Here is a 57,671-nt window from a genome sequence, read left to right on the forward strand (position 1 = left end):
AATTTGACATTCACTTCAAAATCCGCAGAATCATAAACGAGATGTTCACCGTAATACCAAGGGTCATGCAATACCCAATCCCCGTTGACATAAGGCACGACAAATGGATACCAGTTCGTCAGGTTCAATTGGCGTCGTGTGTATCCATAAATCCGCGGACGGGAAACGCTGGGATCCTCCTGCTCGGCAAAGGGCAGGTTCAATGTGTATTGAATGTTGATGATCATCACTTCTTCGGGTTTGAAAAAAGAAGGGAGTGAAATATCGAGCCGTTGTCCGCTGATGTTGTAGGTGGTGATCGGCGTGCTATTAATGGAAAGTCCGCTCAGGTTGAAACTGCCCTCCCATAAATTGGGCACAATGGCGATGACCAGTGCATTAAGCTGATTACCGGTATGGTTGGGATAATAGATGGTCTCATCCACAGTGACAATGTGCGCATCATAGTCGATGCTGGTATTTAGAATGTATCTTGCGCGTTCCGGGGCCGGGAGAGCCGTGGCCGTGGGGAGCGGGGTGTTCGATGCGGTTGGCTCGGGCGTGATCGTTGCCACAGGAGTAAATGTTGCAGCCAAGGTTGCTGTGGGCGCTGGAGAAGGCGGGGTACAGGATGTGAAAATAAAAACGAACAGAAAAAGAATGGATATGGATGATGGAATGTTTTTTCGCATGGGCAGTATTCTACCGCTTTTGAGCAGCACGTTGGAATAAAAACTCCCGCCGGGGATGCGGCGGGAGCGAGTCTACCAATAAAGTGATGAATTAGCCTTCGATCGCCTTTTTATATGAAGCAAGGGTCGTTTCGATACCGGTAATGAGCTGCTTCTTCATCATATCTTCCATGCCGGGCATGCTGGGCATTCCGGGCGGGAGGAGCACGGCATCCATCTGCGCGATCATTTTTGTGCCAGAACCATCCGCTTCGAGGATGGTGGTATTGACCATGTCTGATGCGGGGGGCGGCGCGTAGGTCTTTGTGGAGAGTAGTTTGTTCTTCTCGAAAGCGATGATCTCATTCGTCGTGGTATTGGACTTACCGAAGCTGGTGGTGGTGACCTTGTATTTAGTTCCAAGTTTGAGCGGGCCATCCACTTCAATGCCAGTGACATATTCGCTCATTTTCTTCATATTCTCGAGATTGGTGAGGTAATCAAAAACCTCTTCAACTGTTTTGTTGATCTTGATGGAAGCCTCAATAATGGTCATTGGAAATTCTCCTATAGATTGGTCTGGTGGATAACAATAAAATTATTTTATACGGACTTTATTCGTTTCCACAAGAACCCAAGTAGGAATATGGCGGTAGCCGTTAGTACTATGGCTGAACCCGACACAATATTGAAGTAATAGCTCAGATACAAGCCGATGACCGATGACAAAGCGCCGATCGCTGCGGAGACGAACATCATCGGCAACAACCGACGGGTGAGCAGATACGCCGTTGCTGCGGGCGTGACCAGCATCGCGGCAGCCAGGCTGACGCCCACTGTTTGGAGCGAGACCACCACGGTCAGCGCAAGCAGGACGAGCATGAGGTTGCGAAGCAATTCCGCGGGCAGGCGTAAAGTGGCAGCAAGAACGGGGTCAAACGAAATGACGAGAAAGGGCTTGAACAGCAATGCCACTGTAAGCAAAATAGCAAAACTCAATCCACCGATCAGCCATAAATCTGAAACACTGACTCCGAGTACATTGCCAAACAAAATATGAGACAGGTCCACTGCATAGGTCTGCATGGTGCTGATCAGCGCAACACCCAGCGAGAGCGCCGCCGCAAACAGAATGCCAATGGCGGTATCTTCTTTGACTGCGCCATCTTTGGTAAACAGTCCAATGATTAGGGCTACGGTAATAGCAGCAATTCCCGCGCCGATGAGCAGATCGCCTTTGAGGATGTAGGCAATTGCCACACCCGGCAGGATCGCATGTGCCATCGCGTCACCCAGAAAAGCCATGCCGCGCAAAACAACATACGTCCCCATCACCGCGCACAACACACCGACAATAACTGAGGCAAGCAGTCCGCGCTGCATGAATTCGTAGGCAAGAGGTTCAAAGAGAAAGTTCATTGAGCCTCGGCATGATGGTGATGTTCTTCATCGGGAGGACAGCACTCATCCACCAACATCATTCCATTTTCCATCACCAACAGTGAATTACCAAACGCCTGTGTGAGATTTTCCTTCACAAACACTTCCTGCGGTGTTCCAAATGCAATCAGGCGATGATTCAGCAAAAGCACAAGATCGAAACGTGAAGCGGCTAAATTTAGATCGTGCGTGGAAATGATCGCTGTCACCTGTTTGCGGTGTAAATGATCAAGCAGGTTGAGCGTCACCTCTTGTGTGGTCACATCCACCCCGGTGAACGGTTCATCCATCAACAGGATATGCGGCTCCTGCGCAATGGCACGCGCCAGAAATGCGCGCTGCTGCTGCCCGCCCGAAAGCTGACCAATGGAATGCTCCGCAAGGTCCGCGATTCCCATTTGCTCCAGGCTTTTACGCACCAGGCTGCGATCATGTGCAGACGCACGTTTAAACCAGCCCATCTGCCCGAAGCGACCCATCATCACCACATCGTTGACCGTGACCGGGAAGCGCCAGTCCACTTCTTCGCGCTGGGGGACGTACGCCACGCAATCCTTATGAACGCCAAGCGATTCACCGTGAATGATGATTCGTCCGCTTTTCACAGGCAACAATCCGACCAACGCTTTGAACAAGGTGGATTTACCTGCGCCGTTTGGCCCCACCACGGCAACACGCGCACCATGCGGCACTTGAAAACTAAGATCATGCATGATGATCTTGTCACCATAGCCGATGCTGATATTTTGAACTTCGAGACGATGAGGTGTGTGAGTCATTTGATTTTTGATTTACGATTTTGGAATGTCGAGTGAAAGACGCGTCTATTTCTCTTCCATCTTACTTCAAACCATCCACAATTTGAATGACATTATTCTTCATCATTTCTATATAGGTCGAGGCAGGGCCGCCATCAGTCAGGGATTCAAGGTACAAACCATCCACCACCTTCACACCAGTTTCAGCAGCGATCTGGTTCGCAAGGTCGGCATTTTCCACTTCGCCGAGGAAAATGGCAGGCGCGCCTGAGCTCTTCACCGCATCCACAGCCGCCGCGATCTCCTGAGCCGATGCACTCGCCTCGGAGCTAAAACTCGGCAGAATGGTATCCACAACTTTAAACCCATAACGAGCCGCAAAGTAACCCATGGCCTCATGATTCGTGATCAACAAACGCCGCTCAACAGGGATGGTTTCGACCTGCTCTTTAATGAACGCATCCAGATCTTGGAGCTGCACAATATAAGCAGCCGCATTGGCCGCGTAGATCTCCGCGCCATCGGGGTCGGCTTCGCTTAATCCATCGCGGATATTTTCGACATAAGTGATGACAAGGTTCGGGTCAAGCCACATGTGCGGATCACCCGCTTCATAACCGTGACTGTCGCCTGATTCTGCTTCATCGGCATGTTCCTCCATTTGAAGCGGAGTCAACCCCGCCGTCGCCTCGATGACCAAACGTTCGCCACCCGCATTTTCCAGTAACGGCTCGATGAAATGCTCGTATTCGAGGCCGTTCAGGATCAATACTTTGCTTTCTGAAATCTTCGCCACATCGGATGGAGCAGGTTGATAGGCATGCGGGTCCGCGCCGATGGGGAGTAGGGACTGTATCTGCAAACGGTCACCAGCCACGTTCTGGGCAATGTCTGCGAGGAAGGAAGTGGAGGCGAGCACGCTCAAAGCGCCGTCACTGCCGGTTGAGGCCGACCCGCATGCGGTTAAGAAAAGAGCCGCGAGGGTCATCATCCCAATAATGGTATTGAAAACCTTTTTCATTTAGAACTCCTGTTTTTTATCCCTCGCCAATGACGAGGGATGGATTAACTTCTTACTTGCAGTTCGCGCACAGGCCAAACAGTTGCAGCCAGTGCTCCTGAATTTGGTAACCTGTTTTCCTTGCGATGGATTTCGTCAACGCATCGAGATCGTCACCTTCGAAGAATTCCACCTGACCGCAGGTTTTGCACAACAATAAATGCTGATGCCCCAACCCCGCCGAGATGAACGCCTGACAACCAATGGGCTGATGCACGCGTTGAATGAGGTGCAGTTCTTCGAGTTTTTCAAGCGTGCGATACACAGTGACCAGGCCGAGGGCACGGTACTTTTTGCGCGCCTGATCGTACACCTCGATGGGTGTGAGCGCGTGGGTGTTTCCATACACCACATCCACCACCGCGCGCCGTGCGGCAGTAACGCGATATCCATTGTCGTGCAGTTGTTCCAGCCAGGTTTCAGAGGACATATTCACCGTTTTTCTTACTGAAAATCATTTTCAATAAGTATATCCAGAAAAAACGCGGGAGTCAATCCCGCGTTAAAGCCTGTTTACGGCCAGAGCCATTTGGGGTTGTAGCCCGCGATGCCCAGGTCGGTCACTTTACTGGAAGCCACATCCACCATCTGCAATTTCGATGCCAGAGGAAAGGCATCCAGGTCGTACAGGTCATACAAAATGGATTTTCCATCGCCAGACCAACTCAATGTGCCGTGCAGTGAATTTAGCGAATCGGTGATCGCGTGCGATTCACTGCCATCGGCGCGCATCAGCCAGATCTGGTCGCCGCGCGGAATGGAAAGGTCACGCCGCACCACGGCGATCCATTCACCATCGGGCGACCAGGCAGCGAGAATATTCTCGAAGCCGAGGTCGGGACTGATATTGGTAGAAGTCTTTGTCTGCAGGTCGTAAATGAAAAGCTGCGTGATGAACTGGTTGGATTGAATGATGACATCACGATACAAAACGGATTTCCCATCCGGTGCCCACGCGGCAGACGCGCCCAGCGCGCTGGTGATGGCGCGGCTTTCCCCATTTTCAAGGTTGTACAACTGAATATTTTCAGAGGTGGCATAGCTCAGCCACTTTCCATCCGGTGACCAGCGTGGATTCGCGCCCGGCAATTGTTCCTCTTGAAAAAGAGATTGAGCCTTGCCGGTATTCACATCGACCCACCACAGGGTCGCCAGGCCGGTAGCGTTCGTAGCTTCGAGGCTGATGTGTTCGTAGAGCACGCGCGAGCCATCCGGCGACCAGACCGGCTGCGAGCACATCGCCTCGCTGCAATCGGCCAGTTTTTTATTTTCGCCGCTGTTCACATCGGCGAGCCAAATTTCATTTTTCAAGTCGCCTGTCTGCGCAATGTACACGACACGCGAGCCATCGGGGGAGGGGGCAAAATCCACTGCGCTGTTTGAGCCGCTCGTCAATGCCACTGGCTGAGACCCGCGGATATCTGAAATGAATAACTGCTTGATGCGGTCCTGTCCTTCGAGTTGATAGACAATGCGCGCATCTTCAACTCCGCCCGCGCCTGCTTCGCCCAAACCGAGAGAATCTTTCGCCCGGACATAGGCTCCCCACGTGAGCGCGAAGCCAAGCGCCAGCACCACCACCGCAGAGACAATCGGCATGACCGGTGCGATCTTATCGAGAAAACTGACTTTATCGAATAGCCTGCGGCTCGAAACCATCAACAGACCGATGGCGATCAACACCACAGCCAGGCCGAGGCTGAATGAAACGATCAATGCCAGCCCGAGGAAGATGCGATTGATGGCAACCGCCACCAGCAGGATCGCGATCGCATCGGGACAGGGAACAAGTCCGCCGCTGACGCCGAGGGCGATGAGCGAGCGCCAAGTGATGGCTTCGGGCACATCGTGGGAATGCAGTTTTCCATCGCCGTGGTGATGCATGTTCGCAGAAGGTTTTTGGATGACCGATATACCAGTCACTTTCTTCGGCGCGGCAGATGGGGTTAACGAAATCTTTCTCGTGGATTTTTCCTGTACAACGGCGGGCTGTCTTAATTTCCACCAGTATACAAATCTCTGCCACAGCAGATACATACCAAGCCCAACAATGAGCAGACCGGAAAGGATTTCCAGCCACGGAATGATATCCGTCGGCACGATGTATTTCGAAGCGGCGAGCGTGATGATGCCAAGCAAAAAGACGGAGCCGGTATGCGTCAGCGTGACCACTGACCCGAGGACCACGGCATGCCAGACGGTCCCGCGTGAACCGACGAGATAGGCGGCAACGACCGTCTTGCCGTGACCGGGAGTCAACGCATGGAGAGCGCCCAACACCAGCGAAATACCCAATGCAAAAATATAAAAGGAAAGCGAGAATTCCTTCGCGCGGACGAGATCCAGGAGTTGCTCAAGGTTGGCGTTCTGCTGTGGAGTTGGCGCGGCAGGCTCGGGCGTGGCGGGAAGCGTTCCGCCCTGCCAAGAGGAAAGTGACGGCATGCTGCTATCCCATACATCGAGCAGTTTAACCTGAGCGCCATCCTGCGCGGAAGGTGGAAAAACTTTCAACGCGATTTGGGCATTCTTTTGCTGGGGCGTTTCGAATTTCATCCCATCTTCGGCGGTGACATAATACCAATTGAGGGATTTTTGTTCTTCAAATCCATTCTTGAATGCCAGCTGATATATCTCGCCTGAATCGATGGTGTTTGCAGATAGATTGACAACAATGAATTCCTGCCCTGCCTGAAACAAATCCACGCTGGATGGGAATTGCACGCCATCAAGCGTTAATGGCAATTTGACTCCATTCAGCAGGGATGTGATCTGCGAAAGCCGAGCATTGCCCCACGTGATGGCTTCCTCCTCATTTACTGCGCCATCCTGATCGGCATCCGCATTGAACCAGATGGATTGAATGAGCAAGGGACCGGGGCGAATCTCCCATTTGATGGCTACAGACTCCTGCGCGATGTTGATATGGATATGATGTGTGTACACATCGGCAGGATGCGCGAGAACGGGAAGTGCCTGTGTAAAAAACAGCACCAATAAAATAACGGCAAGAAGGATTTTTGGTTTTTTCATTTTCACTTTACGGCAGCCAATGCGGCATGATTCCTTCGGCAATGGTCAGCGGTTCGCGGAAACCATGCTGCCACAGACCGATCTCGGGTTTGAACTCACCGCGCAATTTGAATTGCTGAAAGATCAGCGCAGTGCCCCACGAATTCCAGCGCGGCGAATTATAGGTGTAGCCGGGCTGATCGGCAATAATGATGCCATCGAGCAGGCCGGGGTCGAAAAGCCAGAATATCTGCGCGGGTTGATCTTCATCGTTTCGCAGACTGACTATGACCGAATCCTCCACGGGTGACCATGCGACGGAATTATAGGCATAATCGCGATCATCGTTGCTGCCAAGCAGGGTGGAGGTATCGTTCAATGACAAATCGGCAAGGCGCAGGCGGGTAACCAACCCGCTCTCCGATTGTTCGATATCGGTAAAAAGAAATTTCGTGCCGTCCGGCGACCATGTGACCGTGCCGCCGGTGTTGGATGGAAAAAGGATCTGCGCGTTGTTCGAAAAATCGAACAGATGAAACTGGTCGGCAAGACCATCGAAGGAAATCAACTTTGAAGAATCGGGAGACCACGATGGGTTGTACCCCAAAACCTGCTGGTCTTCGTAGACCGGGCCTGTTTGCGCATTTTGCAAATCCACCACCCACACACGCGGAGAACCGTAAGGCAGGCCCGGGCCAACTCCCGCCGCTTCGCGCGAGTAGGCAATGCGCGTGCCATTTGGCGCGATGGATGGCGTGGTGCAGCGGTCGAGTCCGCAATTGAGCAGGATGGAGGCGTCGCCGCCTGTGCGACTCATCCGCCACAGGTCAATACCGCCCTGCGAATTCGCCGAGGAAAAAACAATAAATTCGCCATCGGCAGAAACATCAAACGAAATAATCTTGATTTCTTCCGGTGATATGCGGTTGGGCGAATCCCCGTTCATGTCAACCGTCCACAACGTGCTTTGGTCATCTTTGGCAACCAGATACACGATCAGCGGGTCGCGCACGCGCCACTCCCAGCTTTGTTCATTCTTCAGCGCGCGTCCATTTTGGGTGAGGATGCCCGGGCCGAGAGTCAGCTTGTAACTGGCGCCCCATTCAAACGGTCGGACAGGAACGAATTGTAATGTGCGTACATCAAGCCATTCGATGGTCCCATCCACTTTGGGCTGGATCGAAAAAAGGGATTCGGTCAAAACAGGATCGACCGCTTCAGAGAATGTCAGCTTGATTTTTTGGAAAGGCCCGATCAGACTCCGCTCGGGCAGGGCTGCTGTTACTCGAACACCCGCCTGCCCCGAAAAAAGAATCACCAAACCAATCACCACGGCCAGGAGAGCAATGACCGTGATCGCAATCGAATCGAGCGATGAACGAAATTTCATGGGAATAAATAGGGTTGTTCAGGCACGGGAATCGATTGCACCGACTCGGCTTCGATTAGCGGAACAGATTGGTCGTTGAGGGTGATGACCCTGACCCGCCCCTTAACCAACACCCAGGCATCTTCTTCCAACGTAGAAGCCTGCGGCCATTCGCCCACCATAGCAATGGCAAACCCATCCGCCGCGCAGCATGAAACAACAAAACGACTGACGAAGAACTGATTCTTGCCAAGCGTTTCATCGAAATAAACAAATCCGATCACCGAAGCCTTCTGCCCGACGAATTGGGTGAGATCGCTTTCGAAGTTGAATAATTTGATCCAATCGAGGACGTTGCGTTCCTCTGAATCGGTTTCGAACAATTGCGCTGAAGAATCCGCACTGACGAGCGGCGCGTTGGTATTGAAGCCTTTCGTGGCAAGCGCAGAGGAATCGAGCGGGCGCGCGGGAATGAGCACACCGATCAACAAGGGCAGTAGCATGAACCACAGGTTTGCCGAAACAGGTGCATGTTCGTGGTCATCTTCCTGCTCACTCTGGCGCGAGCGTTTGATCTCGGTGAACAGGGTCTGCACCAGAACGGCAAGCAGGATGATGCCGAAGATCGTCAACGGGACGAAGCGCAGGTTGATGTAATAGGTCAATTGTCCGCTGGCGGCTTTCGATGCGAAGAAAACGCACAACCCCAGCAGGAGCAAGGCTTGAAAAGAGCGGTAAAGTCGTTTGGGCATGGGGAATTCCTATGGCTGTAAATAGTTAAAGAGAATGCCTGCCAGCAGACTCATCAAAAATGGAATGGCGACAATGTAAGCCACCGATCGTCGGCGGAAGACCTGCAAATACATGATGATGCTTTTAATATCCACCATCGGGCCGAAGACCAGAAACGAAAGCACCGAGCCGAAGCTGAATGTGCCGAGAAAACCAAGCGCCACGAAGGCATCCACAGTGGAGCAAATGGAAAGCAGAATGGCAAGCGCCAGCATGACGAGCACGGAAGTTACGGGGCCGCTGCCAATGGCAAGCAGGCTGGATTGCGGAACGAAGGTTTGCAAAGCCGCCGCAAGCATGGCGCCGATGATGAGGTAGCGTCCCATTTCGAAGAATTCATCGGCAGTGACCAGCAGAGCACGTCGCATCTTTTCACTGAAAGAGGCGTTTGCCTCAAGGGAATGGTCATGGTCATGCGAAGAGGTCAGCACGGGGCGCAGCACATTGGCCGCATTCTGTTCCACCGAGAAGACCAACCCCACCACCACGGCAATGATCAAACTGACACCCATGCGCCAGAGCAGCATCTGTCCCCAGCCAAAAGCGGAGGCGGTGCTGAGTACCACGATGGGATTCAGAACAGGCGCGGCCAGCAGGAAGGCAATTCCAGCGGAAAGCGGCAGCCCCTTGTTGAAGAGTCGGCGCGTGAGCGGTACGACTCCGCATTCACACACGGGGAAGATCATGCCCATGAAAGCGCCACCCACTGCCGCTGCAACAGGGCGATGCGAGATCCACCTGCTCATTTGGTCGCGGTCGAGAAAGACTTCCACCAATCCCGAAGCGAGAGTCCCAAGTAACAAATAGGGAACGGCCTCAACAAAGATGCCAAGGAAAACCGTGGCAAAGACATTCAACCTGTCCCAGAGCAAAGCAAAGAACCCCGCAGGCAGCATGCTGGATACAACCAGAGACAGAACCACAAGTGAGATCGTAATGATGGATGTTCGAGACAAAAGGCGTGGGGAGGAAGTTGTATTTTGCACAAATCGGATTATACCTATTGGATATTAGATTGCCATGAATCGCCAACTGATGTTCACGGACTCACCAATCTCGACAACCCCGCTCGCAAATTCACACTTTTGAAAGTCCAACCCATGAAGTGCCTTTCATTTATAGCATAAGGTATCATTGATATTTAATCATGTTCAAAAGATTGTTTGGACAAATTCTCCTACACTTGGGAGATTTGGAGGATGAATTCCGTCTCTTCCATCTACGCGATGACATTGCCATGTTCATCATTACAGCCGTTTGCATGCTGCTTGCCAACGTCATCATGCTGCGCGTGGATTTCATCCTGTATCAGACCAGCATGGATCTTTTTTACCTGATGATCCCCTTTCGTTCCATTCAAATACTGCTTTCTGGGTTTTTTTTGTTCATGGTGCGTCGCACAAAACAGGTGCAGAAATTCGACCTTCTCGTCTTTTCATGGCTGCTTCTCAATGTGATCTATTTCTCCCTGTTCAGCTTTACGCGGCCAGCAGATTACCTGGCGACCACCTTCGATCTATTATTCATCTTTGGGTTATACCTGCTCTCCCCATTGCAATTAAAACAGACCCTCGCCCTGAGCATCAGTCTGTCTCTTGGGTCTTTGTATGTGGCTTATCATTACAAGTACGGCGTGCCTGCCTATATTGTGGGCTCAACCACAGGGGCGCACATCTTCGTTCACATGCTGGGACTGGCATCTGCATTGCAGATCCAATCCTTTAAGCGAAGGGCGTTTCAGGCATACGCGAGCGAAAGGCGTGCCCACGAGATCACACAAGACCTGTTGCGTAGCGACCTGCTAACCCACAGCTTCTCGCGTGGATATTTCTTTGAACTGGCTCAAAAGGAATTCAAGCGTTCGAAAGATCTAAATCTGCCGCTCTCCGTGCTCATCATGGACCTTGATCATTTCAAGAAAATCAACGACACACGCGGACACCATGCCGGTGACAAGGTATTGGGGTGGTTCGGTCAGTTTGTTATTCAACACAAACGCACGCAGGATATTTTTGGGAGGCTGGGCGGCGAGGAGTTTGGCATGCTCCTCCCTGAAGTTACGCTCAAGGATGCGTTGACCGTGGCAAAGCGTTTTCAAACTGCATGGGTGGAAATACCGATGGAAGTGGATTCAAAGGTCATCAAGTCCACAATGAGCGTTGGCATCGCTGAAATCTCCGAGATGGACAACAGTTTCGATGAGCTGCTCAACCGCGCTGATGCCATGATGTATAAAGCCAAACAACGCGGACGAAACCGCGTTGCCCACAAGTAACAGTTTTTGTGACCGCTTTCAAGTCTGTTCCCCTTTTCGTTCATTCCCGCGTTTGAAGTTACCCGTCACACGAGCCATGCGCAATTGGGCATTTTCATCTGTCAGGCCTTGAAGGAATCTTTCAGCCATCCCATCCTTGAGGATCGTAACCTGCCTGCCGTGCCAGTAAATAAAAACCTTTCCATCTGCGGCCTCTTTGAAAGTGAAGGGTTGTTCCTGTAATTTTCCACGCTTGTCTATTTTCTTCATAGATTATTTTCGGCTACCCCAATCCTTTATGCCACATGACAACACAATTGCGCCCATCTACCTTGGCTTTGTAGAGAGCTTTATCGGCACGGTGAAACAACCCTTCAAAAGTGTCTTGTTCCTGAATACCGAATTCGGTCACCCCCATGCTGATCGTTGTCTTGATCTCGAAGGATTCGGAGTGAATGACACTCGACGCAAGCACCTCTCGCAATCGCTCGGAAAGTTCTGCGGCGATCTCTTGCGGGGTTTCGGGCAACAACAGGGCAAATTCTTCGCCCCCCAATCTGGCAAATACATCCATTTTCCTTGTACCACGTGCGCAGATCCTTGTCAGTGTAATGAGCGCCTGATCTCCACTGGCGTGGCCATAGTTATCATTGATCTTCTTGAAGGAATCCATATCCATGAGCACAAGAGACAGCTTTCTGTTATAGCGAATCGAGCGCTGGATCTCCTTTTTCGCCAGTTCCATAAAATGACCTCGGTTGATGGCCCCGGTTAACGAATCAACATTTGCCAGCAATCGCAGTTCATTCTGTGCCTTCTTCAAATTGGTAATGTCATGGAGAATGATCAACCGCCCGATATCCCTGTCTTTTCCATCGAGAATATTCGTGACCTGCATATCAACATATTTTCTCGACCTTCCTCCCAGGTTGATCTCAATCTGCGGCTGGGAAAAATTGGAAGAGTCTTTTTTGTAATGAGGCCATTTTCGGATGACATCCTCGACAGACCTGCCAAGCATGTTCGTATTGATATTCAACAGATTCTGCGCAGCGGGATTCATATCTACAATGCGGGTCTGGGTATCGATGACCAGCACGCCATCCCGCATCTTTTCGATGAGGATATCCCTTGCAACGGGGATCAAATCGAGCAATTGATATTTTCCAACCGCAAAGGCAAAAGCGACAGCGGCAATGGTAAAGGAGAACGGCGTGTTATCTGCACCCGGAAGCGGATTTAATCCCAGAATAAAAATGATGCTATTCAACCAGGTAAAGCCGATACCCAAAAGGATAACGCCAAGCTGCCTGCGATAAACACCGGAAGAGCGAAGATATCCGCGCACGATCAATATCGTGGCAATCAATATCAACGAGTAGGAATAAACCACATTGAGCCAGAAAACAGGCCCGGCGTCCAGAATGACCGCGCTGTTTTCCGCCCGTCTCCCGGCGAAAAATAGTCCATGATATGCGTCGGTGAAAAGACAGGTCAGTACAAGGATCGGTTCAAGATAAAGCAAGCTCACAAAGGGACGTTTAAGCCAGCCTTGATGATTTGTGATCTGCATAGAAAAAACGAACAGCGCCGTCGGAACACTCACCGCACCAAGATAGGTGATGTCAAGCCAGAAATATTTGGTAAGTCCCGGTGTACCCGCCCAAAAAATGGCGTATGTAGTATCCCACCAGGCGAGGGCAAGAAGCAGCAAGATCAATGAAGTTGCACCCACTGCATTTCTCCGTGACTGCAGAATGGCAACAGCAACGAACAGGCAGGCAGTACCCGCAACTAAAAGCAGTGAGCTATAAGTAATATTCGGGGGAGATAATTGCATACTTAGCCTTGCTTCTATTGTACATCCTTGCCTGTTCGAAAACATGAACTTTTCATTTTTAGCAGTTTAATGCACAAGGCAGTTGCTTCAACACAACTGCCTTGCATTTATCGCCAACTGCCAATGAGTAAGGTAATTTATTTTTCAACCTGCTTTTTTAGTGCCGCAACGAATCCCTCAAAGTTCGCGGTCAGGTCGGGAATGTTTTTGCCGAAGAGCGGCAACAGCAACCCGCTGAATATCTCTTCGGTGTGGAAGTTCGTCCCCCCGTCTTTTGACGGGGTCAGCGTATGGGTACGCTCGGATTTAAATAATCCCAACGGCAGGCCGCCCGTCAACACCATTTTTTTACCGGGCTCGAAGGCCGTCACTTTCACCGGGAAGGATTGGGCGCTCAGCTTGGTAAAAAATGTCACGGTTTCGCCCAAGGCCAGCCTGCCGTCAATGTGGTCCATGCTCAGGTCCCAGGCTGGGTAACCGCTTGCATCTGAAAGAATCTTCCAAATTTTTTCAGGCGAGGCATTGATCGAAATGGATGCGCGATATGATTTCATTTGTAAAGCCTCCTATTTTTCGTTCTTCAAGGTCTGTTTGACATAGTCCTTCAACGCAGTTTTGTTGAAATCGAGCGACGTAATCCTCATCGTACGTGCCTTGCTGCCATCGCCTTCCAGCAAACCATACTTATCATTGAGCGCGGTCCCTTCAAAAAAGATCAACGAAACCTTGCCTTTGCCAACCACGGTTTGAATATGATTCTTCGTTGTTGCATACACAAGGCAGTTCTTCCACTTGATGCTCTCATTGAAAGCGGGTCCCGCCGCCAACACACAGGCACGGATCTCCAAAAAGAGCGGAGCGATCTCATCGTTTAAATCGCCGATGTATTCATTCACAATATCGTTTTTTGATTTGGCGTATTTCATAGCAATCTCCTTTGCGTAAATTTTTACACCCCTATTTTATTCACCGCAGGCAAAACCTCATTGTAAGAAGCGGACATCAAGTTATCCTGCAAGATCGAACTGTTCTGAAAATACTCCACAGGCGCAAGCCCGGTCATCTTCTTGAACGAGTGATTCAAATGCGGCTGGTCATAAAACACATCCGGAGTCACATGCTCGATGATGCGCGGATTTCGTGACGAAAAATCGCAAGCCTGCTCCAAGAACACATGCACATTTCGAATATTTTGCAGCTCTTTTCTGCTCAATCCAAACACCGCCTGATACAAACGCCGTTTATGCCGTGTTGAAAAATTAACCAGCCAATCCGATTCTTCGAAATTCGGCAACAGCATGGGGTACGGCGACTTCGGACTCCGCTGCGCACGCACATATTCCGTCACCTGAGATGCGAACGACTCAAGATCTTTCGCATCTCGCTTAACCCAATCCTGCTTCAAAAAACAATTGGCCTGTATCTCCCCGGAAAAAGACTCGGCAAACCCAAGCGCAAAACGCGCCCCAAACAAAACCAGCGGAGTCGAAAAGGACAACTTCACCGGGCGCGTATGCAAAGTCCGCAGCGATTGACGGGGCAAGACAAACTTTCCCTCCGCCTCATCCGCCACACAGTAGACCCTCCCTTTTTGGATGAACAAATAGTCGAAGAACGGCTCCGGGATAAAGTGCTCCGCAATCGTCATTGGACTGCGGGTCACCACAGACATTTTCCAGAAAAATAAAATTCCGAGAGAAGGGTCTCCGATTTTCTTTTGAAATGAAATCTTCATCGCTGTTCTAATACGTCCCTGAGTTCGGCAAACGGATGCAGGTCTTTTTCGTCCAACTGGTAATTCGTCACCTTGCGCATTCCACCGCTCCCCGTAGCCTTGACCGCCGCACCCGACACCTCCTCCACGGTGGACCAACCCGTCAGGGAAACCACAAGCGGCGACGGGGATTTGATCAACTCATCCATGTCCACTGGCGCGAGTACACACCAAAGCACCAAATCGGCTTTCTTCTTCAGAATTGGATATTGATCCACAGCGATACAGCGTCCCAAATCCATCCAGTAGCTCGCGCTCCAGGTCTTGACTTCGAGCCTGCGCACCTGCGAATAATTTTTGATCTTCACAACGATATCGCACAAATTCTCGCGCTCCGGAAATCGGAAATGCGAATCGAGTTTAAATCCGTTTTCGAGCAGATATTTCTCCGTTGCAAGCTCGCCCAGTTTCCCCGTCAAGTGCGAAGCGAGGCGGTTGTTGTAATAGCCATCGCGCTGCGACCATTTTTCGATGGAAGCATGAGCCGCATCGGCAGCCCATTTCACATCAGCAGCATCCAAAACCATATCCACGCAGGAAATTATACACGCGCCAATCTCCCATCAGACTTTCATTAACCTCCCCCTTCGTCCAGTTGCCGATTTGGTCGCTTGGTCTTATAGTCGCATGGTCTGATAGTCAAAAGACTACGTGACCAACCGACTACGAAACCAGGAGATTACACAATGCACGGATACGGCTGGTTTATGGCCATGCGCCAGGGCGACCAAAAGCCCAAAGTGACCAAGGAACTTTTATTACGCGTCCTCAATTACGCCAAACCTTACTGGTGGCACATCGCGGGCATGCTCGTGACGATCCTGCTCGGCACGGGTGCATCGCTGCTGACCCCGCTCATCTTCCGTAATATGATCGATGTGGTATTGCCCGCCAAAGACACCCAGCGACTCATCTTCCTCGGCATCGCGCTGCTGCTGATCCCAGCCATCAGCGGGGGAATCAATGTGATCCAACGGCGTTTGAATTCCACAGTCGGTGAGGGTGTGATCTACGACCTGCGCTCGACTCTTTTCGCGCGGCTGCAGCGCATGTCATTGCGGTTTTTCACCAACACCAAAACAGGCGAACTCATGTCGCGCCTCAACAATGATGTGGTCGGCGCGCAAAACGCCATCAGCAATACCATCGTCAACATTGTGACCAATCTCATCGAAGCCATCGCACTGCTGGCAGTCATGCTCACGCTCGAATGGCGGCTGACCATTGTCAGCATTCTCATTTTGCCGCTGTTCATCCTCGTGGCACAGCGACTCGGAACCGTTCTGCGTGATATTGCCCGCCAGGCCATGGATACCAACGCGCAGATGAACGCGCACATGAACGAGACTCTCAATATCGGCGGCGCGTTACTGGTCAAATTATTTGGCCGCTCGCGTGAAGAAGAAAAACGATTCCGTGAACGCGCCGCGAATGTGCGCGATATCGGCATTCGGCGCGCGGTGGTCGGCTCTTCGTTCTTCGTCATCTTCGGGCTGGTCACGGCAGTGGGCACGGCGCTCGTCTACGGGCTGGGCGGCTACTTCGTCATCACCGATGTCTTCACCGTCGGCACCATCGTTGCGTTCGGTTCATATCTCGGTCAACTCTACGGTGCGCTGCAAGGGCTCGCTGGCGCGCCTGTTGAATTTTCAACCAGCATGGTTTCCTTTGAACGCGTGTTTGAGATCATCGATCTTCCGCTGGATATTCTCGAAAAGGACAAAGCGTTCGATTTCCAAAATGTTCAAGGCAAACTCGAATTCGATAACGTCACCTTCAATTACAAAGTGGATGACACCAAACTGCTCAGCGAAGTCAAACGCTACGGAAGCATGGATAACGTAACAGCAGTGCTCAGCGGAAAGTCTTCGGCTGACAGTAAAAATTCACAGGGGAAGAATGGTCAATCGTCCACGATCAATCGTCGGGATGAAAGAAGCGCCGCATCTGACTCACCCGAAGCTGACTCAACATCCCAGGCACGCGAAGTCGCTTTGGAAGGAATCTCCTTTACCGCCCGTCCCGGACAGTTGGTTGCATTGGTCGGCCCATCCGGCGCAGGCAAGACTACGTTGACCTACCTCATCCCGCGCCTGTACGATCCAACCGATGGCATCATCCGCATCGACGGATACGACGTGAAGGATGTGACGCTCGAGTCGCTGGCCAATTCCATCGGCATGGTTACGCAGGAGACCTATCTCTTCCACGACACCATCCGCACGAACCTGACCTACGCCAAACCTGAAGCAACCCAGGCTGAGATCGAATCCGCCGCCAAAGCCGCCAACATCCACAACTTCATCATGGACCTGCCCGAAGGCTACGACACCATCGTCGGCGAGCGCGGATACAGACTCAGCGGCGGCGAAAAACAACGCATTGCCCTTGCGCGAGTCATTTTGAAAAATCCGCGCATCCTTGTTTTAGACGAAGCGACAAGTTCACTCGACAGCGAGTCTGAATCTTTGATTCAAGATGCACTAAAACGAGTCATGGCAGGCAGAACCAGCATCGTCATCGCGCATAGACTAAGCACGATCCTGGCTGCTGATTTGATTTTAGTCATGGACAGAGGAAAGATTGTGGAGAGAGGAACTCATGATGAGTTGCTCGCCACAGGCGGACTGTACAGTCAATTGTATGAAACGCAGTTTCGAGGGGAGAGGGTGTAGGTCGTTTTCTTCCCCCAAATCCGGCATTGAAATATTTTCCATATCAATCCAAAATTTTATTGTCAGATTTGGGGGACACAGTACCCAAAGCACAGCGAGTGGTAGGTGTCCGAAGGACGACGGAGGGGCTATAGTCAACGGTATGAAACACAACTCAGAAGGAATAGGCAATGCAGGGCTATAGCAAAGTCAGATTTTTTCCTTTTTCGATCCAAAGAAGTTAATTATCTTTTTTCTGTTCATAATAGCTACGGCTGTTAAAGCAGCCAACACAAAGGATACAAACAGAGATATGGCAAGCAAATCATCGGATTTGATACTTAGGGGCAAAAGAGATAAGAGTTTGCCAATCAAGATGAAATACACAAAATATATAACTATGTATAGCAAATAGGTTGACATGCATCCGTGCCTTTTCATTAGAATAACCTCCTTTGATGACTGAAAATGAACATGATTATTATAGCATTGACAACTGTTACCAAAACCCTAGCATGGACACGCACTCGATATAATAAAATAAGGGCGACCCGTTTGAGGTCGCCCTTTCCATTTCAAACAAATTCAAATCAACTCACTGGAGGCAGCGGGGTTGCATCTACACCCTGCGAGGTCAGCGCGGGGAGGGCTTTCAGCTCTCGGTAGACCAGTGTCCACACGGTGGAGGCGTAGACGGTCTGCCAACTGCCAAGCAATAGCCAGGGGGAGAAGGCAATCGTGAAGAACAATGGCAGCGCAAAGAGCACACCGATGACCCACGGCAACCATCCGCTCAGGAAGATGCTGGTCAGTCCGCCCGCGAGCAATACAGGGATGACCGCCACGAGAGCGCCAGCCACAGCCGTGACCAAAACCACGGGGATGGTCAGGATGAAGGCGATGATGGAAACGATCGCCCAGACAATTCCCAGCCCGATCATCACCAGCCACATGATGCCGACATTCTTCCAATTCTCGCGCGCCATTTGGAATCCGCGGCTCAGTGATTCGCGTACGCCGAGGTTCTCCAAAGCACAGGCGCGCCAGAAGAAGTGTCGCAGCAATCCCAGGAAGATGCTGACAATTGCCACTACAAAGATGACCAGGAACAGGATAACGGCAGAGATGACAATGCTCACCATCCCAGCTTCCTGACTCCCTTGCGTGAAACTCATGAAGACCATGATTCCCAAACCGAGCAGCAGTAACATAGTGAGAATCATCGGCAGGTTCACCAACAAGTTGATCAGGAACAGCCGCCAGGAGGTGCGCGACCAGCCGATGCGGAAGCCCTCTCGGACAGTCATTTTCGAGCCTGTGTTTTCATATTCATCCACCATGCGGATGACGGCAGTCTCAGCCACGTATCGGGCGACAGCCACGACAAGCCCCAGTATCATGCTAAACACCACGAAGATGACCGCGATCCAGATCAGGGTGGTCAAATCCTCTTTCGGAATTCCGATCTCGGACATTCCTTCGTTGAAGAGTCGTTCCATTCCCTGGGTAAACTCTTCGAAAGTTTGAGGCATATCTTCGGGGAACGTCTCATGTTGTTGATTACTCTGAGAGTTCGCTTCATAGCGGGAACCGCTGTTCGAGCCGTTACCGCCTGACGAGCCTGCGCCCGCCATTGCCAGGATCAAACCGAAGACCCACAATGCTCGATAACTCCACAGGATGTGCCAGGCACGTTTTAAAATTTTGATAGGATCCATTTTTACCTCTTTCCTTTTTATAAGAGTGTCATTCTGAGCGTAGCGAAGAATCTCTACGCCAATCTCAGGGACCTTCACCTGCACTGGCGTGCGGCGCAAGTGTCGCTGTCGCTCAAGGTGACACAACGGGTTATTCAACTGTGGGCTGGTTCAGCCTTCGAGGAGTTGGCCGTGCTCCCGACGCGTCTGCCGCGCCCACCAGATCGCAATCCAACTCAGATACAGCAGGGCAATCGCCACTTGCAAGACGATCTGAGGCAGTTTGTTTCTCGTAAAGGACTCTGTGAGTTCAGCCCATTGCAGGCTGTTCCCGCTCAGAAGTCCGAATTCTTCAAGCGTTCCCGACCAAAGGGTTCCAGTTGACGAATCAGCCGCCAGCCAGGCGGGAGTTTCGCCCAAAGTCAACAAGCCAAACCTGTCCGCGGTCGAGATCACTTCGCTGACCACTTCGGAGGTGCCGATGAGAACCCAGAGCAGGAGCAGGCTGACCGGTATCATCCACCAGCCCATCTCCTGCGCTTTGCGTTTCGTCGCCCGTGGCTGTTCGTGCGGAAGGCGCAGGCTGACCTGGGAAGCGAACCTCTCTGACGATATAAATTCGGGCGCGGGCACTTCGTGCAGCAGGCTGGAGACATTCTGCAAAGACTCCAACTCCGCCTGACACTGCTCGCATTCGGCAAGGTGTTTTTCCACTTGATCAAGCCGTCCGTTTTTCAGTTCATCATCCAGATAAGCGTTCAACCATTCTGTTACGTGGTTAGACATGTTCAGCCTCCATCAACACGATCCTCTGTCCTTCCAGTTTTTCCTTCAATACACGACGCGCATAATTCAAACGTGACATGACGGTGCCGATTGGAATATCGAGCGCATCCGCAATTTCGCGATAGGAAAACCCTTCGTACTCTTTCAGCACCAGCACCGCGCGGCTTGCATCCGGCAGGGACTGGATCGCGGCCTGCACCAGCGCAGTCCGCTCCTCCTGCAAATAGATTCCTTCGGGACCGGGCTGCGGGTCGGCAAGTTGAAAATCGTCCACATCTCCAGGCAGGATGCGCTTCTCTTTGCGCAGCATATCCGTTGCGGTGTTGAGTGCGATGCGGTAGAGCCAGTTGCGCAGGGACGAATCCACGCGAAAGGAACCCAAATGCGACCATGCGCGGATGAATGTCTCCTGTGCGGCATCTTCTGCGACCTGCGCGTTGCCACACATGCGGAAGATGACATTTATTACGCCTTGGGCATGGATGCAGACCAATTCGCTGAACGCGCTCCGGTCACCACCCTGCGCCCTGATGACAAGCTCTGCTTCACTTATTTCAAAACCGATAACCACCGGGACATTCCTTTTCTGTTGCTGCCTTTTCATCATATATACGCGCTTCGGCTTGTTTTTATTCGGAATCGTGGAAAACTCAACTTTGTTCATCAATTTGTAAAAACTCGGCAAGGTGCTCTGTGTTTTCAGACGTTCAGCCTTGACAACTTACTGACTAGTAAGTAAAATCTGACCACTATGGTCAAAATTGAGAATTCCAAGAAGACGATTTTGAATCTGGCGGAAGCCCTTTTGCAAGACATGGGCTTCAACGGCTTTAGCTATGCTCACATCGCGTCGGAGCTTGGCGTGAAAAATGCAGCCATTCATTATCACTTCCCTACGAAAGAGGATCTGGGTCGGGCGGTGATCCAGCGTTATCGTGACCGCTTCAAATTGTGGGTCAACAATGCCCGCGTCAAAGATCTTGCTCCACAGGAAAAACTGGATTGGTTCTTCAGCATCTACACCGCCATGCGCGCTGACCAGGGCAAGGTCTGCCTGGTTGGTTCGATGGAAGTTGAATTCAATTCGATCCCTGAAGGTTTGCAGGCGGAAGTTCAATCCATGCACAAGGAATTGCTGGCCTGGCTCGAAAGCATGCTCGCCGAAGGCAGGGACGCAGGTGCGTTTCGCTTCAACGGCGAGCCCGCCAACAAGGCCGCGCTGATCCTGTCCACTTTGCAGGGGGGCTTGCAAATGGCCCGCGCATTGGGAACAAAAAAGTTCCGTGATGTCATCGAGCAGCTTAAGCTGGATCTGCTCGTCTAAAATTTTTTAACATCAAAACTTACTAGTTGGTAAGTAAATCACAAGGAGAATCAATGACAACTTTAGAACCAACCGCAACAAAGTATCAAGGCATCGTGAAGAAGGCTTATCAGGCATTTTTCAGCCCGTCGCAATACGAAGTAAAGTCCGCGGACCGCGAGGTCATCGCACGCGGAAACAATTACCGCCTCCCCTTCGAGGGCGGCGAATTGGCGGTGACGACCTGGGGCGATAGCGGTCCCGCCGTCTTGTTGATGCACGGCTGGGGTGGCGCCCGCGCGCAAATGACAGGCTTTGTCGAACCGCTGCTGGCTGCTGGATATCGAGTCGTGGCATATGACCAGCCCGCACACGGCGAATCCGATGGGAAGATGACGAACATCCTCGAGATCACCCCCACCATGGATCTGGTCGAAAAGCGCGAGGGAAGATTCGACGCGATCATTGCCCACTCATTCGGGACTCTAATCACCTCCTACGCGCTGGTCAATCGGAATTTTCCGCCTCCCACCAGACTGGTGTATCTGGGCGCTTTCAATCGGCTTTTGGATTCCCTTCCGCGTTTTCAAGTGCTCGCAAACCTGCCCGATGAGATCATCGAAGGCATGCGCAATATGATCTACGATAACTTTGGAAAAGGCGAATTGGACTCCATCGTCAACGAGACCATGACACAGCAGATCCACATCCCCGCGTTGATGTTCCACGATGCGGCGGATAACGTCACGCCCGTGAATGACAGCCACGCCATCGCCAGCGCATGGAAGTCTGCCCAGTTCATTGAAACCACGGGTCTGGGACATAGAGGCGCGCTGCAATCAGGCGAGGTCCACGCGCAAGTTGTGAATTTTTTGCAGAATAAATAATCCGATTACCCATTCTGTGAAAACTGAAGCCGCAAAGTTGCGGGGATAAAATCCCTGCCGCTTTGCGGCTTTGCATCAGAAATACAAGTACAATCCCTGAAATCAAATGACCAAAAGGGATGAACTTATGAAAACCGCATTGATCTTCTTTTTTGCCGTCGTCAGTGAAGTGACGGCTACCACCGCCCTGAAATTTTCGGAGGGATTCACAAAACTCATTCCCAGCCTGATCGTTGTAGTGGGATACGGCATATCCTTCTATTTGCTTTCGCTCAGCTTGAAGGTCATTCCCATCGGCACTGCGTACGCGCTTTGGTCAGGCATCGGCATCGTGTTGACAGTCATCGTCGGCATCGTACTCTGGCGCGAAACCATGGACTGGGCACGCGGCATCGGCATCTTCCTGATCATGCTGGGGATTCTGGTCATCAATATGTTTTCAAAGTCCGTGGCACATTAAGCATTCTTTATTTGCGTCATGGCCTTGCAGGATATTTCCAAAATCGGACAAGGTGGGTTATAAATAAACATCTTCGGGAACAAGGATGATCGAATGAACTCTCGCGACCTGCTTAGAATCACCAGCCGTACTTTTGCCATCGGCATCGAACGCCTGCCTCGCGTGCTGTGCGATGCAACCACGATCGCCTATCTTCTTTTAAGGGTCTCCGATTATCTCGAGGACAATGAAGAGATGGAGACAGATGAAAAGGTGGCGCTTTTGAATCTTTGGGTGAATATTTTACGTGAACAGGAATCGGTTGAAGCATTGACCAGCCAGTTAACCGGGGCCAACACCGAAAATCCCGATGCGATCGTGGCGCAGCACTCGAAGGAAATATTACTGCACCTGAGTTCACTTCCCTATGAAGTACAGGAGATCATCGTCCACCACGTCATCAACAGCACCCAGGGCATGGCACGCTGGACCAAACAAGGCTCGAATGTCGACGATGAAAAAGACCTCGACGATTACATGTTCGAAGTCGCGGGACGCGTGGGATATCTGGTCACACAATTGTTCGCCTGGTATTCCATCACCATCCGTAACAAGGAAAAGGAGATCATGCCGCTCGCACGCGAATTCGGACTGGGTCTGCAAACAGTCAACGTGATCCGCGGCCTACGTGAAGATTTCAACCGCGGGTGGGTGTATATTCCCAAAAAATTCCTGCAGGAAATGGGGCTTACCCGTGAGCAACTCTTCGACCCCCAACACAGTGAGCAGGCATTAAAAGTTTTGGATATGATGACGGATAAAGCCGAACGTCATTTGCGGCAAGCGCTGCAATACGTGAAGTCACTGCCATGGTGGCTGCACGGCATTCGGCTGGGATGTATCTTTCCGTTGATGTTCGCCATCCGCACGCTGGCGGTCTGCCGACATAACGCGCAGGTCTTTGAGAGCGAAGCCAAAATGACCCGCAACGAAGTTAAAAAGATCGTGATGGATTCAACCCTGTGGGGCTGGTCCAATCTCTGGTTGGATCGGTATTATCAGGAATTGAATGTGGCAGGGGAATGACCAAAACCATCTACGAATCAATCTTGCGTAAAATGGTCATGAATCCCCTTGACATAATTCAGTCGCTGAATTATGATTGCGGTCGATAAAGTCTATTGGATTACTAGGAGTTATAGATAAAGTGAGACTTTCCAAGCGCGGCGAGTACGGCCTTCGGGCTATGATCGCTCTGGCAGAACCCGCTGAAAAAGGCGGCGCCCCACAGATGATGCAGATCAAAGAGATCTCTCTTCGTGAGCAGATCTCCCCCAAGTTCCTTGAGCAGATCCTGCTTACGCTCAAGAACGCGGGACTGCTTCATAGTAAGATGGGCGTCGGCGGCGGGTATTACCTGGCCAGGTCAGCCAGTGAGATCACCCTCGGGCAAATCTTCCGCGTATTGGACGGTCCTGTCGCTCCCATCAAGTGTGTCAGCCAGATGGCGTATGAGCCATGCGGCTGCCCCGATGAAGAGACTTGCGGTCTGCGCCTCGCCATGGGCGATGTGCGCAATGCCATTGCCGATATTCTGGATAACACCAGCCTCGCTGATGTGACCAAACGTCAGAACGCGGTCCGCAAAAAGCTCGGCATCAAGTAAAGTGAATGAATCTGCGTGCGGGGGAACGCATTTTTATTTACCTCAAAAGTATACTAGTACTATAGACTTTATAATATATAAACAAACTGGAGACAAATAATGCGAAAACAAACTTTAACATGGCTCTCAATGCTTTTGGTTTTGGCTGTCACTCTTTCAGCGTGTGGAACTGCCGCGCCTGTGGCAACAGCCGTCCCCCAGTCTGATGCGGGTACTTCATCCAACGCAGCTCAGGCGCCCGCCGAAGAACAACTAAGCGGAACCATTTCCGTCTCGGGCGCATTTGCCCTTTATCCCATGATGACCGTCTGGGCCGAGGAATTCACCAAACTTCACCCTGATGTGCAGTTCGATGTGCAAGGCGGCGGCGCTGGCAAAGGCATGACCGACACCATCGCAGGCGCTGTAGATATTGGCATGATCTCCCGCTCCATCAAGGAAGAGGAAACCGCGCAGGGAATCTTCTGGGTGGCCGTCACCAAAGACGCGGTCTTTCCGATCATCAACATGGAAAACCCCGTTGCTGCGCAAATTCTCGAAAAGGGAATCACACAGGAAATCTTCAATAAAATTTACATTACCGAAGAGATCAAGACCTGGGGTGAAGTGGTCGGTGACCCAACCATCACGGATGAGATCCATGTCTTCACCCGTTCCGATGCCTCTGGCGCTGCCGATCAATGGGCAAAATATACCGGCGGAGAAACCCAGGATGATCTCAAAGGTGTCGGCGTCAATGGCGAACCTTCAATTTTGGGAGAGGTGATCAAGGATCCGCTGGCAATTGGTTACGGCAATTTGAACAGCATCTTCGATCTGAGCAGCGGCAGTCTTGTGCCCGGCGTCGTTATCCCACCCATTGATATCGATGAAAATGGCAAGGCCGATGCGGTTGAAATATATACGGTCAAGGAAGATGCTTTCGGCGCAGTAGCCAATGGAACTTACCCATCGCCTCCCGCCCGTTTCGAAAACCTCGCCACCCTCGGCAAACCGGAAGGATTGACCCTGGCCTTCATTGAATGGATCCTGACCGACGGCCAGCAATATCTTGAAGCCGCTGGTTTCGTGCCACTCACTCCAGAGCAACAAGCTGAGTCACTTGAAAAACTAAAATGAGTCAAGCAAATCCAACATTTTCCAATCAATCAGACAAGCAAACAGAAGGCCGGAACTCCCGGCCTTCTGCCACGCTTCGTGCCCGCCAGGATCATGCCGCGCGTCGGGCATTTTTCATTTTCACTTTATTGCCGGTTCTGCTGATCTTGTTTGTTACAGTGGCGTTGATATTCCGCTCCTGGCCCATCATAAGCAAATACGGTTTATTTGACCTGATTTTTGGCCAGGTCTGGAAACCCAACAACGGTCAATTCGGTTTTTGGCCTTTCATCCTCGGCACATTCTGGGTCACGACAGTGGGCGTCGTCCTCGCCGTGCCTGCCTGCCTGCTGACATCGATCTATCTGGCAGAGTATGCGCACAATCGCACACGTTCTTTTGCCAAACCCATCCTGGATCTATTGGCCGCCATTCCGCCAGTTGTTTATGGAGTCTGGGGATTGGTTGCCATCGTCCCGTTTGTGGATGACGTACTCGCGCCTCTTTCCGACCGTTGGCTGGATTCAGTTTCGATATTCAGTGTCAACCAACCGACAGGGTTTAACATCCTCTCCGCAGGCATCGTGCTGGCAGTGATGATCGCACCGCTGGTCATTTCAGTCATGTACGAGATATTCTCCACAGTTCCCAATGATCTGCGCCACGCATCTCTCGCTGTCGGTGCAACCCAATGGCAGACGATCCGCAATATCGTCCTGCCGCAGGTGGGACCGGGTATTCTCGCCGCCGTCGTCCTCGGAGCATCACGCGCGCTCGGCGAAACCATCGCCGTATTAATGGTGGTCGGCAATATCCCGCAAATCCCAACTTCGATCTTTGATTCAGCATATCCATTACCGGCGCTGATCGCCAATAACTACGGCGAGATGATGTCCATCCCGTTATACGATGCGGCATTACTAAGCGCTGCGCTTGTTTTATTGGTGGTCATCCTGATCTTTAACATCCTTTCCCTGATCGTACTTCGGCGAATGTTGAGGAAAAAATGAGCTTCTTAACGAAAAAACACTGGCAAAGACGCCATCTCATGGAAGCCCTCATGAAATTCATCATGCGGGTTTCATTGGTCATTGTGGCAGGTTCACTTGGCTTGATCTTGTGGATCGTCATCGTGCGCGGCCTGCCGTCTCTTTCCTGGGATATGGTCACAAAGATCCCGGAAGGCGGATATTACATGGGCAAGGGCGGCGGCATTCTCAATGCAATCATCGGCTCGGCTTATCTCGCAACTGGCGGAACATTACTGGCGGTCATTTTCAGCGTGCCGATTGCGCTTTATCTCAAAACCTATTTGGGCGACTCCAAATGGGGTCAATACGTCCGCCTTTCACTGGATGTGCTTTGGGGCATCCCATCCATCGTATACGGCGCTTTCGGTTTCGCATTGATGATCACCATTGGCATGCGCGCTTCGCTTCTCGCTGGCATCATCATCCTGGCATTCATCGAACTCCCCATCATGACCCGCGCCATGGATGAAGTCATCCGCCGCATGCCGGCTGACCTTGAACATGCCGCCCTCGCACTCGGTTCCACAAAATTCGAAGTGGCTTTGCGCGTGGTGACCCGCCAGATGCTGCCCGGTATTACCACTGCCATTCTGCTGGGCTTTGGTCGCGGCATTGGTGATGCAGCTTCCGTTTTATTTACAGCAGGTTATACCGACCGAATCCCCACTTCATTGATGCGTCCAACCGCATCTTTACCGTTGGCAGTATTTTTCCAACTCGGTTCCCCATACCCCGAAGTGCAGCAGCGCGGATACGCCGCAGCATTAATTCTCACCATCATCGTACTTGCGGTCAGCCTCGGCTCGCGCTGGCTTTCGGCACGTTTGAACAAATACACCATCAAATAACGGAGCGAAATCATGGATGCTCATATTCAAGTAAAAAACCTCAACGTCTATTACGGCAGACAACAAGCCTTGAAAGATATCAATATTGAAATCCCCAAGAATCAGATCACAACGATCATGGGGCCATCAGGATGCGGCAAGACCACTTTATTGAAGACCTTCAATCGATTCTTTGAACTCACCGAAAACACCAGCCTCACAGGCGAAGTGCTGGTGGATGGCAAAAACATTTACGACAAAGATGTGGATGTGACCGAGGTCCGCAAGGTGGTTGGGCTGCTCGCACAGCGCCCCACACCGCTGCCCATGTCCATTTACGACAACATTGCCTACGGCATGCACATTCACAAAATGAAGAATGACCGCAAGGAATATAAGACCGCGGTACGGCATTATCTCGAGATCGCGGGTCTGTGGGAGGAAGTGCAAAAAAGATTACACGACCCCGCCACCAGCCTCTCCATCGGACAGCAGCAACGCCTCTGCCTGGCCCGCGGCCTGGCCGTTGAACCCGAGATCATCCTCGGCGACGAACCCACCTCTGCGCTGGACCCGATCTCCTCGCAAAATATCGAAAGCCGTTTGATCGAATTGAAACAGCAATACACGACCGTGATTGTCACCCACACCCTGCGTCAAGCCAAACGCCTCGCAGATTATGTTATTTACATGTATCTCGGTGAAGTCATCGAAGCTGGCCCCGCAAAGGAAGTATTCTCCAATCCCAAACACGAACGCACCAGACAATATCTCGAAGGGCAATTCTAAATTCTCCTTTCAACCCGGCAACGATCCGTCTCATCATAAAGACGGTCACAATCAAATTTGAAAAGGATGTGAACCATGGATCTCAACATTTTGTTATTTGTGCTGGTGGGCTTTGTCGCCCAAATGATCGACGGCGCCCTGGGCATGGCCTACGGCGTAAGCTCCAATACCTTCCTGCTTAGTCTGGGGATTCCCCCCGCAGCCGCATCTGCCAGTGTGCACATGGCAGAAGTAGTGACGACGGGCATCTCGGGCTTCTCTCACTGGAAGCTGGGCAATGTAGATTGGAAGCTCGTGCGCCGTTTGTTGGTGCCCGGCGTGATTGGCGGCCTGCTCGGCGCATATATTTTGACCTCAGTAGACGGCAACATCATCAAACCGTACATCGCTGTTTATCTGCTTATCATGGGGCTCGTCATCATTTACAAGGCCTTCACCACCAAAATGCGCGAAAAACCCGATGATTATCATGGGCCGCGCATCAGCCTGCTCGGACTAGTCGGCGGATTCTGTGATGCCATCGGCGGCGGCGGCTGGGGCCCTGTGGTCACATCCACTCTCGTTGCGCGTGGAAAATATCCGCGCATCACCATCGGTTCTGTGAATTTCTCCGAATTTTTCGTCACACTGGGGCAGTCCATTTTGTTCGTGCTCACTTTGAATTTCAAGGAATACTGGCAGATCATTCTCGGCCTGCTCATCGGCGGAGCGATCGCAGCACCCCTCGCCGCCATGTTGACCAACAAACTGCCCATCAAGACTCTAATGATCATGGTCGGCATCATCATCGTTGCACTGAGCATTCGCACGATCATACTCTCAATAAAATAGACTGACCGCTTCACAGTGATACACCGTGCATATCCTGTCTCATGATGGTCATGAGACAGGATATGCACGATATTCAATTTCAGAAGATCGAAATGAGGATATTTTGACGGGTTCCACCGACTCCAAAATCGTAAGCTCAACCATGCAACCCTCTTAAAAAACGGATTTGGACTATAATCACGCCTTGTTCTACCAACAAAGTACATAAAATCCGGCAACATGATCAATCCTGAAGATAATAAATCCACCTCCGTTATTCAGCGAACAACAGATTACGAACCACCGCGAGATATAAGCCATTTCCTTATTGGCCGCCCACTCGCCACTGCTGATGCTCCCCATCAAACAATTGGCAAAGCCATTGGTCTGGCTGTTTTTGCATCTGATGCGCTCTCTTCCACGGCTTATGCCACGCAGGAGATCCTCGTCATCCTTGCTGCGGCCGGTACCATAGCCTTTGGATATGCTTTTCCAATATCCATCGCCATTGTCATCCTGCTTGCCATTGTTTCCCTTTCGTATGAACAAACAATCCATGCCTACCCGGATGGCGGTGGTGCCTACATCGTTTCACGTGATAACCTGGGAGAGTTCCCTGCCCTTACCGCTGCAGCCGCCCTTCTGATGGATTACATTCTCACTGTGTCTGTTTCAATTGCTTCAGGGGTGGCACAGATCGTATCAGCCTATCCCGAACTGTTCCAGTATCGTATCGCTATTGCAATAGCGTGTGTGCTGTTTGTAATGCTGATCAATCTGCGTGGTGTGAAAGAATCGGGGGCGGCTTTCGCCATTCCGACCTACTTCTTCATTGTGTTAATGTTCTTAACCGTCAGCATAGGAATCTTCCGCTATTTCACAGGAACATTGGGTCTGGTAATAGACCCGCCGACCCTTGAACATTTGGGGGAAACAGTTAGCGTTGTAACGCCCTTCCTTCTATTACATGCATTCTCAAGCGGTACGGCCGCATTAACCGGCGTGGAAGCCATATCTAATGGCATTACTGCATTCAAGGAACCCCGCAGCCGTAACGCTGGCATTACCCTGATCTGGATGGCTGTGATTCTTGGATCACTCTTCCTGGGTATCTCATTCCTTACAACTCATATAGGGGCCGTTCCATCAGAGGCAGAGACCGTCATTTCCCAGCTTGCGCGCACAATCTTCAACGGGCGCGGAACTTTATACCTCGGGGTCATCACAGGTACAACTGTTATTTTGATCATGGCTGCTAACACTGCCTTTGCTGATTTTCCACGGTTAAGCGCAATGGCTGCCAAGGATGGTTTTCTTCCACGCCAATTGACTTATCGTGGGAGTCGTCTTGTTTACTCATATGGCATTATTACACTTGCCATTATTGCCTCGCTGTTGATCATTTCGTTCCAGGCCAGTGTTACCCGTCTTATTCCTCTTTATGCAATCGGCGTATTCCTCTCTTTTACACTTTCACAGGCGGGCATGGCGCGCCGTTGGTGGAAAATCGGGCATCTTGCCCCAGGCGTTGAGATCAAGGAGCGTGGCTCTACGATCCGTTACGAAAAGAACTGGCAATTCAAGATGGTTGTCAACGGTTTTGGTTCTCTCTGTACCGCAGTTGTGATGTGCGTCTTCGCGGTCACAAAATTCGAAGATGGCGCGTATATTGTCCTTTTCCTCATGCCCTTGTTGATCGGATTATTCAGCATGATCCATCGCCACTATTCCGGAGTAGCCAGCCGCCTCTCGCTGGAGCACTATGGTGAGCCCCCGCCTTACACAGGCCGCCATCGCGTCATCGTACCCGTTAGCAACGTTCATCAAGGCACGCTGGCCGCCTTGCGATATGCGCACATGTTATCAGATGATGTAACTGCGGTGCATGTCTCCATGGATCCGGATGAGACTGAAAAGGTTCAACGAAAATGGCAGACTTGGGGAAAATCAACGCGTCTTGTGGTCGTGGCATCTCCCTACCGTCTCTTTCTCGAACCGCTGCTTGGATACATCGAAGAGATCATTGCCACCCGACAGTCTAACGAGACCATTACCATTGTCGTGCCACAGTTTGTTCCATCCAAACGAATATTCAATGCGCTACACATGCAAACGGCAGATATGCTGCGCAAGGAATTACTATCCAAGCCAGGTGTCGTTATTACAGACGTTCCCTACCAAATCCCCTAGCAATCATAACAAACAAGATTTGTACTATAATCACGCCCGTTTTATATGTCATTAAGAAAGCCTTTAATTTCGAAAGAGAAACATGCTAACCCCGCAAAATAATCAAACCGAAATCATGCGGCGCGAAAGCGATTACACGCCGCCCAGATCACTCAGCCACTGGATGATCGGAAGGCCGCTTTCCACAGCGGATGCTCCCCACCAGACGATCGGAAAGGCCGTGGGTCTGGCCGTTTTTGCTTCAGATGCGCTTTCATCTACCGCCTATGCCACACAGGAAATCCTGGGTGTTCTGGCAGCGGCAGGCACGATCGCATTCGGATATGTTTTTCCGATTTCCCTTGCCATTGTTGTTCTGCTTGCAATCGTGACCATTTCATACCAACAGACCATTCACGCCTATCCGGGCGGAGGCGGCGCATATATTGTGGCACGCGATAACCTGGGCGAACTTCCCGCGCAGATGGCTGGCGCTGCCCTGCTCACAGATTACATTCTGACTGTGGCAGTGTCTGTTTCATCAGGCGTGGCGCAGATCGTTTCAGCCTACCCAAACATTGAACCTTATCGAGTTGAGATCGCCATCGGGGCGGTACTTCTTATCATGCTGATCAATTTACGGGGAGTCAAAGAATCGGGCGTAGCCTTCGCCATTCCAACTTATTTCTTTATCGTTATGATGTTTATCACCGTAGGCATCGGTCTTTTTCGAGCCCTATCGGGAACACTGGGCACAGTTGTGAATCCCCCTGAATTGGACATCATGCATAGCGTCACGGGTATCTCTGCATTCCTGATCCTGCATGCGTTTGCAAATGGCACCACAGCATTGACCGGTGTAGAAGCGATCTCCAACGGCATCACCGCATTCAATGAACCGCGCAGCCGCAATGCTGGCATTACATTGATCTGGATGTCTCTCATTTTGGGCGCGCTCTTCCTTGGCATCTCGCATCTGACAGGTCAGATCGGAGCTGTGTATTCTGAAGAGGAGACCATCATCTCACAACTGGCGCGTACGGTCTTTAATGGACGCGGGCTGCCTTATCTTGCGGCGATCTGGGGAACAACTGTCATCCTCATTATGGCGGCAAACACGGCCTTTGCTGATTTTCCGCGCCTCGGGGCGCTGGCTGCCAGCGATGGCTTTCTCCCTCGTCAGTTGACCTTCCGCGGAAGCCGCCTCGTATATTCGAACGGCATTATCACGCTGTCCATTATTGCATCCCTTCTCATTATCGCGTTTAAAGCGAATGTGACGCTTTTGATCCCGCTTTATGCCATCGGCGTTTTTCTGTCGTTTTCATTATCGCAATTCGGCATGGCGCTCCGCTGGCGGAAGATCGGCGGCCTCAAGGAAGGCGAAGAGGTATTTGAACGCGGATCGGTTTTGCGCCCCGATGACAAGTGGAAGTCCAAAATGTTGATCAACGGATTTGGCGCATTGTGCACCGTTGTCGTGATGTTTGTTTTTGCAATTACGAAATTCCGCGAAGGCGCATGGATCGTATTGATTCTTACCCCGCTGCTGGTGATGCTCTTCTTCTCCATTCATCGCCACTATACCAGTCTGGCCCACAGTCTCTCCCTGGAAAAATTTGACGGGTTGCCCGCGCGTCAGACGCGCCACCGCGTGATTCTGCCCATTAGTGGTGTACATCAGGGCGCGCTGGAAGCATTAAGATATGCCCGCCTGCTTTCAGATGACGTGACGGCCGTGCACATTTCACTGGACCCCGATGAGACCGAAAAGGTTCAAAAGAAATGGCTGGCATGGGGGGAAGGAACACGCCTGGTCATCCTTGATTCTCCTTATCGGCTCTTTGTTGAGCCGCTGCTTGAATATTTGAAAGAGATCATTGAAAACCGCCAGCCAAATGAGACGATCACAGTTGTAGTGCCGCAGTTCATGCCTTCGAAACGCTGGCATAATCTGCTGCATATGCAAACTGCCAATGTTCTGCGAAGCGAATTATTAAACAAACATGGGGTGGTCGTGACCGACGTGCCCTATCACGTGCATGAAAAGCACATAGCACACCAGGAGTAAATCTTATGAACTTAATTGTTGTTGGTTGCGGCCGCGTAGGCGCTGAGCTATCGTATCGCCTGTTCAAGGGCGGCCATCAAGTCACCATTGTGGATAGTAACAGACAGGCCTTTAATCGTCTGCATCCCGATTTTCGCGGACGCACGTTGGAAGGCGAAGGTCTGGCAGAAAACGTACTCGACCGCGCAGGCATTAAAGAAGCAGACGGCCTCGCCGCCGTCACAAATTCAGATACATTGAATGCGGTTGTGGCCCATACCGCGCGCACGTACTACCATGTCCCTGTGGTGGTGGCACGCAATTACGATCCCAACCTGCGCCCGGTTATTGAATCCTTCGGACTGCAAACCGTCAGCTCCACATTTTGGGGTGCGCAGCGGGTGGAAGAATTGTTGATCAACCCGTCGCAGCGCGTGGTTTATTCCGCGGGCAATGGCGAAGTGGAAGTGTATGAGGTCAGCATCCCTGAAGCCTGGAATGGTCGCCGTTTACGCGAATTAATGGAACCGCTCGAGCAATGCTTTGCGGTTGCCCTCACCCGGGCGGGACGTTCATTTCTACCAGAGTTGGGCATGCCCCTGCAAACCGGAGATATGCTTAATTTCAGCAGCACTTACGACGGTGTCAGTGCGCTCACATCGCGCCTGAATGGAAAGGCGGAGGCTTAACATGTTCGTATTAATCGCTGGAGGCGGCCGCACTGGGGCACGTCTCGCAAATTTGTTATTGAATGAAAATTACAAAGTTCGCCTGGTGGAAAACCGCCGCAACCTGCTTACTCTGTTGCATCAGGAATTACCCACCGAGGTGATCTACGAAGGCAACCCATCGGACCCCAGCATTCTTGAAGCGGCAGGCATCCGCGAAGCGCATGCAGTGGCCTCGGTTACAAGCGACGACTCGATGAATCTAGCCATCAGTTTTATCTCCAAGAAAATGTTTGGCGTGCCGCGCACCATCGCACGCGTCAACAACCCAAACAACGCGTGGCTGTTCGATGAGAAATTTCACGTGGATGTTTCACTCAACCAGGCCGACGTGCTGGCGCACTTGATCCAGGAGGAAATGTCACTAGGTGACATGATGACCCTATTCAAGATCCGCCGCGGACGTTACGCCGTGGTGGAGGAAAAAGTCCCCGCTGGCGCGAAAGCGATTGGTGTGCAGCTCAAAGAAATGGGACTGGCCGAACACTGCGTGATCGCCGCCATCATTCGCGATGGGGTGATGACATTACCCCGCGGCGACAGCGTGCTTCAGGAGCTTGATGAGATCATTGCGGTCGCCAGCCCGGAAGGCGCACATAAGCTTTCCGAACTATTAGCAGACCCAGCTCACCCCGAACGCAACGGCGGCAGAAAAGCCTGATAAACGATAACAGCCTGTCCAAATTTGGACAGGCTGTTTTTATAGTACAACCTAAAATACTCCATAATTACAGCAATAACTGCTTTGCAATGCAGTCAGAACAAAACGTGAGTAAAATTACCCCGACAGTGATTGTCTAACTCAACATGGCAAAAGAATTCCACTACACATGGACATGGGATCTGGAGTCCTCGCCGGAGGCGCTCTGGCCGCTCGCGTCGGACACGAATCGCTTCAACCGAGATACAGGCCTGCCGCCCATGCAACTGCTTGGAATTTCGAACGGCGCAAAACTTGTAAAGTTCAAGATCCCATTGATCGATATTCGTTGGGAAGAAGATCCTTTTGAATGGACCTATCCCTACCGCTTTGGGATCTTGCGCCGCTATAAAAGCGGTCCGCTCGCGGAAATGCGTGTGGATTGCCGTCTTGAACCGTTGCAGCCTTCGGGCACGCGCATCATTTACGATGTGCAGGTCAAAGCGGCGAACATTCTGGGCGATATTGGCATTCCGCTTGCCATTGGCTTTGTCAGTGCGAAACGTTTTGAAAGCACATTTAAACGGTATGACCTCATCACATCCAACATCGGTTCGATCGTGATGAATATCAAGGGGAGAAACCTCTCATCGTCAGGTCAGGCCAGGTTCAAGGTCCTGAGTGAGCGATTAAAAGAACAGGGCGTCGATTCATCCATCCTTAGTCATCTTTATGAATACATGAACTATGCCGACGATCTATCCATCCAGCGCATGAGGCCATACGCGCTTGCAGATGGATGGAAGGCGGATCGCCGCACCGTATTGGAGTCGTTCCTGCGAGCCACGCGCACAGGCCTGCTCGATATGTATTGGGATATTCTCTGCCCCGAATGCCGCGGCGTCACCGATGATTATGCACGGCTGAGCGACCTGCATGCCACGGCACATTGCAACACCTGCCAGATCGATTTCACAACAAACTTCGATCACAATGTTGAAGTGATCTTTCGACCCAACTCGGCGGTGCGGCCCGTGGATGCCACCGTGGAATTTTGCGTGGGCAGCCCGCAGCGCCAGCCGCACATTGCATTTTCGCTCACCGTGCCGCCGCACGAGCAGCTTCCTTTTTCAACCGTGCTCAATGAAGGGCGTTATTCCCTGCATGCCTCGGAAATTCCCGGCACGCAGATATTGCTTGCAGCGAATGACGGCCTGGAACAGATCGATTTTCGCGCGAGACTCAACGGATGGCCGACAGGCATCACAAAGTTGGGACTCAGCCCAAACGTTCGCCTGATCAATGACACCGATTCAACCCTGACCTTTGAACTGGTGCGTACCGCCTGGTCAGATCAGGCGGCGACAGCAGCAGACGTGACCACACTGCAAGTCTTCCGTGACCTGTTCTCAAGTGAAGTGCTGCGCCCCGGCGAAGAAATTTCAGTCGGCGCGACCACGCTAATGTTCACCGATCTGCGCAACTCAACCAGACTTTATCGTGACATCGGCGATGCGCCCGCCTTCGGACGTGTGCGCGAGCACTTTGAAATCCTCGAACAAGCTGTGACCGCGGAAGGCGGTTCCATCGTCAAGACCATGGGCGATGCGATCATGGCGGCATTTCGCAACCCTGTCTCGGCCGTGCGCGCGGTTTGGAATGCGCAAAAACAGATCTCCGCAAGAGGCGAGCCGCCGCTTTCCCTCAAGGTCGGCATCCATCACGGGCCATGCATTGTTGTAAATCTAAACGACAGACTCGATTATTTCGGCTCCACTGTGAACATCGCCGCGCGCCTGCCCAACTTCTCCGTTGGCGGTGAAGCGGTTTTATCTGAATCGATTCGCAACGATCAGGAAGTGATCGAATTCCTCGAAAAGAACGCGCCGCCCAATTCGCTTACCCGCTTTCAAGGTGATATTCGCGGCTACGACCAATCAATCGAGTTGTGGCGGGTCAGGATACAGTAGAAGCGTATTTTCATCTTCTTCTCCTTTCGATTTTTATTCGGCGTATCTGTATGACGAAAGGGAAAATGGAATGTTCCCCTAAAACTTTTTTTTCCAATCAAATCAGCGGCTCGAAACCAGGTCCTCCAGCAAGGCAACCAGTTTTTCCCCGATCACTGCCCGGCTAAAATTCTCCTCCAAATATTTTCTTCCCTTTAAACCTAGTGCACGGCTTTGCGCGAATCAGCCGCAAGCCTGCGGATCGCATTTGCCAGTTCAACCGCATTTCCGGGCTCCGCAAAAATCCCACATGCTGCAGCCTCAACCACTTCACGGATCACACCGTCAATTGCAAGAACCACAGGGCGTCCCGCAGCCATATAGTCGAACACTTTGTTCGGGTAGGTCGTCTTATATTCTTCAAGCGGTTTGAGGATCGCAATACAAGCATCCGCGCCTGCAAGGGCTGCTGCCATCTCGGTCTTCGGCACCGACGGCAGAAAGGTCACATTCGATAGATTCATCTTCTCCGCCTGCGTTAATAGCGCGGGCTTTTCCTTGCCGTCACCAAGCAACACGATCTGAATATTCTTTTCGTCAGCCAGCAAACCCGCCGCATCCAAAACAACATTGAGATCGTTCGACATTCCATGCGCACCGGCATAGAGCGCAACGAATTTATCCGTTAACTGATTCGATTGGCGGAATGCCGAGCCGTCATCATCGGGATCGAACATGGATGGGTCTGCGCCGTTGGGAATTAATTTCACCCGCTTCGCGCCGCGGCTGGTCACTGGTTGCAAAAACCCAGGGCTGTTGACCATCACCTGATCAGCGCGGCGATACAGGAATCGCTCCAGCCATTCGGAGAGAAAGATCAAAATGGGATTCTTCAACACACCCACTGCGATCGCAAACTGCGGCCACAAGTCGCGCACCTCGAACAAAAACTTCGCGCCTTTGAAGCGTGCCAAAACCCAGGCAGTCACTCCCTGAAAAATCGGCGGCGACGTGCCCCAGACCAGGTCAACATTTTTTACGCCAAGCCCAACCCAAAAAGATGAAAGCATAAATGAAAAAAAAGCGAGGATGCGATGCAAAAAGGATTTATGATGCGCATCGTACACGGTCGCGCGCAAAATGGTCAAATCTCCTCCACCCGCTTGATCATCCTCCACTTTGAAGGAGGTTCCCGTAATATAACTAACCGGTGAAGCGATCACGGTCACTTTATGTCCACGAGTTGTCAGCAGGCGTGCGAATTCATGGTGGCGTGTGCCACCCGGTTCGTTGAGAGATGCGAATGCCTGGTGAATGATGAGGATATGCATGGGAGGGCGATAACCAAAGGACAGAGAATGGAAGATTATTTCTTCAACATCCATTCCCGTCCCATTTTTTATTTCTTCTCGATGATTATAACTGGCTCTGACGGCCAGCCTTCCTTTGCAAAACGGACGACCAAATCGGCAAGTTCACGCGGCACGACATTTTTATTTTTCACATCTTCCAACGACATCCACAGCGGCTGATAAGAACCGTGTACGGGATTGAATTCGCCATATTCCTCGCCCGTGCCTGTGCCAAATTCCCCGCCAAATCTTTTAGCTAAAAAATAATACTGCGGTCTTTCGCCAAAGTGTACATCCGCCACCTTTTGTTTGATCTCCACCTGAATACCCAATTCCTCTTCCGCTTCACGAATGGCGGCCTGCTCCGGGCTCTCGCCTTTGTCCACACCGCCGCCGGGGAAGGTGAAATAATGCAGCCCCGCGCGGTGACGTTCGATCAGGGCAAGTTTGTCATCTTCGATCAGGATAATGCCGGAACGTATTCTCATGTTTATCTCCCAGTGACCTTCCAAAGTCTGCAGACTTTGGCCTCCCGTCAAGCAAGTAATTCTCTTGTTCGATCCACGTCGTCATATATTTTTTCGATCAACGCTTCCACCGAATTGAATTTTAATTCATCCCGAATTCTGGCAACAAATTCCAATCTCAAGCTTTGGCCGTAGATATCGCGGTCGAAATCAAGCAAATAGGCTTCGAGACTGGGATCCTGTCTTTCGGGGGTGAATGTTGGATTGAAGCCGATGTTGGTGGCGGCCATGAATTTTTCTTCGCCAAGATGTGCCCAGCAGGCATAGATGCCATTGGACGGTGCGGCTTTTTGCTTTGAGTAATCCACATTGGCAGTGGGAAAGTTGATGGTGCGTCCACGGCCTGCGCCGCGAATGACCACTCCGCTCATGCTGTATTGATACCCAAGTAATTTCGCGGCTTCGACGACGTTCCCGGTGGCGACCAGCTTTCGGATTTCTGTCGAGGAGATCACTCCACTTTCATCGCTGAGCGCATCGACGACTTCGACAGTGTAATCCAATTCCTTTCCAATTTCGGTGAGACGCGCGGCATTGCCTTCGCGCCCCTTGCCGAGGGCAAAGTCATAGCCAATGAGCAGGTGTTTGAGGCCAAGACTCTGCTTGAGTTGAGTCATATATTCATAGGCAGTGGCAGTTGAAAGGTCCCGTGTGAAGCGCTGGGTAATAACATGGTCCACGCCCAGATTGATCAAATGGTCCGCGCGTTCCTCGGGTGTGGTCAGGCATTTGATCTCGTGTCCGCTTAAGACCGTGGCGGGGTGTGGAAAAAAGGTAAGCACGACCGCGGGTTCAGCCTGCGCGTGCGCATCGTGGACCAGCTTTTGGATGATCCGCTGATGCCCGCGATGAACACCATCGAAAACACCGACGGTGAGCCATGCATTTTGCGTGGAGACTTCTTCAAGGGAATGATAATGTCGCATCATATTAAAAAAGCCGCCGATATGGCGGCTTTCCATCGTCATTGCGAGAAACGTTCTTCGTACACCGCCCTCGCAATGACGAAATGTTTAGTCTGAAGTGAAGAATACTTTTTTGGGCTGCCATTCATGGGTGCCATCTTCAGCTGTGGCAAGTTCCATGAGCGCAACCAGTTCACCTTGTGTGCTGACGCCGCGCACTTTGGTTTCTGTGGGTTCACCCACAACCTTGACGCGATGCCCGTGGCGAACACCTTCGACTTCATCGGGGTTGAGTTCCACGGCGGGCCAATCGCCAAGCGCTTCAGCGGCGGGAATCAGGTATTGATACCAATTACCTGCGGTGAAAGCTTCCTGCAATTTTCGCAAAGGCACGGAGTCGCGCAGTGAGAAACGTCCGCTCTTGGTGCGGCGCAAGCCGACAAGATATGCGCCGCATCCGAGCATGACGCCGAGATCGTTCGCAAGGGAACGAACATAGGTGCCGGATGAACAATGCACATCAATCACCACTTCGGGCGGAGTCCACTCGAGCACTTCGAGATGATGGACTGTGATCTTGCGCGGCGCAAGATCCACTTCCTCGCCCTGACGCGCCATTTCATAGGCTTTGCGTCCCTGCACTTTTACGGCGGAGTAGGGAGGAGGAGTTTGTTCGATCTCACCGATAAATGTTTTCAATGCTTCTTCGAACTGTGATTCTGTGACATTGACCGGGTCTTTTGTGGGAGTAACTTTTCCTTCAGCATCGAAGGTGTCGGTTGAGCCGCCCAGGCGGATGATGGCCTGATATCTTTTATCTGAAGCAGATACATATTCGCTCAAACGCACCGCCGGGCCGACAAGGATGACGAGCACACCGGAAGCGCGCGGGTCTAATGTGCCGGTGTGACCGGCGCGTCGCAACCCCGTCCCATTGCGGATGGCCTGAACCACATCATGTGAAGTCATACCGACAGGCTTATCCACAACGAGGGCGCCTGAAATGGCATTCTTAATATCCTGACTATTCATCTTACATTCCTCCTTCGAGTTTTCGATAGCTAATTATGACATAATCGTCTTATTTTACAACACGTACTAAGGTCATGTAATTTTAGTCGTAGTTTACAGATTCAACATCTCAAATGTCTTCGCAAGGACTTCCTGCTGGATATTCTGCAAGCTGCCTTCGATATCTGCTCCTGCGGCCGCGGCATGACCACCGCCTTTGAAGTGCTTCGCGATCTGCGAAACATCCAACCCGGATTCCAATGCGCGCCATGAAATTTTCACGTGATTATCGCTTTGTTCCACAAATACCATTCCCACCTTGTTCCCATCGATCGCTGAGATCATATTGATCAAGTCAGCATCGTCATTACCGCCATATCCCGCGGACTTGCGGTCTTCCAAAGTAAGCGTGCCCCAAACGACTCCATTCCTGCTCTGAAGGCTGGAAAGTCCGGCGCCCCAATAACGTGCGGCAGGAAATGACTTGTTTACCAATGCGCGCATGTATATCTCGGGCATATCCACACCTGATTCCATTAAAGTGGCTGCCTGGCGAAGGGCATCCGGTGTGGTGTTGGAGGTGCGAAAGCCAAGCGTATCGGTAATGATACCTGTCAGCAATGCGGCCGCAACCGGCTTGGTGATCTTCAAGCCCCAGGCAGGCAGGTGCGTAGTGAGGATCGCAGCAGTGGCAACTTCATCCGCTTCGATCAGATTAAGCTTTCCAAATTTTTCGTTGGTCTTGTGGTGATCTATATTGATATCGGGCTGGCCAAAATTCTCAAAAATCTTTCCTGTACGTTTGAAATCGGCGCAGTCTACAGTGATGAAGGTGTCATGATTTCCCTGCGGCTCCTTCACAATGAACTGACTTCCCTCCAGATATTTGAATGAGGCAGGGACTCCATCCACCAGGACCATTTGCACGGATTTACCTGCATCGCGCAGAGCCAGACCCAGTCCAAGCAGCGAACCAATTGCATCCCCATCCGGTCGAACGTGCGATACGATGACAATCTCTTTCGCCGCACTTAGTCTATTTTTTATCTCCCCTGAGAGTTGACTGTCCACTTATGTTTATCCTCCATATATAAAAAAATAAGGGGCGCATTTTGAAACGCACCCCTTTTACATTATTTCTTTTCTCTTAACCCAGCCAGAACTTTTTCGATGTGGTCTGCATTCTCCGGAGTGGGATCCCAATGGAATCGCAATCTTGGAAATGCGCGTACCTCCACCCGGGAGGAGAGAGTCCGCCTGAGGAAGCCGGAAGCAGATTCAAGTCCGGCGAGGATCTCGGCGGAGCGCCCGGCGCCTTCAATGGCTGAGACATAGACATCCGCGTAGGCGAGTTCCCTGTCAATCGTAACATCAGTTACGAAAATCTGGTGTAAACGCGGATCATTGATTTCGCGGATCAACAGTTCCGATAATTCCTGACGGACACGATCCGCAATGCGTTGTAAACGAATTCCTGATGGCATGAGTTTGCCTCACATTCGTCATTGCTGTGAGCAGGAAAGCCACCCACACAATGACAATACTATTATTTAAGAATTTTCAACGATATAACAAACAAGCTGGTCACCGGCTTCGATGTCATTAAAGCTCTTGAAACCGACACCGCATTCGTATCCCTGACGAATCTCTTTCACATCTTCCTTTTCATGGCGCAGGGAGGAGAGATCACCTTCGTAGATCATATCTGCACCGCGGAAGAGACGCACACGCGCGCCGCGTCTGAGTTCGCCATCGGTCACCTTGCAGCCTGCAACCTTGCCAAACTTGGAAGCAGAGAAAGCAGCCAGCACCTGTGCGCGGCCAACGACTTTCTCGACAAGTTTCGGCGCAAGCATGCCTTTGAGCGCCTTCTCGATATCCTCGGTCATGCGATAGATGATCTCATACAAGCGGATGTCGACGCCTTCTTTTTCAGCAAGACGGCGTCCATCCACATCGGCCTGGACATTGAAGCCGATGACAATCGCCTTCGATGCCGCCGCCAACATTACGTCATTGTTGCTGATGTTGCCGGTTTCAGCATGCAGGATGTGAAGCCCGATCTCGCCTTCCCCGAGCTTGTTCAACTCACCCATGATCGGGTCAAGCGAACCTTGAACATCGGCTTTGATGATGAGATTGAGTCCCTTGGCTTCGCCAGCTTGAACATTGGCGAACAGGTCTTCAAGTGAAACTTTCTTCTTGGTCTGCGAGAGAGTCTTTGCAGCTTCGGTGCGCTCTGAAACGATATTGCGCGCTTCTTTTTCAGAATCGACCACTTCGAAAATATCTCCAGCGGAGGGCATGCCGCTTAACCCCATTACAGCCACCGGCGTGGATGGACCGGCCTTCTTGATCGGTTTACCTTTGTAGTCGGTGATGGCGCGCAGTTTTCCGTAGGCGGTTCCTGCCACGACGATGTCACCAGCTTCAAGGGTCCCGTTTTGAACGAGCAAGGTCGCAAGGACACCTTTGGATTTATCCAATTCGGCTTCGATCACGGTGCCGATCACTTTTCCATTTGGATTGGCTTTGATATCGTTGCTGTCTGCCACAAGCAGAATGCCTTCGAGCAGGTCATCGATACCCTGCTTTTGTTTCGCAGAAACAGGGATGACCATGGTGCTGCCACCCCATTCATCGGGGACGAGTTCGAGTTCGGCTAGTTGCTGCTTTACACGATCCGGATTGGCATTCGCCTTATCCACTTTGTTCAGCGCAACCATCAAAGGTACGCGCGCAGCTTTTGCATGGGCAATGGCTTCGCGAGTCTGCGGCATGACGCCATCATCAGCAGCGACAACGAGCACCACGATATCAGCGCCCTGGGCACCACGGGCACGCATTTGTGTGAACGCGGCATGGCCCGGGGTATCGAGGAAGGTGATCAAACGTCCCTTCTTCTCAACCTGATATGCGCCAATGTGCTGTGTAATTCCACCAGCTTCACCAGCAGCAACTTCTGTGGAACGAATGGCATCCAACAGACTGGTCTTACCGTGATCGACGTGCCCCAAAATGGTGATCACAGGCGGGCGTGTTTTCAGAAATGCATTATTCTCCCCAGCGATCATCTGACGCCAAAGAGGCACTTCCCCCACTTCCACCTTGCCAGCTTCCTCTTCCACTGTTTCAAGGATGGCTTCAAATCCATATTCGCCGACCACGATCGCAGCCGTGTCAAAATCCACGGTCTGATTAATGGTCGCCATTACACCATTTGTCATTAATTTTTTAATGAGGTCAATTGGGCTTTTTTCGATCTTTAGAGCCAGGTCACGAATGACAATGCTGGCAGGTAATTCAAGTTTATTTCCGTTGCTGCTCATAGGCCACCTCCATCTACTAGTATGCGGACCTCATCTTGCAGAATCCGCGAAATCTTCAATGCACCAGCGGGAGGCCTGTGAGCGAGTGGCTAATCGTTCACATGGCGTTAATTGCTGGCCTCTGCCCCATCAAGAGGCAAAGTATTAATAAATTCTTCCAGTCGAGCGCGGTCATCCGCGGTCAACTCCGCTTTGAGCGCATGCGCCAAAGCTCCCCTCAAACCACGCACCCAGCAATCACGCTGGTCATGCAAATAAGCACCTCTTCCAGCTGCTTTGCCGGTTGGGTCAACCCTCACCCCATTATCCGTGCGCACGATCCGCACCATTTGCCGTTTGGGCAGGGTTTCGCGGCATCCCACGCAGGTCCGCTGGGGCACATGTTTTACACGTTGGGCAGGTTTTTTGGTCACCTTCAATATACCTACCTCCCTCATAAAAAAGAGGGAGGAACCATTTATTCCCAGTCACCTTCGACTTCGCCGCCGCGCTTGTGAATCTTGCGGCCGACGACAGTGCCCAGGCCTTCATCGAATTCCAATTCAACAGCCTTCTTCTTGCCCTTCTTGCCCTTCTTCTTGTCGCCGCTGGCGTCTTCCTCTGCGGGGCGTGTACCTTGGAAGATTTCAGGCTTCATCTTGAATAATTCATCCAGCGAGACGCCATCTTTCGCGTGCTCTTCATCTTCTTCGACAACCTTCTTCGCGTCTTTCTTCCCTTCGGCCTGCTTCTTCGTAGCCGGTAATTCCTCCGCTGCAACCGGCTCAACAGGAGCAGTTTCAACAGCAACAGGTTCCACGACGGCGACAGGAACTTCTTCAACCTTCACAGGCTCGGGTTCAGGTTCGGGGAATGTAAGTACGGCAAGTGATTCTTCAACGTTCTGCATGGCCTTTGAACCAATGCCCGGCAATCCAAGGACTTTGTTGGGTTCGGTCTTGAGCACGAACATCAATTGACCGACGGTTTCAAACCCGGCTTCAGTGAGGATGTTAAAGATATGTTCCTTCATGCCAGCCTGCTCGAGTGGCATTTGGAATGCAGAAGCTGGGATATCCGCGCGTGCAGCGACAGTGCGTTCCTCTTCCACGCGTGCGGCTTCTTCTTTGATCTGGATCGTACGACGTTCCACACGGTCGATGAATTGACCCAGTGCGGTGTATTCTTCCGGTGTGATCGCGCGGCCTTCGGCCTTCTTGGCCAGGACTTCCTGCATTTGCGGAATGGCTTCCACAGCGGCGGGGAGCATGGCGGCAAGTTCCGCGTTGTTCTGTAATTTATCGAGCGTATCTCCGGCAGCTTCGGTCAGTGACTTGATGTCGATGCGCCAACCGGTCAATTTTGCGGCGAGACGGGCATTCTGACCATCGCGGCCGATCGCAAGGCTCAACTGATCTTCACCAACGACCACAGTGGCTGTGCGGGCGCCCTCGGTATCCACAAGATAAACGCCGTTCACACGCGCCGGGCTGATGGCTTTCGAAATATAAGTAATGGGGTCTTGATCCCATTGGATGATGTCGATCTTTTCGTCGTGCAATTCCTTGACGATGGCTTGGATACGCACACCCTTGATACCCACACAAGCGCCGACCGGGTCAATGCCGGGTTGTGTGGCTGAAACAGCCACCTTCGCACGCGCACCTGGTTCACGCGCAATCGCGCGGATCTCAACAATGCCGTGATAGATTTCGGGAACTTCATTCTCAAGTAAGCGACGCAGGAAGTTACGATGTGCGCGGGAGAGGATGATCTGCGGTCCGCGTGTGCCATCTTTAACTTCCATGACAACTGCGCGAATGCGATCATGCAATTTGAGTCTCTCACCGGGGATCTTCTGGTTATTCGGCAGGATACCTTCAGCCTTCATATCGAGACCGACCGTTGCGCTCTGCGCATTGCTGGCCTGAACGAGACCTGAAACGATTTCGCCAACCTGGCGTTCGAAGTACTGCATTTGATTGGAACGTTCCGCTTCACGGATACGCTGCTGGATCACCTGACGCGCAGTTTGCGCGGCAACACGGCCGAAATCTGCCGGGGTGGTTTCAACCAAAACCATGTCGCCAACCTGGACGTCTGGTTTTACTTTTTGAGCCTCACCCAACAATACCTCGGTACGTGCGTCCACGATCGAATCTTCGACCACTTCCTTCTCGGCGTATACAGTCACTTCACCGGTATCAGCGTCGAGTTTGGCTTCCACATGCTGCGCGGTGGATGCACTCACAGCGCGGCGATACGCGGAAACCATTGCCGATTCGATTGCGGAAACAACCACATCCTTGGCAAGTTGTTTTTCTTCCAGCACTTCATTGAAAGCCAATGCAAATTCGTTTTTAGCCATGCTACCTACTCCGTTAACTCCTGTTCCATACAAGCAGAAAAGTGGGGGTAACCCACTTTTCGATGTCGTCTCTATTGGGTTTTCCGTCCGCGCGAGATTTTAGCATAGAGACATGGAAGGCGCAAGGTACCGGACGAAAGAGAATCTCATCCTTGACATCACCACAATTCTGCGTAAAATACCGCTCAACATGTACACACCCACCCGAAGCAAAAAACCACACCAACACTTTTTCGGAATGGCCGTGTTTATACTTTTTGTGAAGTAGAGAGTCGCTTTTAGCGGCTCTCTTTTTTTATATCCACACAGCCCAAAGGAGAGAATATGTCCGCAGAAACAAAACCCGCCATCATCGGCTTCCTGCCCGATGACACCCCGCCCGTCGGTGCAATGCTCAGTCTTGGCTTTCAGCAATTCCTTACGATGTTTCCCGCCACTGTATTGGTCGCCATTCTGACCAAGTTCGATGTGGGGATCACATTGCTTGCCTCGGGTCTTGGAACCATCATTGCCCTGCTGGTTTCAAAGCGCAAGATCCCGATGTACTACGGCTCATCATTCTCATACATCGCGGTCATCATCACGGTCATGAATAAATTCGCACCCGATTGTTATAACTCCACAGCTACATATTGTCCGGAAGGAGTGAAGATCGTTCAGGTGGGTATCATTCTGACAGCCGTATTCGAAATTCTCATCGGACTGCTCATCATGCGGATTGGAAAAGCCGCACTCGACCGCGTACTTCCTCCCATTGTCACTGGCTCGATGGCGATGGTGATCGGTATTGCCCTCGCCAATGCCGCCTTGGGAAATGCCGGCAATTGGGCCGCCCCTGAATTGGCAGCCACCACCTGGACAGTCGCTTTCATTACAATGATCGCAACCGTTCTTTTCTCTGTGTATCTGCAAGGCAAGGGCTTGATCGGCATGCTTCCAATTTTATTCGGTGCGGTCTTCGGCTATCTCGTTTCCATTCCCTTTGGATTGGTTCACTTCGAGAATGTAGCCAGCGCCAGTTGGTTTGAATTACCAAAATTCACCTTGCCAGCCTTCGACAACCCCGAAGCCTGGGGCATGGCGCTTAGCATTGCGCTCATCTTCATTGCAACAGTGCCCGAATCCACGGCGCATCTTTATCAGATGAGTTTATATATCGATGAACTCGCAGCAGAGATGAAACGCAAGCCCTATAACATCAAGGAACTCATCGGCCTTAACCTTGTCGCAGATGGTTCAGACGATATTATTGTCGGCATGCTTGGCGGATGCGCCGGTACGAATTACGGCGAAAACAATTCCCTTATGGCGATCACACGCAATTACTCCACCGCCGTATTAATGACTGCAGGTGCCATGGCCATGGTATTTGGCTTCTTCGGCAAACTGGTGGCGCTGGTCAACACCATGCCCGCGGCTGTGGTCGGCGGGTTAAGCATCTACCTGTTCGGAGTCATCGGCATGCAGGGCGTGGCACTTATCCAATCGGAAAAAGTCAACCTGTTCGATCCGAAACAATTGGCAGTTGGTGCCATTATCTTGATCTGCGGCATCGGCGGCAATTTGGCCCTGCCCAACGGTGTGTTCCCGTTCAACATACCTTTCCTATTCCCAAATGGCATTCCTGCCATCGTTTTCGCCGCCATCCTCGGCATCTTAATCAACTCGATCTTCCTGATCTTCAAAACCCCACCCGTTCGCGGTGACTAAAAAGCAGGGGATTGGGAACGGACTCCGCTCCCAATCCCCTTTTAGCTCGCTTCTTTCTTAACCTGATATCTGATACTGGAACCCTGACACATGATCCAACTCCCCGGCCTGATTGACCCGCATGTTCACCTGCGCGAACCCGGCGCAACTCACAAGGAAGATTTCGACTCGGGCACATCCGCCGCACTGGCAGGCGGCGTGACCATCGTGCTTGCCATGCCAAATACCAAGCCGCCCATCTTCGATGCGGATACGCTCGACCTTGCGTTGAATGCCGCAAAGCAAAAGGCGCGCTGTGATTACGGTCAATACGTCGGCGCTGGGCCTGATAACTCGGACTGGACCAGCCACAAGGCGGAGTCTGATCGTGCGGCGGGTTTGAAAATGTATCTCGATTCGACATTCGGCGAATTGCGTCTCGATGATATGACTCTCTGGAGTCCGCATTTTGCGAATTGGCCGAAGGATTTGCCCATCGTTGCGCACTCGGAAAGCCGCAGCATGGCCGCCGCCATTTTGTTCGCTGCGATCCATGACCGCCCTGTGCACATTGCGCATATTTCATTAAAAGAGGAAGTTCTGCTCATTAGGGCCGCCAAGGAACGCGGAATCAAAGTGACCTGCGAAGTCTGCCCGCATCACCTGTTCCTCTCGAAGGATGATATTCCCGCCATTTCGCATGGGCATCCCGGCCGCGGCGAAGTGCGTCCGCGCCTCGCTACGAAGGAAGATGTGGATGCCCTGTGGAAAAACATGGATGTGATTGACTGTTTCGCCACCGACCATGCCCCGCATACCATTTCTGAAAAGGATTCGGACAATCCGCCGCCTGGTTTTCCCGGACTTGAGACCTTCCTTCCTTTAATACTCACCGCTGTACAGGATGGACGCCTGACGATGGACGATGTCATTGCAAAGATGCATACCAACACAAAACGCATCTTCAAACTGCCCGAACAGCCCGAAACCTGGGTAGAGGTAGATGAGAACGCCCAATATGAAATCAAGGCGTCCGAGCAGTTTACCCGCTGTAATTGGACTCCTTTTGAAGGTTGGAAGGTGAGGGGTCGTGTCCGCAAGGTGGTGCTGCGCGGTAAAACGGCATTTGAAGACGGGAAAATTTTGGCTGAGCTGGGTTACGGGAAAAACATTCGTTTTTTCAACTGACCGATATCTCCGCCAAGCTTTATAGTTCAATTGCTTTTCAATAAGATGCATTTGAGCGGACCTATTCACGGGTCCGCTCATCCTTTTTATGCGAGTACGCATAAATTTGAAGGACATCTCCAGATTCAAATTTATGCCTTCATTATTTTAAACACGATAAAAAACATCTCATTTCAAGTTTGTTAATTTTCCCCCGTCTCTTTTTTCAATCTCATACGTTAATTTAATAAATACAGTATCGTTTAAAAAGAACACTACATTTCACGGGTGTGAAATCAAATTCATGTAACATGGAGGTGCATTGGGGCGGGTAATCGTCATGTAATGTTGGGACCGTACGTATCTGTTTTTTTCAAATCAAAATAGGAGACTTATTTAAATGAGCAAGAAACTTTTTACCCTTTTGCTGGTGGCTATGTTCGCCCTAGCCCAATTCAGCGCGGCCTCCGCTGTTGCGGTGGCTGGCGATGCCTCTATCACCAATATTCCCACCTTCGCCAACGCCGTGAGCGTGGACGTTGACTGGGCCGTCACCGGTATGGCCGCCGGCACCAAGAACGTTCTCATCTGGAGCCGCATCCAGAACGCTGTTCCTGTAGCCTATTCCAACTGCACTTTGATCGCCACGATCATCGGCACCAGCGATGCCAGCGGAACCTTCACCTACACCCTGCCCGCCACCGTGAACGGCGATGTGGTCGAGTTCATCGTCACTGTGGATGACGACGTCTGCGGCGGCGGCACCGAGTACATTCCTGTGGCCGGCGACGACCCCATGGGCGACACGACCGTGGACACCTTCGGACCCGTCTTCTGGAAGTTCAATCCCCCGACGAAAGCAGTGACCGCCTTCGATGCCACTCCCGTAGCCTGCAACACCTTCGAGATGTGGGCGCTCGGCACAGATCGTTGGTTATTGCCCTCCACCATCGGCTACTCCGGCATAGGCGATTGGAAGCCCTCGGTGACCGGCAGCTTCGCGGTGCCCGCTCCCATCGGCCCGGCTGAAGACCTGTTCTCCTGGCCCTTCGCCCTGCCCGCCACCGCTTCCGGCGCATGGACCTTCTCCGTCTATCCCGAAGATATGGCTGGCAATCAGAGTGGAGGAGGCCCCTACTACTTCCGCAATGCCTATGGCATTCAGGCCGGCGAAACGGATGACTGCACCGACTTCCCGGATGTGGGCGGCCACGAATATGAACTGTACGTGCGCTACCTCGCCACCCTCGGCTTGGTCAGCGGCTTTGCCGATGGCACCTTCGGCCCCGACAACACCCTCACTCGCGCCGAAGCCGCCACCCTCATTGAGATCTCCAACGGCTACGATGAGACCACCCTGCCTGCCGCTCCAACTGCGGCCTGCACCTTCACCGATGTTGCAGCCACCGATTGGTTTGCCGGCTGGGTCTGGCAGGCTTGCGCGGACGGCTACATGAACGGTATCGGCGGCGGGTTGTTCGACCCGAACAACCTTCTCACCCGCGGCCAGATCGTCACCATCCTCAACAATGTGGCCGATGCCTCCCCGCTTTTCTACGGCGGTTTCATTGGCACCGGAAGCGTTGTTGCTGTCGCTTGGGGCTCTCCCGCTCCGTACCCGCTTCGCACTGCCGCCTGGACGGACGTTTCCATCGGCGCTTACTACGCTACTCCTGTGGTGCAAGCCTATGGCTGGGGTGTGGCCGAAGGCACGAGTGCAACCACCTTCTCGCCGGACCAACCCGTCACCCGCGGCGAATTCGCCTCCATGCTCTACCGCGCTTTGAGCCGCATCGGCTAACCTTTCCCTGCAAGTCGTTTCGTTTGAGCGGATCCTTTCACGGGTCCGCTCATTCTTTTTATTCATCTTCCATGGTGTTCCCATATAGGACACTTGTACCATCTGAAATTGACCTTTCCCATTACCTTTATCCCACTCGCATTAATTGACTCATCCTGCATCCCTCCATAAAATGGATAAAGTTCAGACAATCATTTTTTGAAAGACTGAATCATCCATTTTTTATTTTATACAAGGAGAAAGAAATGAACAAAAAGGTATTTATCGTTTTATTACTGGTGGTCTTCATGCTCGCGCAATTCAGCATGGCGTCTGCCGCCGCTGTTAGTGGAGATGCATCCATTACCAGTATCCCTGCTTTTCTGCCGCTCAAACAAAATCTCGATGTGGAATGGGCTGTAAGTGGCATGCCCGCTGCAGGGACAAAATATCTGCTTATGTGGGGAAGAGAATATCCATCCGCAACCTATGATGTCGCAGATTGCAAGCAGGTTGAGATGCTTACGGGTCTCACCGATGCAAGTGGCGCATTCGCCTATGATTTCATTGGAACCAACATCGTTTTCTCAATGAGCGATGGTGATGTCTTTGAATTCACCCTCACCGTAGACACCGACACCTGCGCAGGCGCTCCAGTCCTCCCTGCAGGTAACTCTGTCATGGGTACTGTTACTATTGATAATCAGACACCGGCTGTTTGGGGAGGCAACCCGCCATCCCTTTCAGCGGCCAACGTTATGGATCATACGGTAGCCTGTAACACTTTCGAATACTGGGCTGTTGCCTCTGACCGCTATGGGCTTGGCGCGGATGAAACCTATTCTGGCCTCGTTTCATGGGGAGAGACTATCAACGGCACATTTGCCCCGACTCCGCCAATTGGCAAGGCCCAGGATACGCTTTCATGGGTATATACCTTCCCTTCTACTGCCAGTGGCCAATGGACGTTTTACATTCATCCGAAAGACGGCGCCAACAACAGCGGCCTGATACCAAAGATCTACCGCCTCACACTCCCCATCGAACCGCAGGAATTGGAAGACTGTGCCACATTCAGTGATGTCAGCGGTCATGCGGATGAAGTGTACATCCGCTACCTCGCGACCCTTGGCCTGATCAACGGCTTCGCCGATGGAACCTTCGGCCCCGATGCCACCCTTACCCGCGCCGAAGCCGCCACCCTCTTTGAAATTTCCAACGGTTACGACACAACCTCTCTGCCTGCATCCGCCCCGGCAGGCTGTGAATTCACCGACGTTGCCGCTTCCGATTGGTTCGCTGGTTGGGTCTGGCAGGCCTGCGCTGACGGTTTCATGAACGGCGTGGGCGGCGGTCTCTTCGACCCCAATAACCTCCTCACCCGTGGACAGGTCGTCACCATCATGAACAATGTCGCCAACACAACTCCCTCCGGCGGCTACCTGAATACAAACAGCATAGTGAACAACCTTTGGAATCACTTCATCATAAAGCCGATCCTCACCGCCTCATTTACTGATGTCGCTGTCGGCGCATACTATGCCGAACCCGTGATTCAGGCCTACGGTTGGGGTGTTGCAGACGCAACATCTGATACTACCTTCTCACCCGATCAACCTGTCACCCGCGGCGAATTCGCCAAGATGCTTTATCGTGCCTTAAGCCGCGTCGGATAATTATTTCCCGCAAAATTCAATTCCTTTTGGGCGGGCCCGTGACGGGTCCGCCCATTTTCGTCCCCACCAATTTCAAAATTGTCCGTCTTCGCCAGTCTCTTTTTGACATCTCAAACGTTATAATGATATAGGGTTTATATAATTACCCTCATTCAAATTTCACTAAGGAGTAGTAATAATGAAGAAAGTAAGTACCGTTTTGCTTTTGGCTGTGTTCGTGCTGGCTCAATTCAGCATGGCTTCCGCCGCCGCCGTCGCTGGCGATGCCTCCATCACCAGCCTCCAGTCCTTCACAGACTGGAACAATGTTGATGTCGAATGGGCCGTCAGTGGCATGGCCGCCGGAACCAAGAACGTCCTCCTCTGGGCGCGCGAATATCCTGCCGCCGCATATGTTGCAGCCGATTGCCAGCCCATCGCCGTCATCAACGGCACGAGCGATGCCAATGGCACCTTCGGTTATGATTTCACTACCTCAACACTTGCGTTAGCCAACGGCGACCAGGTGGAATTCGCGATCACCGTGGACGGCAATACCTGTGCCACAGCCGACCTCCCCGCCGCCGACTCCGTCATGGGCACAACCTATATTGACAGCCAGTCGCCTACAGTACTCCGCCAGGGCCCGCCTTCTTTATCAGGTCTTGCCCCTGACCAGCAGCCCGTCGCTTGCAACACCTTTGAATACTGGGCGCTTGCTTCAGACAAGTATGGCTTCCTGCCTGGAACCCCATATTCTGGTTTTAGCGAATGGCACCCACAGGTAACCGGCACCTTCGCAGCACCAGCCCCCATCGGACCGGATACTTCGGAACTCTCCTGGGTTAGCACACTTCCCGCCACTGCCAGCGGCAACTGGTCATACTCCATTCAGCCGGATGATATGGCTGGCAACCAATGGGGGGTCCAGCTCTATTTCCGCAACACTTTGGCAATCGACCCTGCCGAGTTGGTTGACTGTGAAACCTTCAGCGATGTAAGCGGCCATGAAGATGAAGTTTATGTGCGTTACCTTGCCACCCTTGGCCTGATCAGCGGCTTCGCTGATGGCACCTTCGGCCCCGACAATACCCTCACCCGCGCTGAAGCCTCCACCCTCATCGAAATTTCCAATGGCTACGATGAGACCACTCTCCCCACTGCAGCGCCTGCTGGCTGTGACTTCACCGATGTCTCTGCCTCCGACTGGTTCGCTGGCTGGGTCTGGCAGGCTTGTGCCGACGGTTACATGAACGGTGTTGGCGGCGGTCTCTTCGACCCCAATAACCTGCTCACCCGTGGTCAGATCGTGACCATCCTCAACAACGTGTATGAAACCGGCGCAACCGGCGGCTATTTGAACACTACGAATACCATCGCCATTCTCGGCTCTCCAGTTGTTCGAGAAGCCGCCTGGACGGATGTATCCGTTGGTGCCTATTATGCAACACCGGTTATAAGAACCTATGGTTTAGGTATTGCCGATGGCACCAGCGCAACTACCTTCTCCCCCGATCAGGCCGCCACTCGCGGTGAATTCGCCAAGATGCTCTATCGCGCCCTCAGCCGATAAGCAGCCTGTATCAAATACAAATCAATAACTTTGGAGCGTACTCATAATGGGTACGCTCCTTCTTCTTTAAACTTTCATCATCAGTTGTTTTTTGGTCAGCCGATGGCACCACTGACACCACCTTCTCCCCCGAACAGCCCGCAACGCGCGCTGAGTTCGCCAAGACGCTCTATCGCATACTCAGCATTGACTAAAATATTTCGACTCTTTTTTCCCGATGGAACTAAAGTAAGGGAACGTTAATGACCAATTTCCTATTATAAAGATTGACCTACTCTCATGAATCCATACAATAAGACCATTCAGAAAGATTCCTGAATAATTATCGATCATTTTATACAAGGAGAAAAAGCTATGAATAAGAAAATCTTCACCTTTTTATTGTTGGCAGTTTTCATGTTGGCACAATTCAGCATGGCATCCGCCGCCACTGTCGCTGGGGATGCTTCCATCACCGCCATTCCCACCTTTGCGCAGGCAACTGGGATTGACGTGGATTGGGCGGTCAGCGGCATGGCCGCAGGCACCAAGAACGTGCTCATGTGGGCACGTGAATTCCCTGCCGCCGCCTACTCGATGACCGAGTGTCAACTTGTTGCCACCATCAATGGCACCAGTGACGCCAACGGTACTTATTTTTATGATTTTGCCGCCACGGCTCTGGCGTTGGGCAACGGCGATGTGGCTGAATTCACCATCACCGTGGATAGCGATAACTGTGCCGGCGCACCCACCCTGCCCGCCGCAGACTCTGTCATGGGATCAACAACCGTCGACACCGCTTTCCCAACTCTCGCGATCTTGAATCCACCATCCCTTTCAGGAGCAATATTCATCTCCCAACCCGTTGCTTGCAACACCTTCGAAATGTGGGGAGTTGCTTCAGACCACTATGGTTTCCCTTCTACCGTAGGCTATTCCGGTTTCGGTGATTGGAACCCACAGGTAACCGGCACCTTCGCCCCCCCCGCGCCGATCACTGCAGGAGAAAGCCTGCTCTCTTGGGTGAACACCTTCCCAGCCACAGCCAGCGGCCCATGGACGTTTAGCGTCCAGCCTGAAGATTCCGCAGGAAATATGAGCCCGTCCTGGGGATATCGTGTCTCTTTGGTAATTGACCCCACAGAGCTGGAAGACTGTGCCACCTTTACAGATACCAGCGGCCATGCGGATGAAACATACATCCGTTACTTGGCTGACCTCGACTTGATCAGCGGCTTCGCCGATGGAACCTTCGGCCCTGATACCACTCTCACCCGCGCTGAAGCCGCCACCCTCTTCGAAATCTCCAATGGCTACGACGTTGCATCTCTGCCCACCTCCGCACCCGCAGGTTGCGAATTCACCGATGTCGCCGCCTCCGACTGGTTTGCTGGCTGGGTTTGGCAGGCTTGTGATGATGGTTATATGAACGGTGTGGGCGGCGGTCTCTTCGATCCGAACAACCTGCTCACCCGCGGTCAGATCGTCACCATCATGAACAATGTCGGCCTTGCAGGCCCCAGTGGCGGCTATTTGAATACGGCGAACGTCATCAACACCTTATGGTTCTTCCCCACACCTTTCCGCACTGCCGCATGGACCGACGTCTCCATTGGCGCATTCTACGCGGAGCCTGTTGTGCGCGCTTATGGTTCCGGTGTAGCCGATGGCACCAGCGACACCACCTTCTCACCTGACCAGCCGGTCACCCGCGGCGAGTTTGCCAAGATGCTCTACCGCGCCCTCAGCCGCTACGTGTAATCCCAAACAAAAATAACTTTCGGGCAGACTCATAATGAGTCTGCCCTTTTTATTTTCCATTTGAAAATAGATTGACGCAACCATCAGAAATCCATACAATACGAACATTCAGGCTGTCATCGTCTGAACACAATAATTCCGGATGACATACTTTATCAAGGAGAGAAAATGAATAAAAAAATATTTACTATTTTATTGCTATCGGTTTTCATGCTGGCTCAATTCGGCATGGCATCTGCTGTTGCGGTAACCGGTGATGCCTCCATCACTGGCTTGCCCGATTTTTCCACCACCGCCAGTGTGGATGTGGAGTGGGCCGCCAGCGGCATGGCCGCAGGCACCAAGAACATCCTCCTTTGGGCAAGAGAATATGCTGATCCCGCCAACGCCTACATGGTCGGAGATTGCCAACTCGTCGCCACCATCAACGGCACCAGCGACGCCTCCGGCACATTCACTTATGACTATACACTTTCAACACTGGCTCTGATCGATGGTGATTCTGTCGAGTTCACCGTCACTGTAGACGATTCGCTGTGCGCTGCAGCCGCCATCCCCGCCATCGATTCCGTCATGGGCACCACCTATATTGATGCTTTTGCTCCTGTCTACGTTCAGGGATATCCACCCTCCCAATCACTCCTTATGCCGGATTCTTATACCTACGCCTGTAACACCTTCGAATTCTGGGCAGTTGCCACAGATGGTGCCGGGTTTACCCCGGTTTATTCCGGCTTCCACGCCTGGAACACCTTTATCACCGGCACCTTCGCCCCGCCTGCACCCATCGGCCCCGGCGATGCTCTGCTTTCCTGGGAATACACCTTCCCCTCCACAGCCACCGGTGTGTGGACCTTTGGCGTGGAACCGGAAGATAAAAGCGGCAATATCGACAAGAAGGATTACTTCCGCGACGCCGTAGCCATTGCTCCGGAAGAATTGGAAGAATGCGCCAACTTCACCGATATCAGCGGCCATGCGGATGAGACCTACGTCCGCTACCTGGCGACCCTTGGCCTGATCAGCGGCTTCGCCGATGGAAGCTTCGGCCCCGATACCACCCTCACCCGCGCAGAAGCCGCCACCCTCCTCGAAACTTCCAATGGGTATGATGAGACCATGCTCCCCGCCTCCGCTCCGGCTGGTTGTGAATTCACCGACGTCACTGCTTCCGACTGGTTCGCCGGCTGGGTCTGGCAAGCCTGCTCGGACGGAATCATGAACGGTGTTGGCGGCGGACTCTTCGACCCCAATAACCTGCTCACCCGTGGACAGATCGTTACCATCTTCAATAATGTCTCTGAGACCTTCTTCGCGAACCCTCTTCTGTTCGGTGGATACATCAACACTTTCAATCCGGTCACCTTCCTGTACAGCCTGCCGTTCACCTATCGCCAATCTGCATGGACCGATGTTTCCATCGGCGCATACTATGCCGAGCCGGTTGTGAAGGCCTACGGTTGGGGCATTGCAGAAGGTACCAGTGAAACAACCTTCTCCCCCGATCAACCTGCCACCCGCGGCGAGTTCGCCAAGATGCTCTACCGCGCCATCAGCCGTATTGACTAATTCCATTTCCAAAAATTACTTTCCTTTGGGCGGACCCTTTCACAGGTCCGCCCTTTACGTTCTAAAGCCATCCCCAATTTCCGAAATTGGTGCACTTTACCCGTCTCTTTTTCGCTTCTCGTACGTTTTAATAACAAAGGGTTTATTCAAATCCCCTAATCCCTCATCATAATTAAGGAGTAGTATAAATGAAGAAGATCTTCACCGTTTTGTTGTTGGCTGTCTTCATGCTGGCTCAGTTCAGCATGGCTTCCGCTGCCACTGTGGCTGGCGACGCCGCCATCACCGCCATCCCCGATTTCAGCCGCGCCGCAGGTGTGGACGTGGATTGGGCCGCCACTGGCATGGCCGCTGGCACCAAGAACATCCTCATGTGGTCGCGCGAGTATCCCGCTGCCGCCTATGCCATGAGCGAATGCCAGCTCGTCGCCACCATCAACGGCACCAGCGACGCCTCCGGCACTTTCACCTATGACTTCACCACTACCGCGCTGGCCCTTGCCAACGGCGATCAGGTCGAGTTCACCATCACCGTGGATACCGATGATTGCGCCG

Annotated in this window: 53 protein-coding genes (2 of these 53 running past the window's edge); 25 read left to right on the plus strand and 28 right to left on the minus strand. The window is 52.1% G+C overall.

Annotation, left to right across the window (positions count from 1 at the left end):
- From IPI86_RS01625 to IPI86_RS01670, 10 genes are all read right to left on the minus strand, one after another.
- A protein-coding gene (locus IPI86_RS01625) for a M1 family aminopeptidase (RefSeq protein ID WP_345296230.1) crosses the window boundary here: on the minus strand, nucleotides 1-671 show its start. Its footprint begins 820 nt before the window's first position; 671 of the gene's 1,491 nt are visible here — the first part of the coding sequence; the start codon lies at nucleotides 669-671; its stop codon lies off the left edge, out of view.
- A 91-nt stretch (nucleotides 672-762) separates the two neighbouring features.
- A complete protein-coding gene (locus tag IPI86_RS01630; protein ID WP_345296231.1) occupies nucleotides 763-1,206 on the minus strand; it encodes an SRPBCC family protein in 444 nt (147 codons plus the stop codon).
- A 47-nt stretch (nucleotides 1,207-1,253) separates the two neighbouring features.
- Nucleotides 1,254-2,069 (minus strand): metal ABC transporter permease, encoded by an 816-nt coding sequence (locus tag IPI86_RS01635; protein WP_345296232.1) that lies wholly within the window; start codon nucleotides 2,067-2,069, stop codon nucleotides 1,254-1,256.
- Nucleotides 2,066-2,869 carry a metal ABC transporter ATP-binding protein gene (locus IPI86_RS01640; RefSeq protein ID WP_345296233.1) on the minus strand — a complete coding sequence of 268 codons (804 nt, stop codon included), beginning with the start codon at nucleotides 2,867-2,869 and terminating at the stop codon, nucleotides 2,066-2,068. The genes IPI86_RS01635 and IPI86_RS01640 overlap by 4 nt, the downstream gene beginning before the upstream one ends.
- A gap of 61 nt (nucleotides 2,870-2,930) precedes the next feature.
- Entirely contained in the window at nucleotides 2,931-3,869 is a 939-nt protein-coding gene (locus tag IPI86_RS01645; RefSeq protein ID WP_345296234.1) for a zinc ABC transporter substrate-binding protein, read from the minus strand.
- A 52-nt stretch (nucleotides 3,870-3,921) separates the two neighbouring features.
- Nucleotides 3,922-4,338 (minus strand): Fur family transcriptional regulator, encoded by a 417-nt coding sequence (locus IPI86_RS01650; protein WP_345296235.1) that lies wholly within the window; start codon nucleotides 4,336-4,338, stop codon nucleotides 3,922-3,924.
- A gap of 83 nt (nucleotides 4,339-4,421) precedes the next feature.
- Nucleotides 4,422-6,938, minus strand: coding sequence for a DPP IV N-terminal domain-containing protein (locus tag IPI86_RS01655; RefSeq protein ID WP_345296236.1), 2,517 nt, complete (start codon nucleotides 6,936-6,938; stop codon nucleotides 4,422-4,424).
- A 7-nt stretch (nucleotides 6,939-6,945) separates the two neighbouring features.
- Nucleotides 6,946-8,307, minus strand: coding sequence for a hypothetical protein (locus tag IPI86_RS01660; RefSeq protein WP_345296237.1), 1,362 nt, complete (start codon nucleotides 8,305-8,307; stop codon nucleotides 6,946-6,948).
- A complete protein-coding gene (locus IPI86_RS01665) occupies nucleotides 8,304-9,038 on the minus strand; it encodes a TIGR03943 family protein (RefSeq protein ID WP_345296238.1) in 735 nt (244 codons plus the stop codon). The genes IPI86_RS01660 and IPI86_RS01665 overlap by 4 nt, the downstream gene beginning before the upstream one ends.
- 9 nt (nucleotides 9,039-9,047) lie before the next feature.
- On the minus strand, nucleotides 9,048-10,064 hold the full coding sequence (locus IPI86_RS01670) for a permease (protein ID WP_345296239.1): 1,017 nt from the start codon (nucleotides 10,062-10,064) through the stop codon (nucleotides 9,048-9,050).
- A 161-nt stretch (nucleotides 10,065-10,225) separates the two neighbouring features.
- Between IPI86_RS01670 and IPI86_RS01675 the strand changes: the two genes are divergently transcribed.
- Nucleotides 10,226-11,353, plus strand: a complete 1,128-nt coding sequence (locus tag IPI86_RS01675; RefSeq protein ID WP_345296240.1) for a GGDEF domain-containing protein — start codon at nucleotides 10,226-10,228, stop codon at nucleotides 11,351-11,353.
- Nucleotides 11,354-11,371: 18 nt separating this feature from the next.
- On the opposite strand, the gene IPI86_RS01680 is transcribed toward IPI86_RS01675, so the two are convergent.
- The 6 genes from IPI86_RS01680 to IPI86_RS01705 all read right to left on the minus strand — a co-directional run bounded on the left by IPI86_RS01680 (nucleotide 11,372) and on the right by IPI86_RS01705 (nucleotide 15,467).
- Nucleotides 11,372-11,602, minus strand: coding sequence for a hypothetical protein (locus tag IPI86_RS01680; protein ID WP_345296241.1), 231 nt, complete (start codon nucleotides 11,600-11,602; stop codon nucleotides 11,372-11,374).
- A 13-nt stretch (nucleotides 11,603-11,615) separates the two neighbouring features.
- Nucleotides 11,616-13,172, minus strand: a complete 1,557-nt coding sequence (locus IPI86_RS01685; RefSeq protein ID WP_345296242.1) for a histidine kinase N-terminal 7TM domain-containing protein — start codon at nucleotides 13,170-13,172, stop codon at nucleotides 11,616-11,618.
- A gap of 137 nt (nucleotides 13,173-13,309) precedes the next feature.
- Nucleotides 13,310-13,726: an SRPBCC domain-containing protein gene (locus IPI86_RS01690; RefSeq protein ID WP_345296243.1), complete on the minus strand. Its 417-nt coding sequence runs from the start codon at nucleotides 13,724-13,726 to the stop codon at nucleotides 13,310-13,312.
- Between the two features lie 12 nt (nucleotides 13,727-13,738).
- Complete coding sequence (locus IPI86_RS01695) at nucleotides 13,739-14,098, minus strand: DUF1801 domain-containing protein (protein WP_345296244.1); 360 nt, start codon at nucleotides 14,096-14,098, stop codon at nucleotides 13,739-13,741.
- A gap of 23 nt (nucleotides 14,099-14,121) precedes the next feature.
- Nucleotides 14,122-14,835: a hypothetical protein gene (locus IPI86_RS01700; protein WP_345296245.1), complete on the minus strand. Its 714-nt coding sequence runs from the start codon at nucleotides 14,833-14,835 to the stop codon at nucleotides 14,122-14,124.
- A 68-nt stretch (nucleotides 14,836-14,903) separates the two neighbouring features.
- Complete coding sequence (locus tag IPI86_RS01705) at nucleotides 14,904-15,467, minus strand: hypothetical protein (protein WP_345296246.1); 564 nt, start codon at nucleotides 15,465-15,467, stop codon at nucleotides 14,904-14,906.
- Between the two features lie 165 nt (nucleotides 15,468-15,632).
- Here IPI86_RS01705 and IPI86_RS01710 point away from each other — a divergent pair, with 165 nt between their 5' ends.
- Nucleotides 15,633-17,621 (plus strand): ABC transporter ATP-binding protein, encoded by a 1,989-nt coding sequence (locus tag IPI86_RS01710; protein WP_345296247.1) that lies wholly within the window; start codon nucleotides 15,633-15,635, stop codon nucleotides 17,619-17,621.
- Between the two features lie 569 nt (nucleotides 17,622-18,190).
- Here the strand turns inward: IPI86_RS01710 and IPI86_RS01715 are convergent.
- The 3 genes from IPI86_RS01715 to IPI86_RS01725 all read right to left on the minus strand — a co-directional run bounded on the left by IPI86_RS01715 (nucleotide 18,191) and on the right by IPI86_RS01725 (nucleotide 20,747).
- Nucleotides 18,191-19,318, minus strand: a complete 1,128-nt coding sequence (locus IPI86_RS01715) for a hypothetical protein (RefSeq protein WP_345296248.1) — start codon at nucleotides 19,316-19,318, stop codon at nucleotides 18,191-18,193.
- A 150-nt stretch (nucleotides 19,319-19,468) separates the two neighbouring features.
- Nucleotides 19,469-20,083 (minus strand): zf-HC2 domain-containing protein, encoded by a 615-nt coding sequence (locus IPI86_RS01720; RefSeq protein ID WP_345296249.1) that lies wholly within the window; start codon nucleotides 20,081-20,083, stop codon nucleotides 19,469-19,471.
- The gene (locus IPI86_RS01725; protein WP_345296250.1) at nucleotides 20,076-20,747 is read right to left on the minus strand and encodes a sigma-70 family RNA polymerase sigma factor; all 672 of its coding nucleotides are present in this window, start codon (nucleotides 20,745-20,747) and stop codon (nucleotides 20,076-20,078) included. The genes IPI86_RS01720 and IPI86_RS01725 overlap by 8 nt, the downstream gene beginning before the upstream one ends.
- A gap of 87 nt (nucleotides 20,748-20,834) precedes the next feature.
- Here IPI86_RS01725 and IPI86_RS01730 point away from each other — a divergent pair, with 87 nt between their 5' ends.
- The 15 genes from IPI86_RS01730 to IPI86_RS01800 all read left to right on the plus strand — a co-directional run bounded on the left by IPI86_RS01730 (nucleotide 20,835) and on the right by IPI86_RS01800 (nucleotide 36,490).
- Complete coding sequence (locus IPI86_RS01730; RefSeq protein ID WP_345296251.1) at nucleotides 20,835-21,407, plus strand: TetR/AcrR family transcriptional regulator; 573 nt, start codon at nucleotides 20,835-20,837, stop codon at nucleotides 21,405-21,407.
- A gap of 53 nt (nucleotides 21,408-21,460) precedes the next feature.
- On the plus strand, nucleotides 21,461-22,273 hold the full coding sequence (locus tag IPI86_RS01735) for an alpha/beta hydrolase (protein WP_345296252.1): 813 nt from the start codon (nucleotides 21,461-21,463) through the stop codon (nucleotides 22,271-22,273).
- Nucleotides 22,274-22,400: 127 nt separating this feature from the next.
- A complete protein-coding gene (locus IPI86_RS01740; RefSeq protein WP_345296253.1) occupies nucleotides 22,401-22,733 on the plus strand; it encodes a multidrug efflux SMR transporter in 333 nt (110 codons plus the stop codon).
- A gap of 93 nt (nucleotides 22,734-22,826) precedes the next feature.
- Nucleotides 22,827-23,798: a squalene/phytoene synthase family protein gene (locus IPI86_RS01745; RefSeq protein ID WP_345296254.1), complete on the plus strand. Its 972-nt coding sequence runs from the start codon at nucleotides 22,827-22,829 to the stop codon at nucleotides 23,796-23,798.
- Nucleotides 23,799-23,919: 121 nt separating this feature from the next.
- Entirely contained in the window at nucleotides 23,920-24,378 is a 459-nt protein-coding gene (locus IPI86_RS01750) for an Rrf2 family transcriptional regulator (RefSeq protein WP_345296255.1), read from the plus strand.
- 99 nt (nucleotides 24,379-24,477) lie between these two features.
- Nucleotides 24,478-25,497 (plus strand): substrate-binding domain-containing protein, encoded by a 1,020-nt coding sequence (locus IPI86_RS01755; protein ID WP_345296256.1) that lies wholly within the window; start codon nucleotides 24,478-24,480, stop codon nucleotides 25,495-25,497.
- Nucleotides 25,494-26,486, plus strand: a complete 993-nt coding sequence (gene pstC / locus IPI86_RS01760) for a phosphate ABC transporter permease subunit PstC (RefSeq protein ID WP_345296257.1) — start codon at nucleotides 25,494-25,496, stop codon at nucleotides 26,484-26,486. The genes IPI86_RS01755 and pstC overlap by 4 nt, the downstream gene beginning before the upstream one ends.
- Before the next feature lie 50 nt (nucleotides 26,487-26,536).
- The gene (gene pstA / locus IPI86_RS01765) at nucleotides 26,537-27,355 is read left to right on the plus strand and encodes a phosphate ABC transporter permease PstA (RefSeq protein ID WP_345296258.1); all 819 of its coding nucleotides are present in this window, start codon (nucleotides 26,537-26,539) and stop codon (nucleotides 27,353-27,355) included.
- 12 nt (nucleotides 27,356-27,367) lie between these two features.
- The gene (locus tag IPI86_RS01770; protein WP_345296259.1) at nucleotides 27,368-28,123 is read left to right on the plus strand and encodes a phosphate ABC transporter ATP-binding protein; all 756 of its coding nucleotides are present in this window, start codon (nucleotides 27,368-27,370) and stop codon (nucleotides 28,121-28,123) included.
- A 75-nt stretch (nucleotides 28,124-28,198) separates the two neighbouring features.
- Nucleotides 28,199-28,954: a sulfite exporter TauE/SafE family protein gene (locus IPI86_RS01775; protein WP_345296260.1), complete on the plus strand. Its 756-nt coding sequence runs from the start codon at nucleotides 28,199-28,201 to the stop codon at nucleotides 28,952-28,954.
- Nucleotides 28,955-29,173: 219 nt separating this feature from the next.
- Entirely contained in the window at nucleotides 29,174-31,123 is a 1,950-nt protein-coding gene (locus IPI86_RS01780; RefSeq protein WP_345296261.1) for an APC family permease, read from the plus strand.
- An 82-nt stretch (nucleotides 31,124-31,205) separates the two neighbouring features.
- Entirely contained in the window at nucleotides 31,206-33,173 is a 1,968-nt protein-coding gene (locus IPI86_RS01785; protein ID WP_345296262.1) for an APC family permease, read from the plus strand.
- Between the two features lie 5 nt (nucleotides 33,174-33,178).
- The gene (locus IPI86_RS01790) at nucleotides 33,179-33,841 is read left to right on the plus strand and encodes a TrkA family potassium uptake protein (protein WP_345296263.1); all 663 of its coding nucleotides are present in this window, start codon (nucleotides 33,179-33,181) and stop codon (nucleotides 33,839-33,841) included.
- A 1-nt stretch (nucleotide 33,842) separates the two neighbouring features.
- Nucleotides 33,843-34,541, plus strand: coding sequence for an NAD-binding protein (locus IPI86_RS01795; protein ID WP_345296264.1), 699 nt, complete (start codon nucleotides 33,843-33,845; stop codon nucleotides 34,539-34,541).
- A 146-nt stretch (nucleotides 34,542-34,687) separates the two neighbouring features.
- Nucleotides 34,688-36,490, plus strand: a complete 1,803-nt coding sequence (locus IPI86_RS01800; RefSeq protein WP_345296265.1) for a DUF5939 domain-containing protein — start codon at nucleotides 34,688-34,690, stop codon at nucleotides 36,488-36,490.
- 200 nt (nucleotides 36,491-36,690) lie between these two features.
- Here the strand turns inward: IPI86_RS01800 and IPI86_RS01805 are convergent, their stop codons facing one another.
- The 9 genes from IPI86_RS01805 to nusA all read right to left on the minus strand — a co-directional run bounded on the left by IPI86_RS01805 (nucleotide 36,691) and on the right by nusA (nucleotide 45,940).
- Complete coding sequence (locus IPI86_RS01805; RefSeq protein WP_345296266.1) at nucleotides 36,691-37,800, minus strand: glycosyltransferase family 4 protein; 1,110 nt, start codon at nucleotides 37,798-37,800, stop codon at nucleotides 36,691-36,693.
- 68 nt (nucleotides 37,801-37,868) lie between these two features.
- Complete coding sequence (locus tag IPI86_RS01810; protein ID WP_345296267.1) at nucleotides 37,869-38,309, minus strand: NUDIX domain-containing protein; 441 nt, start codon at nucleotides 38,307-38,309, stop codon at nucleotides 37,869-37,871.
- A 47-nt stretch (nucleotides 38,310-38,356) separates the two neighbouring features.
- Entirely contained in the window at nucleotides 38,357-39,277 is a 921-nt protein-coding gene (locus IPI86_RS01815) for a bifunctional riboflavin kinase/FAD synthetase (protein ID WP_345296268.1), read from the minus strand.
- Nucleotides 39,278-39,361: 84 nt separating this feature from the next.
- Nucleotides 39,362-40,285 carry a tRNA pseudouridine(55) synthase TruB gene (gene truB / locus IPI86_RS01820; RefSeq protein ID WP_345296269.1) on the minus strand — a complete coding sequence of 308 codons (924 nt, stop codon included), beginning with the start codon at nucleotides 40,283-40,285 and terminating at the stop codon, nucleotides 39,362-39,364.
- A gap of 93 nt (nucleotides 40,286-40,378) precedes the next feature.
- Entirely contained in the window at nucleotides 40,379-41,335 is a 957-nt protein-coding gene (locus IPI86_RS01825) for a DHH family phosphoesterase (protein WP_345296270.1), read from the minus strand.
- A 62-nt stretch (nucleotides 41,336-41,397) separates the two neighbouring features.
- Nucleotides 41,398-41,748: a 30S ribosome-binding factor RbfA gene (gene rbfA, locus IPI86_RS01830; RefSeq protein ID WP_345296271.1), complete on the minus strand. Its 351-nt coding sequence runs from the start codon at nucleotides 41,746-41,748 to the stop codon at nucleotides 41,398-41,400.
- 66 nt (nucleotides 41,749-41,814) lie between these two features.
- Nucleotides 41,815-43,593, minus strand: a complete 1,779-nt coding sequence (infB, locus tag IPI86_RS01835) for a translation initiation factor IF-2 (RefSeq protein ID WP_345296272.1) — start codon at nucleotides 43,591-43,593, stop codon at nucleotides 41,815-41,817.
- A 107-nt stretch (nucleotides 43,594-43,700) separates the two neighbouring features.
- Nucleotides 43,701-44,006, minus strand: a complete 306-nt coding sequence (locus tag IPI86_RS01840) for a YlxR family protein (RefSeq protein WP_345296273.1) — start codon at nucleotides 44,004-44,006, stop codon at nucleotides 43,701-43,703.
- Nucleotides 44,007-44,050: 44 nt separating this feature from the next.
- Nucleotides 44,051-45,940 (minus strand): transcription termination factor NusA, encoded by a 1,890-nt coding sequence (nusA, locus tag IPI86_RS01845; protein WP_345296274.1) that lies wholly within the window; start codon nucleotides 45,938-45,940, stop codon nucleotides 44,051-44,053.
- Between the two features lie 324 nt (nucleotides 45,941-46,264).
- On the opposite strand from nusA, the gene IPI86_RS01850 reads away from it, so the two are divergent.
- The 8 genes from IPI86_RS01850 to IPI86_RS01885 form a co-directional block, all read left to right on the plus strand.
- The gene (locus IPI86_RS01850) at nucleotides 46,265-47,650 is read left to right on the plus strand and encodes a solute carrier family 23 protein (protein ID WP_345296275.1); all 1,386 of its coding nucleotides are present in this window, start codon (nucleotides 46,265-46,267) and stop codon (nucleotides 47,648-47,650) included.
- Between the two features lie 90 nt (nucleotides 47,651-47,740).
- Nucleotides 47,741-48,817 (plus strand): amidohydrolase family protein, encoded by a 1,077-nt coding sequence (locus tag IPI86_RS01855; protein WP_345296276.1) that lies wholly within the window; start codon nucleotides 47,741-47,743, stop codon nucleotides 48,815-48,817.
- A gap of 415 nt (nucleotides 48,818-49,232) precedes the next feature.
- Nucleotides 49,233-50,597, plus strand: coding sequence for an S-layer homology domain-containing protein (locus tag IPI86_RS01860; RefSeq protein ID WP_345296277.1), 1,365 nt, complete (start codon nucleotides 49,233-49,235; stop codon nucleotides 50,595-50,597).
- A gap of 245 nt (nucleotides 50,598-50,842) precedes the next feature.
- Complete coding sequence (locus tag IPI86_RS01865) at nucleotides 50,843-52,252, plus strand: S-layer homology domain-containing protein (RefSeq protein WP_345296278.1); 1,410 nt, start codon at nucleotides 50,843-50,845, stop codon at nucleotides 52,250-52,252.
- 178 nt (nucleotides 52,253-52,430) lie between these two features.
- Nucleotides 52,431-53,804: an S-layer homology domain-containing protein gene (locus IPI86_RS01870; RefSeq protein ID WP_345296279.1), complete on the plus strand. Its 1,374-nt coding sequence runs from the start codon at nucleotides 52,431-52,433 to the stop codon at nucleotides 53,802-53,804.
- A gap of 354 nt (nucleotides 53,805-54,158) precedes the next feature.
- Nucleotides 54,159-55,547: an S-layer homology domain-containing protein gene (locus IPI86_RS01875; RefSeq protein WP_345296280.1), complete on the plus strand. Its 1,389-nt coding sequence runs from the start codon at nucleotides 54,159-54,161 to the stop codon at nucleotides 55,545-55,547.
- 168 nt (nucleotides 55,548-55,715) lie between these two features.
- On the plus strand, nucleotides 55,716-57,116 hold the full coding sequence (locus IPI86_RS01880) for an S-layer homology domain-containing protein (protein WP_345296281.1): 1,401 nt from the start codon (nucleotides 55,716-55,718) through the stop codon (nucleotides 57,114-57,116).
- A 188-nt stretch (nucleotides 57,117-57,304) separates the two neighbouring features.
- On the plus strand, nucleotides 57,305-57,671 hold the 5' portion of the coding sequence (locus IPI86_RS01885) for an S-layer homology domain-containing protein (RefSeq protein WP_345296282.1). 1,019 nt of this gene lie beyond the right edge of the window; the window shows 367 of its 1,386 coding nt (coding positions 1-367); the start codon lies at nucleotides 57,305-57,307; its stop codon lies off the right edge, out of view.

Origin of the sequence: Candidatus Villigracilis affinis (assembly GCF_016705895.1) — a bacterium.
GTDB classification, from domain to species: domain Bacteria; phylum Chloroflexota; class Anaerolineae; order Anaerolineales; family Villigracilaceae; genus Villigracilis; species Villigracilis affinis.

Excerpts from the sequence above, each read along its gene's own strand:
- IPI86_RS01795 (WP_345296264.1), top strand. The coding sequence starts at position 33,843 with ATGTTCGTATTAATCGCTGGAGGCGGCCGCACTGGGGCACGTCTCGCA.
- IPI86_RS01725 (WP_345296250.1), bottom strand. The coding sequence starts at position 20,747 with ATGAACAAAGTTGAGTTTTCCACGATTCCGAATAAAAACAAGCCGAAG.
- IPI86_RS01790 (WP_345296263.1), top strand. The coding sequence starts at position 33,179 with ATGAACTTAATTGTTGTTGGTTGCGGCCGCGTAGGCGCTGAGCTATCG.
- IPI86_RS01715 (WP_345296248.1), bottom strand. The coding sequence starts at position 19,318 with ATGGATCCTATCAAAATTTTAAAACGTGCCTGGCACATCCTGTGGAGT.
- IPI86_RS01755 (WP_345296256.1), top strand. The coding sequence starts at position 24,478 with ATGCGAAAACAAACTTTAACATGGCTCTCAATGCTTTTGGTTTTGGCT.
- IPI86_RS01665 (WP_345296238.1), bottom strand. The coding sequence starts at position 9,038 with ATGCCCAAACGACTTTACCGCTCTTTTCAAGCCTTGCTCCTGCTGGGG.
- IPI86_RS01710 (WP_345296247.1), top strand. The coding sequence starts at position 15,633 with ATGCACGGATACGGCTGGTTTATGGCCATGCGCCAGGGCGACCAAAAG.
- nusA (WP_345296274.1), bottom strand. The coding sequence starts at position 45,940 with ATGGCTAAAAACGAATTTGCATTGGCTTTCAATGAAGTGCTGGAAGAA.
- IPI86_RS01675 (WP_345296240.1), top strand. The coding sequence starts at position 10,226 with ATGTTCAAAAGATTGTTTGGACAAATTCTCCTACACTTGGGAGATTTG.
- IPI86_RS01855 (WP_345296276.1), top strand. The coding sequence starts at position 47,741 with ATGATCCAACTCCCCGGCCTGATTGACCCGCATGTTCACCTGCGCGAA.
- IPI86_RS01745 (WP_345296254.1), top strand. The coding sequence starts at position 22,827 with ATGAACTCTCGCGACCTGCTTAGAATCACCAGCCGTACTTTTGCCATC.
- infB (WP_345296272.1), bottom strand. The coding sequence starts at position 43,593 with ATGAGCAGCAACGGAAATAAACTTGAATTACCTGCCAGCATTGTCATT.
- IPI86_RS01645 (WP_345296234.1), bottom strand. The coding sequence starts at position 3,869 with ATGAAAAAGGTTTTCAATACCATTATTGGGATGATGACCCTCGCGGCT.
- IPI86_RS01695 (WP_345296244.1), bottom strand. The coding sequence starts at position 14,098 with ATGAAATACGCCAAATCAAAAAACGATATTGTGAATGAATACATCGGC.
- IPI86_RS01740 (WP_345296253.1), top strand. The coding sequence starts at position 22,401 with ATGAAAACCGCATTGATCTTCTTTTTTGCCGTCGTCAGTGAAGTGACG.
- IPI86_RS01680 (WP_345296241.1), bottom strand. The coding sequence starts at position 11,602 with ATGAAGAAAATAGACAAGCGTGGAAAATTACAGGAACAACCCTTCACT.
- IPI86_RS01810 (WP_345296267.1), bottom strand. The coding sequence starts at position 38,309 with ATGAGAATACGTTCCGGCATTATCCTGATCGAAGATGACAAACTTGCC.
- IPI86_RS01735 (WP_345296252.1), top strand. The coding sequence starts at position 21,461 with ATGACAACTTTAGAACCAACCGCAACAAAGTATCAAGGCATCGTGAAG.
- IPI86_RS01775 (WP_345296260.1), top strand. The coding sequence starts at position 28,199 with ATGGATCTCAACATTTTGTTATTTGTGCTGGTGGGCTTTGTCGCCCAA.
- pstA (WP_345296258.1), top strand. The coding sequence starts at position 26,537 with ATGAAATTCATCATGCGGGTTTCATTGGTCATTGTGGCAGGTTCACTT.
- pstC (WP_345296257.1), top strand. The coding sequence starts at position 25,494 with ATGAGTCAAGCAAATCCAACATTTTCCAATCAATCAGACAAGCAAACA.
- IPI86_RS01720 (WP_345296249.1), bottom strand. The coding sequence starts at position 20,083 with ATGTCTAACCACGTAACAGAATGGTTGAACGCTTATCTGGATGATGAA.
- IPI86_RS01685 (WP_345296242.1), bottom strand. The coding sequence starts at position 13,172 with ATGCAATTATCTCCCCCGAATATTACTTATAGCTCACTGCTTTTAGTT.
- IPI86_RS01770 (WP_345296259.1), top strand. The coding sequence starts at position 27,368 with ATGGATGCTCATATTCAAGTAAAAAACCTCAACGTCTATTACGGCAGA.
- IPI86_RS01640 (WP_345296233.1), bottom strand. The coding sequence starts at position 2,869 with ATGACTCACACACCTCATCGTCTCGAAGTTCAAAATATCAGCATCGGC.
- IPI86_RS01875 (WP_345296280.1), top strand. The coding sequence starts at position 54,159 with ATGAATAAGAAAATCTTCACCTTTTTATTGTTGGCAGTTTTCATGTTG.
- IPI86_RS01800 (WP_345296265.1), top strand. The coding sequence starts at position 34,688 with ATGGCAAAAGAATTCCACTACACATGGACATGGGATCTGGAGTCCTCG.
- IPI86_RS01650 (WP_345296235.1), bottom strand. The coding sequence starts at position 4,338 with ATGTCCTCTGAAACCTGGCTGGAACAACTGCACGACAATGGATATCGC.
- IPI86_RS01870 (WP_345296279.1), top strand. The coding sequence starts at position 52,431 with ATGAAGAAAGTAAGTACCGTTTTGCTTTTGGCTGTGTTCGTGCTGGCT.
- IPI86_RS01805 (WP_345296266.1), bottom strand. The coding sequence starts at position 37,800 with ATGCATATCCTCATCATTCACCAGGCATTCGCATCTCTCAACGAACCG.
- IPI86_RS01865 (WP_345296278.1), top strand. The coding sequence starts at position 50,843 with ATGAACAAAAAGGTATTTATCGTTTTATTACTGGTGGTCTTCATGCTC.
- IPI86_RS01785 (WP_345296262.1), top strand. The coding sequence starts at position 31,206 with ATGCTAACCCCGCAAAATAATCAAACCGAAATCATGCGGCGCGAAAGC.
- rbfA (WP_345296271.1), bottom strand. The coding sequence starts at position 41,748 with ATGCCATCAGGAATTCGTTTACAACGCATTGCGGATCGTGTCCGTCAG.
- IPI86_RS01635 (WP_345296232.1), bottom strand. The coding sequence starts at position 2,069 with ATGAACTTTCTCTTTGAACCTCTTGCCTACGAATTCATGCAGCGCGGA.
- IPI86_RS01850 (WP_345296275.1), top strand. The coding sequence starts at position 46,265 with ATGTCCGCAGAAACAAAACCCGCCATCATCGGCTTCCTGCCCGATGAC.
- IPI86_RS01730 (WP_345296251.1), top strand. The coding sequence starts at position 20,835 with ATGGTCAAAATTGAGAATTCCAAGAAGACGATTTTGAATCTGGCGGAA.
- IPI86_RS01630 (WP_345296231.1), bottom strand. The coding sequence starts at position 1,206 with ATGACCATTATTGAGGCTTCCATCAAGATCAACAAAACAGTTGAAGAG.
- IPI86_RS01880 (WP_345296281.1), top strand. The coding sequence starts at position 55,716 with ATGAATAAAAAAATATTTACTATTTTATTGCTATCGGTTTTCATGCTG.
- IPI86_RS01660 (WP_345296237.1), bottom strand. The coding sequence starts at position 8,307 with ATGAAATTTCGTTCATCGCTCGATTCGATTGCGATCACGGTCATTGCT.
- IPI86_RS01780 (WP_345296261.1), top strand. The coding sequence starts at position 29,174 with ATGATCAATCCTGAAGATAATAAATCCACCTCCGTTATTCAGCGAACA.
- IPI86_RS01690 (WP_345296243.1), bottom strand. The coding sequence starts at position 13,726 with ATGAAATCATATCGCGCATCCATTTCGATCAATGCCTCGCCTGAAAAA.
- IPI86_RS01815 (WP_345296268.1), bottom strand. The coding sequence starts at position 39,277 with ATGATGCGACATTATCATTCCCTTGAAGAAGTCTCCACGCAAAATGCA.
- truB (WP_345296269.1), bottom strand. The coding sequence starts at position 40,285 with ATGAATAGTCAGGATATTAAGAATGCCATTTCAGGCGCCCTCGTTGTG.
- IPI86_RS01655 (WP_345296236.1), bottom strand. The coding sequence starts at position 6,938 with ATGAAAAAACCAAAAATCCTTCTTGCCGTTATTTTATTGGTGCTGTTT.
- IPI86_RS01860 (WP_345296277.1), top strand. The coding sequence starts at position 49,233 with ATGTTCGCCCTAGCCCAATTCAGCGCGGCCTCCGCTGTTGCGGTGGCT.